Raw genomic sequence first — 54,743 nt, 5'->3', positions numbered from 1 at the left:
CAACAACAGCCTCAACCAGCCCGGCGCCTGGCGGCAGACCGCTGTCACCAGCAACTTCACCGTCAAGCTGTACGACCAGGCCAGCCACGGCGCCGACTACTTCCGCGTGTATGTCAGCAAGCAGGGGTTCAACCCGGCCACCCAGAGCCTGGGCTGGGGCAACCTCGATTTCATCACGCAGACCGGCCGGTACGCCCCGGCGCAGAACATCTCGTTCAACGTCTCGACGTCCGGCTACACCGGGCATCACATCCTGTTCGTCATCTGGCAGGCCTCGCACCTCGACCAGGCCTACATGTGGTGCAGCGACGTGAACTTCACCTGATCAGCACCATCCACTCCGGCCCGGGCCGCCGAACCGGCGCCCGGGCCGGGCTGAAGGGTCATCATGACTTCCCGTTGGTACCGCAACCGCTACACCGGGGTGGCGGCGATCCTGCTCGCCGCGTCGGCCGGCGTGTTCGTCCTGCGCGACGCGTCCGGCTCGGAGGCGAAGCCGCCCGACCTGCGCACGCAGCTCACCGACCGGCTGCGCGGCACGCTCGAGAAATCGGACCCGGGTCAGCACAACCACGCCGGCCACAGCGCCGCGCCGATCACCGCTCCGGTGATCTGCGGGGTCCACCTGTACGGCTTCGAGCCCTCCACGGCCACCGAGCTCACCGCGGTCCGTACGGTCTACGCCTTCCATCTCTGCGGCGTCGCCGAGCCGAAGAGTCCCTGGGATGTGGCGGTCAAGCTGGCCGGCCCGGTCATCGTCGACATGTCGGCCGACCCGCCCGGGATCCGGCCGGTCGAGGCGACCGCCGACGTCCGTTTCATCGACCGGCTGCGCCAGATGTTCCCCAGCCCGTACGCGGAACTGGCCCAGAAGGAGGCGCTGAGCTCGGCCGAGATGACCGAGCTGCGCCGCCGTTACGACGAGGCGGCCGGCCTTTGACCCTACTTCGATCTCGTCCGGGCGACCGCTCCGTAGCCGGTCGCCTCGGCCGGGGTGGGCCGGGGGCCGGGTCCGGGCCGCCAGTCGGAGACCGACACGATCCCCGGCTCGAGCAGGTCGAGACCGTCGAAGAAGCGCTCGACGGCGGCCAGCGGGCGCGGCGAGAACAGCGGCCGGATGTTCTGGTTGACCGCGTTCATGGCGGCGATCGTCTGCTCGTCGAGCGGGTCGAAGGTCGCGTGCGACAGCACCAGATAACTGCCGGCGGGCAGGGCCGAGACCAGCTGCTTCACGATCTCGTACGGGTTCTCGTGGTCCTCGACGAAGTGCAAGAGCGCCACCAGCAGCAGCGCGACGGGCTGGGAGAAGTCCAGCGTGTCGCGCAGGGCCGGGTCGGCCAGGATCTTCTCCGGGTTCCGGGCGTCGGCGTCGATGTACGCAGTCGCGCCCTCGCGGGAGCTGGTCAGCAGGGCCCGCGCGTGCACGAGCACCAGCGGATCGTTGTCCACATAGACGATCCGCGACTCGGGCGCGATGCCCTGCGCGACGTCGTGCACGTTCTCGTTGGTGGGCAGGCCGGTGCCGATGTCGAGGAACTGCCGCACCCCCGCCTCGGCCGTCAGGTATCGCACCGCCCGCTGCATGAAGGCGCGGTTCTCGCGGGCGGCGGTGCGGATGTGCGGGAAGACGGCCGCGATCGCCTCGGCGGCGTCCCGGTCGGCCTGGAAGTTGTCCTTGCCGCCGAGCCAGTAGTCGTACCGTCGCGCCGGGTGCGGCTTGGTCACATCGAGACGCTCAGAAATGTCCGCGCTGTCGGCACTCACCAGGATCCCCTGTCATCCGTGACATCAGGCGGTAGATCGTAACCCGTCCCCCACCCATGTGAACGGAGTCCAGCATGCCGCGAAGGCGTAGTCGTACGGTCACTCTGCTGGCCGGCTTGCTCGTTCTGATCCCTTCGGCCGCCGCCGCGGCCCCTCCTCGCCCGGCGCCCCTGACGGAGCTGAGCGTGGTGTCCGAGCAGGTCGCCTCCGGGCTGCGGCGCCCGGTCGCGATCACCGGGCTGCCCGACGGCCGGATGCTGATCGCCGAGAAGGAGGGCACCGTCCGGGCCTACCACCCCGACACCGGTCTGGCCGCCGACCCGGTGCTCGACCTGACCGCCCTGGTCGACACGTCGGACAACGAGCGCGGCCTGCTCGGCATCACGCCGGCGCCCAACTTCGCGCGGACCGGCCTGCTCTACGTGGCGTACACCAGCCGGCCCGCCGGCGCGCTGACCCTGGCCCGCCTGCCCCTCGGCGCCCCGGAGCGGCTGCAGGTGCTGCTCACCCAGGAGCACGCCGAGTACGGCAACCACAACGGCGGGCAGGTGGCGTTCGGCCGCGACGGCTATCTCTACTGGTCCACCGGCGACGGCGGGCACGCCAACGACCCGTTCAAGTCGGGCCAGGACCTCGGCACCCTGCTGGGCAAGATCGTACGGATCGACGTGAACCGCGCCTGCGGCCCGAAGCCCTACTGCGTGCCCGCCGGCAACCCGTTCGTTCGTACGCCGGGCGCCCGGCCCGAGATCTGGCTGTACGGCCTGCGCAACCCGTGGCGGTTCTCGATCGACGTCGACAATTCCCTGTGGATCGGCGACGTCGGCCAGGGCCTGGTCGAGGAGATCAACCACATCCGCCCGTGGCAGGGCGGGGCGAACCTCGGCTGGTCCTGCAAGGAGGGCACCCCGATCTTCGACCAGGAGCAGTGCCGGCCCGGCGTGCAGTACGTCGACCCGGTCTTCGAGTACCCGCACTACATGACCGAAAGCTGCTCGGTCACCGGTGGCGTGGTCTACCGGGGCTCCCGGACCCCCAAGGCGCGGGGCACCTACATCGCGAGCGACTATTGCTCGACCCTCGCCTTCGCCGTGCGCCCCAGGCCCGGCGGCGGCTACGAGTCCGCCACCATCGGCAACTTCCCGACCCAGCCGACCGCCTTCGGCGTCGACGTGCAGGGCGAGCTGTACGTGCTGAGCGACTACCCCGGGTGGCTGAGCCGGGTGCGTTTCGAGTGAGCTTGCGGCCGGGCCGGGAGGCGGTACAACGCCGTACGCCTCCCGGCCCGGTCCGCCGCTCCGGGGTCAGGCGAGCCGGCGGACGACGTAGTTGGAGCTGAAGATCTTCCGCTTGCTGACCCGCGCGCCACTGTGCGGCGAGTCGTAGATGTAGCCGTTACCGGCGTAGATGGCGGCGTGGTAGCCGTACGAACCCCGGCGCGAGATCAGCAGATCACCGGGCTTCTTGGCCGACTTGCTGACGCCACGGCCGTACCGCTGCTGCGAATGCGCCTTGTGCGGCAGCTTGACACCGACCGACTTGCGGTAGACGTACATCGTGAAGCCGGAGCAGTCGAACCGGTGCGGTCCGGCCGCGCCGTAGAGGTAGAGCGCGCCGACGTGCCGACGCGCCTCGGCCAGGATCTTGGCCCCCTTCCCGGACGACGGCCTGATCACGGTGACCTTGATCTTCCGGCCGACGTGCGCGGCGAAGACGGCGTTGCCGGTGTAGGAGGTGCGGAAGTATCCCGTCACCTTCGGCGCGGCCGAGAAGCTGACCGTTCCCTTGCTGGTCAACCGCTTTGCGAACCAGGTGTGCCACTTGCCGTTCCGGTACGCCTGCAGGCGTACCACCCCCGAGGTGATCGCCGCGCCGGTGGCGGGGTTGCGGTAGGTCGCGGTGATCCGCACCGACTTGCCGGCGGTCAACGACCGGGCGCTGTACGTGGTCCGGATGGAGACCTTCTTCTTGGCCGCGGCGGCTTTCGTCGCGGAGACGTGCGCCGTGGGGGCCGGGCCCGCCGCGGCGACCGCGCCCGGAGTGCCGACCAGCTGGCCGGCGCCGAGGCAGAGACCCAGGGACAGTGCGATGGTGCCGGTGCCGACGGACATGCGGCGCCGGCCCGAACTGTGTTCGTGCACGGTGGAAACATCCTTCCGGCACGCCTGCGAGGTTAGCTGTCGGGTTCGGGCGGGAAGGTTGCCCGGCCGCCGGGGGCGGCTTCACCCCAAGGCCCTCGCCACGCCGCCCGCACCGGGTGCGGTGGCGCCGAAGAGCCGATGGTGGTTCCCCCGTCCCTGCCCCGTATGCCTTCGCGGTGGTGGTGTCGCTCATGGTCGCGACGACCGACCGGGGTAGGGCTCGGCGTGAGCCGGTTCGTCGCGAGCCGGCCCGCTCTGCGGTCGGCCCCATCTTGCTACACCAATTCCGCCGCTCCCTCCGAGCAGCAAAGACTACCCAAAGTAGTTGGCACATTGCTGAGTGCCCGGTTTCTTGCAGTTGAAATGACAAGCAGTTATTGATCTGCTACAAGAGGTGTAAGTCGACCAGTGAAAAAGGCCACACAATTCTCGGTCGAGGGATAGGCCCGGCGAGGCTGGTAACACCTACAAAGTGTAGGTTTTTACTTTCCGGAAGAGGCGACGCCATCTGATGACCGCAGCCCTCGGCCCCTCGTTCCTGAACCCGGAACACCTGATCTCCACCTTCGGCCTTCTCGGCATCCTGGCGCTCGTCTTCGCCGAGTCGGGCCTGCTGATCGGTTTCTTTCTGCCCGGCGACTCGCTTTTGTTCACCGCCGGGCTTCTGGTGGCCGACGGGACGTACCTCAAGCAGCCCTTGTGGCTGATGTGCCTGCTGGTGTCGATGGCGGCGGTGGCCGGGGACCAATTCGGTTATCTCTTCGGCCGCCGCTTCGGGCCGTCGCTGTTCCGGCGGCCGGACTCGCGGCTGTTCAAACGCGAGAATCTGACCCGGGCCAGTGGATTCTTCGAGAAGTACGGCGCCCGGTCCGTCGTTCTCGCCCGTTTCGTTCCGATCGTGCGGACCTTCACGCCCATCGTGGCCGGAGCCGGCCACATGAAATACCGCACCTTCCTGCTTTTCAACGTCATCGGCGGCACGCTGTGGGGCTGCGGGGTGACGATTCTCGGCTATTTCCTCGGGCAGATCGCGTTCGTGAAGTCGAACATCGAACTCATCCTCGCCGGCATCGTCGCCGTGTCGGTCATTCCGGTCGGCATCGAGCTCCTGCGCGGCCGGCGACGGGCCCGGGCCGGCCGATGAGGGCGGGTCACGACTCGTCGGCCAGCAGCTGCCGCAGCAGGGCGGCGTCCGCCTCGTCCAGCGTCCCGACGAACTGCTGGAGGACCCGGAGCCGGTCCGGGCGGGCGGCCAGGGCCGCGCTCATCTGCGCCGCCGCCGCGGTGGCGGCATCCTGGGTCGGCCAGTAGGCGTGCCCGCGGCCGGCGCGGCGCCGCTGGACGGTTCCCTTGTCGTGCAGCCGGATGAGGATGGTCTGCACGGTGTTGTAGGCGAGGCCACCACCCAGCGCCTCCTGCACCTCGGCCGCGGTCATCGCCTCCGGGGCGGCCCACAGCACGCTCATGGCCGCCGCTTCGAGGCTGCCGGGCGTCCGCCGCCCGCCCTTCGTCGTCACCGTCCTGACCTCCGCGGTCAGGATAGCCGCGGCGGGGTCCGATCTGCTCGGACCCCGCAACGGTCAGGCGGTCGCCAGGAGCTTGCTGTCGACCGCGGCGGCCATGGCCTCCATGCCGGCGTTGTTGGGGTGCATGTGGTCGCCCTGGTCGAAGCGGCTGCTCCACCGGGTCGGGGTGGCCGGGTCGTGCACGGCGGCGTCGAAGTCGACGACGCCGTCGCAGCCGCTGGCGCTGGAGCGGACGAACGTGTTGAAGGTCTTCCGGCCGGCCTCGCCCGTGCTGTTGTAGCTCTCCGAGTCCGCGTACGGCACCAGGGTTCCGCACAGGACCTTGACGTTCGCGCCGTGGCTGCGCTTGATCAGCTGCTTCAGGCCGGTGACGAGCCGGGACCCGCCGGACGCGTCGGCGCCGCCGAGGTCGTTGATCCCGAGGTCGGCGACGATCACCCACTTGACGCCGGGCTGGCCGAGCACGTCGCGCTGGAGCCGGTTGAGGGCGCTGCGGCCCTTGCCGTCCTGCAGGAAGGAGTTGCCGCTGATGCCCGCGTTGAGCACCCCGATGGCGCGGCCCTCGCCGGTCAGCCGCCGGGCGAGCACGTCCTGCCAGCCGCGGTTCTCGTTCCAGGTCGAGTCGTAGCCGTCGGTGATCGAGGCGCCGAGCGCGACGACCGCGCCCTCGGCCTTCGGGTTCTGGACGTCGACGCCGGCGAGGAAGTAGTAGCTGTAGAACGAGCGCATCCCGGACAGCTCGGCTTTGGTGCTCTGGTTGCCCGAGCCCGCGTAGTTGTCGCGGTTCGCGGACTCGTGCTGGGTCACCGAGGTGACCTTCTCCGGGACGTAGGCGCTGACGGCCAGGTCGGTGCCGGCGGCCAGCTTGTACGCCACCGGGTCGCTCACGACGGTCTTGCCGGCCTGGATGGTCACCGAGTCGGCGCCGCCGAAGGTCACCGGGGCGTTGGTGCTCTCGTCGATCGTGCCCTTGCCCGTGTGTTTGGCCAGGTGGACGGCGCTCACGGGGAGCGGGGCGGTGCCGAACTCGTTGGAGAGCCGGACGCGTACGGCGTCGCCGCCGACGGTCGTGCGAACCACCTGCCGAAGCGTCTCCTGCTGGAAGCCCTCTCCCTTGCCGTCCTGCATGGCCGTCGCCCAGGTGCCGGTCCAGGGGGTCTTGGGGTCGATCGGCGTGGTGTCGGCCACCGCGGCGGCCGAGGCGGGGGCCTCCGGCGCGGCGGTCTGTTTCCCGTCGTCCGACGAGATGCGCCACACCCCCACGGCCACTGCCGCCACAAGAACCACCAGAACGGTCGCAACCAGGAGTTTTGTACTTCCAGTCCACTTCACGGCGACCACAGTACGGCCCTGATCAACTACCCGGGAGCCCCGCTAGTTGTACGACCGCAGGTAATCCGCCTCACCCACCTTTTGTCATTCGCAAAGGTTGCACAGTGCACTCGTGCGCTACGAGGCCCCTGATGAGCGGTTACGGTGCTCGCAGACGGCTGCGGAAGGAACGTCGGATGGACCGGGTGGCGGACCTGTGGGGCGAGCGGACGCCGCACGCGAAGGGCACGGTGTGGCCGGCGCGGGTGGATCAGCATCTCGACGCGGGGCTGAGCGAGGATCAGGTCGACCGGTGGGTGCAGAGCGCCTGCCTGCTCTGCAGCAACGGCTGCGGCTGCGACATCGCGGTCAAGGACGGCCGGATGGTCGGGGTGCGGGGCCGGGCGGGCGATGTGGTGAACCACGGCCGGCTCGGGCCGAAAGGGCTCTACGGCAGTACGGCCTGGGCCGGCTCACCGGACCGGTTGACCCGGCCGCTCATCCGCGAGGGGGACCGGCTGGTCGAGACCGACTGGGACACCGCGATGGGCCGCGTCGTGCGCGAGTCGCAGCGACTGCTGCGCGAGAAGGGCCCGCTGTCCCACGGCTTCTACACCAGCGGCCAGCTGTTCCTGGAGGAGTACTACACGCTGGCGGTGATCGGGAAGGCCGGGATCGGCACGCCGCACATGGACGGCAACACCCGCTTGTGCACGGCGACGGCCGCCGCCGCGTTCAAGGAGTCCTTCGGCGCCGACGGGCAGCCCGGCTCGTACACCGACATCGAGCACTGCGACGCGATCTTCCTGTACGGGCACAACATGGCCGAGACGCAGACCGTGCTGTGGGCCCGGATCCTCGACCGGACCCACGGGGCCGACCCGCCCGTGCTGGTCTGCGTGGATCCGCGCCGCACGCCGGTGGCGGAGGAGGCCGTACGGACCGGCGGCGTGCACCTGGCGCCGAAGGTGGGCACCAACCTGGCGCTGATGAACGGCCTCACCCGGGAGCTGTTCGCGAACGGGTGGGTCGACGAGGACTGGGTCGCCGCGCACACCATGGGCGCCGAGCAGTTGCGGGCGGTCGTCGAGCCGTACACCCCGCAGTCGGTCGCTGAGATCTGCGGGATCGACCCGGGGGAGCTTCGCCGGGCCGCCCGCATCCTCGGCGAGAGCCGCGACGTGCTCTCCACCGTGCTGCAGGGCTTCTACCAGTCGCATCAGGCGACCGCGTCTTCCGTCGCCGTCAACAACCTGCATCTGCTGCGCGGCCTGATCGGCCGGCCCGGTTCCGGCATCCTGCAGATGAACGGGCAGCCGACCGCGCAGAACAACCGCGAGTGCGGCGCCGACGGCGACCTGCCGGGCTTCCGCAACTGGGACAACCCCGAGCACGTCGGCGAGCTCGCCCGGCTCTGGAACGTGGACCCGCTCGTCATCCCGCACTGGGCACCGCCGACCCACGCGATGCAGATCTTCAGCTACGCCGAGGAGGGCTCGATCGGCCTCCTGTGGATCTCCGCCACGAACCCGGCGGTCTCGATGCCCGAGTCACCGCGGATCCGGCGCATCCTGGGCGGGGAGCAGTGCTTCGTCGTCGTCCAGGACCTGTTCCGGACCGAGACGGCCGAGCTGGCCGACGTGGTGCTGCCGGCCGCCGGCTGGGGTGAGAAGACCGGCACCTTCACCAACGTCAACCGCACGGTGCACCTGTCGGAGAAGGCGGTCGACCCGCCGGGCGAGGCCCGCAGCGACCTGGAGATCTTCCTGGCCTACGCCGACGCGATGGACCTGCGGGACGCCGGCGGCGCGCCGCTGATCAAGTGGCGGACGCCGGAGGAGGCGTTCGAGGCCTGGCGGACGGCGACGCGGGGCCGCCCGGTCGACTACACCGGGCTGTCGTACGGCAAGCTCCGCGGCCCGACCGGCATCCCGTGGCCGGTCAACGAACAGGCCCCGGACGGGACCGACCGGCTGTACGCCGACGCCGTGTTCCCCACCGCGACGGAGACCTGTGAGACGTACGGCCACGATCTGTTGACCGGTGGCGCGGTGACCGAGCAGGAGCACCGGGCGCTGCGGCCCGACGGGCGTGCCTTCCTCAAGGGAGCGGCCTACACGCCGCCGCACGAGCGGCCGAGCGAGGACTATCCGCTGCTGTTCACCACCGGCCGTACCGTCTATCAGTTCCACACCCGGACGAAGACCCACCGCTCCCGGTCGCTGCGCGAGGCCGCCCCGGAGCCGTGGGTGGAGCTTTCCCGTGCGGACGCCGAGCAGCTGGGCATCAGCGAGGGTGACGTGGTGCGGGTCGAGTCGCCGCGCGGCGCGATCGAGGTTCAGGCGCGGGTCGGCCGGGTCATGCCGGGCGCGGTGTTCGCCCCGTTCCACTACGGCGGGCCGGGGCAGGCCAACGAGCTCACCATGACGGTCTGGGATCCGGTCTCCAAACAGCCGTACTTCAAGACCGCCGCCTGCCGGGTCGTCCGGCTCCGCGCCGGCGACGGCCCGGCGAAGGCCCCCACGACCGGCGCCTCGGCCCCCGCGGTCCCCGATGCGGTTCCGCCCACCGCGGGCGGTGCGCCCACCGTCAGCCGGCTGGTCCCGACGCCGCACTATCCCCTGGACCCGGGGAGGGCCTGATGTACCTGACGGTCTACCTCGCGCTGGCCCACCACGGTGAGCGGACGCTGGCCGAGTCGTTCCGGGTCGTCGGCCAGGGCCACGCCCAGCATCCCGACGTGCTGTTCATATGTGCGGCCCTGGCCGCCATGAGCGACGAGCACGTCCGCCGCCTCGCCCCGATCGTCGCCCGCTACGGCGAGCGGGAGACCGGCGACGTCGACGAACCGGAGCGGCTGCACGCCGACGGCCTGGCCGGGGTCCGCTCCGGCCCGCTGGGGTTGCTGCGCGACCTGCAGGACCTGCACGTGCTGGGCACGCTGGTGCAGACCACCTGGACGGCCATCCATCAGGCGGCTCAGGGTCTGCGCGACACCGAGCTCATCGAGGTCTGCGAGAGCGCGTCGGGCGAGGCGAGCCGGCAGCTGTCCTGGCTCAACACCCGGATGAAGGCCGCCGCGCCCCAGGTCCTGATCGTCGCCGGATGAGCGCCGGGCCACCCGCCCCGCCCGGCGCCCACGAGGCCGCCGTGCAGGCGCTGATGCTGGCCAGCCGCGCGTTCGTCGGGCTGACCGCCCGGTCCCTGGCCGCCGTCGACGGCGAGGTCACGCTGCCGCAGTTCCGCGCGCTGGTCGTGCTGGCCGTGCGCGGCCCGCAACGCGGTATCGACATCGCCGAGGAACTCCAGGTCAACCCCTCGACCGGCACCCGGATGCTGGACCGGCTGACCCGCAAGGGCCTCGTCCGGCGGCTGCGCTCCACGGCGGACCGCCGCGTCGTGCGGGTCCGGCTCACCCCGGCCGGGCACGACATCGTCGAGCAGGTCATCACCCGCCGCCGTGCCGACCTGGAACGCCTCGTGGCCGCGACCGCGCAGCTGTGGCAGCCGGCGGTGACCGAGGCCCTCACCGCCTTCGCCGAGGCCGCCGGCGAGGTCGGCGAGCAGGACTGGTGGCTCGGCTGGCACGCCCACCGCGACGACGCCCGGTGACCGGCGCCGCCGGCGCTGATCCGTAGGCCGCTCTCCTACGTATTGCCTGCCAGGGTGTCAACGTGTCGGGAGGTTCTCGTGCAGTGGCGGCGTCGCTTGTGGGGTCCGGTGCTCATGGCGCTGGTTGTGGTTCTGCTCGATCCGCTGCGGTCACCCGCGCGGGCCGAGCCCGGTGTGCCGGTGCCGCCGGGTGAGTTGATCACCGACACGAACGACGGTGAGATCACCGCGGCCGACAAGGACCTGGTCGTCAAGGTCCGCCTGGCCGGGCTGTGGGAGATCCCGGCCGGGCAGATGGCGCAGGAGAAGTCGCGCAACCCCCGGATCCGGCAGATCGGCAAGGACATCGCCGCCCAGCACGTCGTCCTCGACCGGCTGGACCGGGCCGCCGCCAAGAAGCTCGGCATCAAGGTGCCCGACCAGCCGAACGCCGACCAGCAGGGCTGGCTGGGGGAGATGCGGGACGCCGAGGGCGAGGAGTTCGACCGGATCTACATCGACCGGCTGCGGGCGGCCCACGGCAAGATCTTCCCGGCCATCGCGACCATTCGCAGCAGCACCCGCAACGACACCGTCCGCAAGCTGGCCCAGCAGGCGAACCAGTTCGTCGCCACCCACATGACATTGCTGGAGTCGAGCGGCATCGTCGACTACCAGGCGTTGCCCACGGCGCCGCCACCCGCGCCGGCCACCTCGGCCGCGGTCAAGCCGGCCGCCCTCGCCACGGCCGGCGCCGACCAGCCCGCCCGCTCGAACCAGGGCCTCGTGATCGGTGTCCTCGCCGCGGCGCTGGCCGTCGGCGCCTTCTTCACCTGGCGCACCATGTCGACGCGCCGCCGGCCCCGCCGTCGCCGCTACCGCTACTGACGCCGATGCGCCGGGGAGTCGGCGGTGGCGGCCCAGCTGGCGATCAGGTTGAGGGCATCCTGGTGCGGTGAGCCCGGTTCGGCGCTGTAGGCGTTGAGCCGCAGCCCCTGGTCGGCGGTCAGCTCCATCGCCTCGTAGCTGAGGTCGAGGTCGCCGACCAGCGGGTGGTGCAGGTGCTTGACGCCGGAGCGGTGCAGCCGGACGTCGTGCGCGGCCCACCACGTACGGAACCGGTCGCTGCGGGTCGAGAGCTCGCCGATCAGGTCGGTCAGGTCCTTGTCGTACGGGTCGCGGCCGGCCTCGCCCCGCAGCAGGGCGACGACGTCCTCGGCCAGGCGCTCCCAGCCGCGGTAGAAGGTCTGGGACGCGGGGTCGAGAAAGGTGAACCGGGCCAGGTTGGGCCGGCCGGCGCTGTTCCGGAAGACCGGCGCGAACACGGCCCGGCCGAGCTGGTTGGCCCCCAGGATGTCCAGGCGCCCGTTGCGGACGTAGGCGGGCACCCCGGTCATGGCGTCCAGCAGCTGCTGGACGGCGGGCCGGACGTCGGCGGTGGTGCGGCGCCGCGAGGCCCGGGCGCGCGGACCGTTGTTGGCCTGCCGCGCGAGGTCGTACAGGTGATCCCGCTCCGCCTCGTTGAGCTGCAGACCCCGGACCAGGGCCTCCAGGACGCTCTCGGAGACACCGGAGAGGTTGCCGCGCTCGAGGCGGGTGTAGTAGTCGACGCTGACCCCGGCGAGCATCGCAGCCTCCTCCCGGCGCAGCCCCGGCACGCGCCGGCTGGTGCCGTACGCGGGCAGCCCGGCCTGGTCCGGGGTGATGCGGGCCCGGCGCGTGGTGAGGAAGTCGCGGATCTCGGCACGGTGGTCCATGCCCCCGACCGTACGTCCGGGGTCAGCGGGGTGGGAGGGTCTGTCATTACCGGTCATCGGTGGGGTGCAGGGCCTTGCGAATCGTCGGCGCGAGCGGCAGGTCGGTCCGGCTCAGCGCGGCCACGATCCGGTCGGCCGCGTTCTGCAGCTGCTGCAGCCCGGCGGCGTCGAGGCCCTCGAAGAGCAGCTTGCGCACCGCGGCCACGTGCGCCGGCGCGGCCGTCCGGACCTTCTCCCACCCCTGCTCGGTGAGGACGGCGTTGGTGTACCGGGCGTCGTTCGGATCCGGGCGGCGCAGGACGAGGCCGCGTTTCTCGAGGCGGGCGACCATGTGGGAGACCCGGGAGAGCTCGGCCCCGGTCAGGATGGCGAGGTCGCTGAGGCGCAGCGTGCGGTCGGGCCGCTCGGAGAGGCCGGCCAGGGCGTAGTACTCCAGATGGCTGATCTGGGCGTCACGTTGCAACTGCCCGTCCAGCGCGATCGGAAGCACGACGACGGCCGCGTGGAGAGCGCGCCACGCGCGCATCTCGTCCGTGGTCAGCCACGTCGGCTCCTCCGCTGTCACGACGCCGAGTCTAGCGTCACATGAACGTTCACGTGTCGGCCTGCTACGGTGACACATGAATTTTCACGTAACCGAAGGAGCTGGCATGTCCGCCCTGAAGATCGCCGTCATCCTCGGCAGCACCCGCCCGGGCCGCAACGGCGCCGTCGTCGCCGACTGGGTCCTGGCCCAGGCCGCCGGGCGCAACGCCGCCGAGTACGAGCTGCTCGACCTGGCCGACTACCCCCTGCCGCACCTGGACGAGCCGGTCTCGGCCAAGGCCGGCCCCACCCTGTACTCCAAGGACCACACCAAGGCGTGGGCCAGCAAGATCGCCGGCTACGACGGCTACGTGTTCGTCACCCCGGAGTACAACCATTCCACCTCCGGCGTCCTCAAGAACGCGATCGACTTCCTCTACCACGAGTGGACGAACAAGGCGGCCGGGTTCGTCAGCTACGGCGGCGTCGGCGGCGCCCGGGCCATCGAGCACCTGCGCGGCGTGATGAGCGAGCTCCAGGTGGCCCACGTCCAGCAGCAGCTGAGCTTCTCGCTGTTCACCGACTTCGAGAACTTCACCGACTTCAAGCCGGCCGACATGCACGCCGGCAGCGCCCAGCTGCTGTTCGACCAGCTCGAGAGCTGGGCGGGCGCATTGCGGACCGTCCGCGAAGCCGCCCTCGCCCCGGTCGCCTGAGGAGCGGCCGCCATGCCCCTGAACGGTGAGTACGCGCCCGGCTCGTTCGAGCTCGCCCGCGACCAGGTCGCGGCCTTCGAGGCCAACGACGGCGCCGGCGACACCGGCACCAACCCGGCCGGCGGCCCGATCATCATCATGACCAGCGTCGGCGCCAGAAGCGGCCGGCTGCGCAAGTCGCCGCTGATGCGGGTCGAGCACAACGGTGACTACGCGGTCGTCGCCTCGCTCGGCGGCGCCCCGCAGAACCCGTCCTGGTACTTCAACCTGAAGGCCAACCCGCACGTCGAGCTGCAGGACGGCGCGGCCAAGCACGATTACGTGGCCCGCGAGGTCGACGGCGCCGAGTACCAACTGTGGTGGGACCGGGCGCTGCTGGTCTGGCCCGACTACGCGGACTACCAGACGAAGACCGAGCGCAAGATGCCCATCTTCGTGCTCGAACGCGCGCCCGGCGTCTGACAGGGAGGCGGCGGTCATGCCGAGAAAGGTCCAATTCACGCGGTACGGAGGACCCGACGTGCTCACGCTCGTCGAGGCGCCCCGGCCGCGGCCGGCGGCGGGGGAGGTCCTCGTCGAAGTGGTGGTGGCGTCGCTCAACCCGGCCGAGGTCGGCATCCGGGAGGGCGCCTTCGCGACGACCTGGCCGGCCGAGTTCCCGCAGGGCATGGGCCACGACTTCGCCGGGGTCGTGGCCGCCCTCGGCCCGCAGGTCACCGGCTTCACGGTCGGTGACGCGGTGGTCGGTTTCGCCCAGCGCGGCGCGATGGCCGACTTCGCGCTCGTCGAGGCCGCCGCGACCGCACCGAAACCGGCCGGTCTGGGCTTCGCGACGGCCGCGACCATCCCCGCCGCGGGTGCCACCGCCTGGGCCACGGTCGCCGCCGTCGCCCCGGCCGCCGGGGAAACCGTGTTCGTCTCGGCCGCTGCGGGCGGCGTCGGGGTGCTGGCCGCTCAGCTGGCCCGGTTGGCCGGCGCCCGGGTCATCGGGGCCGCCTCGGCCGGGAACGCCGCCCGGCTCCGGGAGCTCGGCGTCGAACCGGTCGAGTACGGGCCGGGCCTCGAAGCCCGGCTCCGCTCGATGGCGCCGGGCGGTGTCGACGCGGTCATCGACACGTTCGGCGGTGGTTACGTCGAGCTCGCCCTGGCCCTCGGCGTGCCACCGGAGCGGATCAACACGATCACCGATTACGCCGCCGTCGCGCGCTACGGGGTGCAGGCCCGCGGCAACGGCGACGCCATGTCGCCGCCCATCTGGAGCGAGCTGCAAACGCTGATCGCGGCCGGCCGGCTGTCCGTGCCCATCGAAGCGGAGTATCCGCTCGAGGACATCGCCCGCGCCTACATCGATGTCGCCACCCGGCACGGCTTCGGCAAGAGGGTGGTCCGGCTCCGCCCCGACCCGAGCTGAGCCGGAGCGTGCCCGTGGCTACCGTGGCCCGATGGACAATCCCGATCGCGTCGCCGATCACGTGGCCCGGGCCGTTCTCGGCGAGGCGAGCGTGCCGGCGCCGCTGGCCGCCGGGGCCTGGTCCACGGCGTACGCGCTGACCGTGGACGGCCGGGCCATGGTGTTGCGGGTCAGCCGGCACGGCGGGGACTTCGTCAAGGACGAGACCGTCGGCACGGCGGCGCGCGGCCTGCTGCCGGTGCCGGCGGTCACCGTCCGCGGTGAGGCAGGCGGGTGGGCGTACGCCGTGTCGGAGCGCCGGACCGGCACGGCGCTCGACGACCTCGACGCGGGGGAGATCGCCGCCGTCCTGCCCGACCTGTTCGACGTCATGGACGCCATCGGCCGGATCGAGATCGGCGGCCGCGGCTACGGCATCTGGGCGCCGTCCCGGGCCGCGCCGTACCGCTCCTGGCCGGAATACCTGCTCGCGGTCGACCAGGAAACGCCGCGGGTGCCGGGCTGGCGGGCCGCCCTGGCCGCCAGCGACGTCGGTCTGGAGCCGTTCGAGCGGGGCCTGGCCACGCTGCGCCGGCTCGTCCCCGGCCTGCCCGACGAGCGCCGGATGTTCCACAAGGACCTGCTCAACCGCAACCTGCTGGCCGAGGGCGACCGGATCTCGGGCATCCTGGAATGGGGCAGCGCCGGCTTCGGCGACCCGCTCTACGACGCCGCCTGGCTGCTGTACTGCTGGGGCTGGTATCCCCAATGGTCCACTGTCGACATCGAGGCGGCCATCGGCCGGCGCTGGAACCCGGACCCGGCGGCGCTGCGTGCGTACCAGCTGCACATCGGCCTGGGCTCGATCGGCTACTGCGCCACCCGCGACCGCTGGGACGACGTGGCCCTGAACGCGGAGTGGCTGCTCGCCCTCGCCTGATCCGGAAGGCCGCGCCGCCACCGAGGGCGAGGTCCCGCAGGCGTTGCGCCGGGCGGGTCGGCGTCCCGACACATGCGGCGGCGGTCTCGCAACCGTGCACCGCGCGGCCGGCGACACCGACTGCTACTTCATCTACAACCGCTCGGCGTGGAAGCTGGACACCTGGCAGCTGTCCGTCCGGTCCTGGACCCCCGGCCCCATCCAGGGCGAGACCGTGAAGACCCCCTGCCCGCCGCGACGATCAGGCCTCCAAGTAGGCGTCGATGGCCCGCGGGCGGTGAAACGTCACGAGGTCTTCTCGGTGGTGAGGCCGTAGAGGTCGGCGATGCTGCCGGACAGCGCGGCCTTGACGGCGACCGCCCGGTCGTCGGCGAGGACCTCGTGCTCGCCGCTCTCCAGGCCGTCGAGGCCGGCGCGGACGATGTCGGCCGGGTCGTTCTTCTCGTCGGTGACCATGGAGATCATCGGGGTGTCGGTGTAGCCGAGGTGCAGACCGACGACCTGGGTGTGCTGGGCGGCGAGCTCGACGCGGAACGAGTTGGTGGCCGACCAGAAGGCGGCCTTGGCGGCGCTGTAGCCGCCGGCGACGCCGAGCCAGCTCAGGACCGAGTGCACGTCGAGGAAGGCGCCGCCGCCGTTGGCGCCGAGGATCGGGGCGAAGGCGCGGTTGACCTGGATGGCCCCGAAGAAGTTGGTCTCGAAGATCTCGCGGATGCGCTCGATCGAGGTGCCGGTGATGGTGTCGCCGTGGGTGTAGATCCCGGCGTTGTTGATGACGATGGTGGTGTCGCGGGCGGCGCCGGCCGCGGCGGCGATGGAGCCGGGGTCGGTGACGTCGAGGCGCAGGCTCACCACGCGGTCGTCGTTCCAGTCCCGGGCCGTACGGGCGGTGGCGTAGACCTTGGCCGCGCCGCGCTCGAGGGCCTGCCGGACGAACTCCTGCCCGAGACCGCCGTTCGCGCCGGTGACCAGTACGACGGCGTCCTTGATGCTGGCCATGAGGGCCCTCCTGTGCTGAGTTGGTAAATGCAACCTAGCAATGGCTGGGCCGTTCGCCCATCGGAAGTGGTGGACGCCTCACCTAACTTGTAAAAACCAACCTAGCCGCTATGGTGAGCGGATGAGCACCCTGAGGATCAATCGAGGATCGCCGTCCCTGTGGCGGGTCACCTTCGCCAACCCGCCGATCAACCTGATCGACGCCGACCTGGTCCGGCAGCTCCAGGAGCTGCTCACCGAGGCCGAGACGGACGATCGCCTCGCCGTGATCGTCTTCGACAGCGCCGACCCGGAGTTCTTCCTGGCCCACTGGGACATCGCCGCCGACCCGGCGCTGACCGACGCGCTGCCGCCGGGCCCGACCGGCCTGCACCCGTGGCTCGACGTGCTCGTCCGGCTCAGCCGCCTGCCGCAGATCACCGTCGCTGCCCTGCGTGGCCGGGCGCGCGGCGCCGGCAGCGAGTTCGCTCTGGCCGCCGACATCCGGTTCGCCAGCCGCGAGCGGGCCGTGCTCGGGCAGTTCGAGGTCGGCGCCGGCGCGGTCCCCGGCGGTGGCCCGGCCACCCGGCTACCGCGCCTGGTCGGCCGGGGGAGGGCGCTGGAGATCCTGGCGGGCGCCGACGACTACGACGCCGACCTGGCCGAACGCTACGGCTACGTGAACCGCTCGATTCCCGATGCCGAGTTCACCGCGTTCGTCGACCGCTTCGTTGCTCGCCTGGCCGGCTTCGACGTCCGAGCGCTGAGGGAGATGAAGGCCTTCGTGGACAGTGTGTCGCTGCCACCGGAATCCGAGTTTCCGGCCCAGATGGACGCCTTCTGGACGTCGGTCGCCCGCCCCGAGACCCAGGCCCGCACTCAGCGCCTGCTCGAGCTCGGCCTGCAACAGCGCGGCGACACCGAGCTGCGGCTCGGAAGCTACCTCGTGGACGGAGAGCAGTGATGGCCATCGCCAAGTTCGCTGGGGTCAGTTGCTCGGTGTCCCGCAGTCTGGCCGTGCTCGGGGAGCGCTGGACGTTGCTCATCATCCGAGACGCGCTGAGCGGGATCACCAAGTTCGAGTCGTTCCGGGACTCGCTGCGCCTGGGCCCCGATATTCTGGCCGACCGCCTCGCGACTCTGGTCGAGTACGGCGTCATGGAGAAGCACACCTACCAGGAGCCGGGCGAGCGGGCTAGGGACGAGTACCACCTGACCCAGGCCGGCCGGCAGCTGCACGTGATCATCGGTGCGCTCCAGCTGTGGGGCGACAGCAACCTGCCGTGGCCGTCCGGTCCCTCGACCGAGCGGCTCGATCGCCGTACCGGCAAGCCGGTTCGGGTCGCCTTCGTCGACGAGGACGGCCGGCAGCTGCCCGACGAGAAGATCGACGTGGTGCACCACAACGGATATCCGAATCGCTGAGCAGAACTTCTATAGTCCGGCTACCAGCTGCTGGCCGCCGTCGATGTCGTACGTGCCGCCGGTCAGGGCAGTATTGGTCATCAGGTGCACGGCGAGCGCGGCGACGTCGTCCGCCTCGACCACCCGGCCGATCGGCAGCCGCTCGCGCAGCTCCGCCCGCCGCGCCTCGAGTCCGTCGCCGACGAGCGTGGCCGATAAGGGCGTGTCCACGAAGCCGGCGGCGATGACGTTCACGCGTACCGGCGCAAGCTCCAAGGCGAGCGTCGCGGCCGCCGCCGACAACCCGGTGGCCGTGGCCGCCGGAACGATGAGCCCGGGCGTCGGCCGCCGAGGGGCGGTTCCATTCATGACGATGAGCCCACCCCCAGGGCGAGTTGCCGGTGCGGCCGTGCGCGCGACGTCGATCATCACGCCGATGTGCTCGTAGAAGGCGGCGGTGGCCCGGGCCAGGTCGATGTCGGCCAGCGGCGCGTAGTTCGGGCCGCCAGCAGTGATCATCACATGGTCGACCGGCCCGTCGATCGAGTCGAAGAAGCGGGTCAGCTCGTCGTGATCGGTGACGTCGAAAGCTTCGGCGCGAGCCGCGCCGGCCAGCTCGGCGGCCTTGCGGAGCCGGTCCGGGTCGCGGCCGGTGAGCACGACGGTGGCCCCGCCGGCCCGGGCCTGGCGGGCGGTCGCCAACCCGATGCCCGAGCTCCCGCCCAGCACGACGACGACCTTGTTCTCGAGAGTGTCCATGGTTGTCAGTCCTTCGTCTCCGGGCGGTCGCTGGTCAGGGCTGGTCGGCGCGCAGGGCGGCGTGGACCGAGCTGACGGCGCTGGCGCCCTCGCCGACCGCGGCCGCGACCCGCTTCATGGAGCCGGCGCGGACGTCTCCGGCCGCGAAGACCCGCGGCAGGCTGGTCTCGAAGGGCAACGGGCGGCGGCCCAGCGGAGACCACTGCGGGCCCAGCTCCTTGTCGTCGAGTTGCGCGTCCGTACGCAGGAAGCCGTGGTCGTCGGCGGCGATGCCGTCCAGCCATCCGGTGGCCGGGGTGGCGCCGATGAAGCAGAACAGGCCGGCGCACTCCTGGGGTTCCGATGCTCCGGAGAGCGTGACGGCTTCGAGGTGGCTCTCACCGTGCAACGCCGTGACCTCGGTGCCGGTGCGGACCGTGATGGCCGGGTCGGCGACGATCCGGTCGGCCAGGTAGGAGGACATACCCGCGTAGAGGTCCGAGCCCCGGACGACCAGCGTCACGTGGCTGCCGCGGGCGGCCAGATAGAGCGCCGCCTGGCCCGCCGAGTTGGCCCCGCCGACGACGGCGACCGGCCGAGATCCGCAGGCGCGGGCCTCGATCTCCGTGGCGGCGTAATAGATGCCGGCGCCCTCGAAACGGTCCCACCCGGCCAGCGGGAGCGACCGGTACCGCGCCCCGGTGGCGATCACCGCGGCCCGGGCCGAGATGGTGGTGTCGTCGGCGAGCCGGACCCGTACGGCATCGATGTCCGAGCGCAGCTCGGCCACCTCGCACGGACTGGCGATGCGGGCCCCGAACTTCTGGGCCTGCACGGCCGCGGCCGCGGTCAGTTCGTTGCCGCTGACGCCGGAGGTGAAGCCGAGGTAGTTCTCGATCCGGGAGCTGGCCGCCGCCTGGCCGCCGGCCGCGACCGAGTCCAGCACCAGGGTCCGCAGGCCCTCGGAGGCGCCGTACACACCGGCCGCGAGACCGGCCGGGCCGGCGCCGATGACGACGAGGTCGACCTGTTCGCCGCTCGCCGGCCGGTAGGACAGGCCGAGATGCCCGGCCAGCGTGCTCGGCGTCGCCCGCCGCAGCACGGCGCCGGGCGTGATGACCACGGGCAGATCATCGGCTTCGGCCGACACCGCCCGGGCCAGCGCGACCCCGGCCGGTGACTCGATGTCGTTCCACGTGTGCGGCAGTTGCAGGCGCGCGGCGTACGTCCGCAGCGCGAGCGCGGGCGCGGAGGCCGCGCTGCCGACGATCTCCAGGCTGCGGGCGGCCTGCCCGTCACGCAGGTCACGCCGGCGGGCGATCAGCGCCCGCAGCACGATGTCCGACAGCTCCGGGTCGCGATCCATGAGCGTACGGAAGGCGACCGGCCCGACCCGGCGCACCCGCGACGCCTCGGCGGCGCGAGCGCTCAGATACGCGGACTGCAGGGTGAGCAGGTTGAGCTCGCCGGTGAACTCGCACGGGCCGTACGTGGCCACGGAGGCTTCCCGGTCGTCGGTGGTGGCCGGCCGGACGATCTCGACCCGGCCCGACTCGACCAGGATCATGTCGCTGACCTCGTCCCCGGCCCGGAAGATCCAGTCTCCGGCGGCGAGACGGTCCGGGGTTCCGTACGAGCACAGCCGCTGCCATTGCCCGGCGGTCAGAACGGGTCGTGCTTCCGTCATCGCGATCCTCCTGCTGAGTTGTAAAAACCAACCTAGCAGGGTCCCAGGGAGCCGTCAGCGTGTCGCTTCTCTCGCTGCTACCCGGGGTAGCTGGCGGTGCGGACGGTGTCGACCTCGTCGAGGGGGACCTCGTGCCCGCTCCCGTCGACGAAGGCGACCCGGACCGGGGCCGCGCTCTCGTGCCGCCGGCGCACCACGGTCGGGCCGTCCTTCCACGGCAGGTGGTCGTCGGCCCACTGCTGTAAGCCGGCGATGATGACGTGCAGCTCCCGGCCGGCCGGGGTCAGGTGGTACTCGTACCGGGCCCGGCGGCCGGGCTCCTGGTACGGGTCCTTGGTCATGATGCCGTTCTCGACCAGGGTGTTCAGCCGGTCGGTGAGCACGTCGGTGGCGATGCCGAGGTTGCTGCGGAACGACTCGAACCGGGTCTCGCCCTCGAAGGCGAGGCGCAGGATGAGCAGGGTCCAGCGCTCACCGAGCACGGACAGGCTGCGAGAGACGGAGCAGGGGCTGTCCTGCAGCTTGGTGATGGGCATGAGTCCCGCCTTCGAGAAAACCGGTGGAGCTTTCCCACTTTAACAACTTTTCCAACTCAGCCGTCGCGCCGATCACATCTGACTTGTTTTTTCCAACTTAGGGTGCCACCGTCGGTCCCATGTCCAATTCGCAGCAACCCGTTGTCTTCATCCACGGACTCTGGATCCACAGCGCCGCCTGGCGGCCCTGGCTGGAGTTCTTCGCCGAAGCCGGATACGCCCCGCACGCGCCCGGCTGGCTCGGTGACGCCGCCACGCCCGCGGCGACCCGATCGAGGGCCGACGCCGTCGCCGGCCATGGCATCGCCGAGCTCACCGCCGCCTACGCCCGCTACATCCGGGACCTGCCGGTCAAGCCGATCGTCATCGGTCACTCGTTCGGCGGCCTGATCGCCCAGAAGCTGCTCGCCGACGATCTGGCCGAGGCGGCCGTGGCCATCAGCCCGGCGCCGGTCAAGGGCGCGACCAAGCTGCCCTTCGCCCAGATCCGCTCGGCCCTGCCGGTGCTGCGCAGCCCGAAGAACAAGGAGCGGGCCGTCGCCCTGACCGCGCGGCAGTTCCGGTACGGCTTCGGCAACGCCGTCAGCAAGGACGAAGCCCGCCGGCTGTACGACACGTACGCCATCCCCGGACCCGGACGTCCCGTCTTCGAGCTCACCGCGGCCAAGAAGGACCCCCGGTCGCCGACCGAGGTCGACTTCGCCGCCGTACGAGGCCCGCTACTGATCACCGGCGCCACGGCCGACCACACGGTGCCCGAAGTGGTCAGCCGCCAGGCGTACGGCCTCTACGCCGGATCGCCGTCGGTCACGGACTACCACGCCTTCGTCGGCCGCGGGCACTCCCTCGTCCTCGACAGCGGTTGGCGTGACGTCGCCCGGTACGTCCTGCACTGGGTCGCGCGCCAGAACGCCGCCACCCCGACCCGAAAGGCCCGATCGTGAAGATCACCCGCATCGCCGTCGCCTTGGCCACCGTCGCGGCCCTGAGCATCGGCACCTCCGCCGCGGCCGCGACCAGCCACCCGGCCGCCGGTCCGCGGCCGACCATCGTGCTCGTGCACGGCGCCTGGGCCGACGGATCCAGCTGGGCCGGCGAGATCAGCCGCCTGCAACGCCTGGGCTACACCGTGACCGTCGCTCCCCAGCCGGGCCGTGGGCCGGCGGCGGACACCGCCTACCTGCGGGACTACCTCGCCGCTCTGACCGGGCCGGTCGTGCTGGTCGGCCACTCCTACGGCGGTTTCGTCATCACCGGCGCCGCCACCGGCAACAAGAACGTCAAGGCGCTGGTGTACGTCGACGCGTTCGCTCCCGACGAGGGCGAGTCGATCGCCGGCCTCACCCAGGGATCCGGTTCGGTGCTCGAGCCCGCCCTGACCGATCCGGCCACGGTTTTGAGCGTCACGGGCTACCCGGGCGCACCGGCCGGCGCCGGCGACTCGTACATCTTGCCTGGCGTCTTCGAGACCGGCTTCGCCGGTGACCTTCCCCGCGGCCGAGCGGCCGTGCTTGCCGCGTCCCAGACGCCGTTCGCGACCAGCGCTTTCGGCGAGCCCTCGACCGGGCCGGCCTGGAAGACGATCCCGTCCTGGTCGGTCATCAGCCGCCAGGACAAGGTCATCCCGCCCGCCGCCGAGAGGGCGATGGCCGCCCGCGCCCACGCCCGGGTGACCGAGATCAACGGCTCGCACCTGTCGCTGATCTCTCACCCGGACGAGGTCACCCGGGTCATCGTGGCCGCGGCCGCCGCTCGCTGACCGTCACCCTCTGAGCCCGGCCCACCGGCCGGGCCCGCAGGAACGGAGACGCCATGAGCCGAGGCCGCCTGGAGGCTCCCGCGTGACCAGCGGGACATCTAACTTGTTTTTTCCAACTCAGCTGTTAGGTTCGGTGCATGACCTTCCTTGACGAGTTCCAGCCCACCCACCTCACCGTCACCGCCGAGACGCCGTCCTTCTGGCGCGTGACGTTCAGCAACCCGCCGGTCAACGTCATCGGGCCCATGATGATGTCGGACCTGAAGACCCTGCTCACCGAGCTCGAGAACAACGACACGGTCAACGTCGTGGTCTTCGACAGCGCCGACCCCGACTTCTTCCTGGCCCACTACGACTTGGCCGCCGACCCGGGCGACGCGGAGGCGCTGCCCAGCCCGACCGGCTACGCCGCCTGGGTCGACATCACCGTCCGTATCAGCAAGCTGGCCGCCGTCACCATCAGCGCCATCCGCGGCATCGCCCGCGGCGCCGGCAGCGAGTTCGTCCTGGCCACCGACATGCGCTTCGCCAGCCTCGAGAAGGCTGTGCTGGGCCAGATGGAGGTCGGCTTCGCCGCCGTCGCGGGCGGTGGCGCGGGCGGGCGGCTGCCCGCCCTGGTCGGCCGCGGCCGCGCCTTCGAGATCATGCTCGGCGGCAACGACTACGACGGCGCCACGGCCGAGAAGTACGGCTACGTCAACCGCGCGATCCCCGACGCCGAGTTCGAAGCCTTCGTCAACGCCTACGCCACCCGCGTCGCGGGCTGGAACCACCAGGCCCTGACCGAGATCAAGTCCTTCATCAACAAGTACACCCGGCTCCCCGACGCCGAGTTCCCCCTGCACTCCGACGCCTTCTGGGGCGCCGTCGCCCGCACCGAGTTCCAGACCACCGCGGCCCGCCTGTTCGACAAGGGACTCCAGGAGCGCACCCCCCTCGAATACCACCTCGGCGACGACATCGCCGCCATCGCCCAAGCCTGAACGCGGTCCCGGAAAGAAAGCAGCTCATGAGCACCCAGGTGCAATCCACGCCGATCCCGGCCGCCGGCCGCGAAGCCCGCGGATTCTGGCCCTTCGCCGCCCTGCTCGGACTGTTCTACGTCGCGGCCGCCGCGCCGAGCCCGCTCTACGCCGACTACGCCGCCCGCTGGCACTTCACCGACAGCACCCTGACGATCGTGTTCGCCGTCTACGCCGTACCGCTGCTGGTGTCTCTGCTCGCCTTCGGCGGGCTCTCCGACGAGATCGGCCGCAAGCCGGTCGCCCTCACCGCGAGCGCGCTGCTCGCCGTGAGCCTCGTGTTGTTCGCCACCGCCGACGGACTGGCGTACCTGATCGCCGCCCGGGCCCTGCAAGGTTTCGCCACCGGACTGTTCACCGCCGTCGCCTCGGCCGCCCTGCTGGACCTGCAACCACGGCGGCGTCCCGGACTGGCGTCCCTGCTGGGGGCGGGCCTTTCGACCGGCGGACTCGCGGTCGGCTCGCTGCTGTCCGGGCTGCTGGTGCAGTACGCCTGGAGCCCGTCCCGGTTGACGTACCTGGTCATCCTGGCCGTGCTCGTGATTCTCGGCCTGGTCGTGGCCGGGTGGGCCGACGAGAGCATCACCCAGCGGGTCCGGCCGAACCTGCGTGTCCGCGTCGCCGTGCCCGTCGAAGCCCGCCCGGCCTTCGCCGCCGCCGTACCGTCGCTGTTGTCGACCTGGGCCCTGAACAGCTTCTACCTGTCGCTCGGACCGAGCCTGGCCAAGGCGCTCAGCCATTCCACCAACCACCTCCCGGGAGCGATCTCGGTCGCGCTGCTGATGGCCTGTGCTTGCCTGGCGACACTGGCCACAAAGGACTGGACGCCGCGCGCGGGTGTGATCGCCGGCTGTGTCGTGCTCGCCGCCGGCTCCGGGCTCACAGTGGTGGCGACGGCGCTGACCAGCGTGGTCCTGTTCTACATCAGCACTGTCGTGGCCGGGACCGGCTTCGGTCTGGCCTTCTCCGGCACGTTCCGTAGTCTCGTCGCCCTGGCCCGGCCCGCCGAACGCGGGGCGCTGATCGCCGCTACGTACGTCATCGGTTATGCCGCGTTCGCCGTGCCCGCCATCATCGCCGGCATCCTCAGCACCCGTTACGGGCTGGTCCACACCGCGCTCGGCTACAGCGCCGCCGTCGCCGCCCTCGCCCTCATCGCCCTGATCTCAAGTAGGGAGCACCATGCGCTACACGACCTTCGGTAACCGGACCGGGCTGCGCGTCTCCGAACTCGCCCTCGGCACCTCCAACTTCGGCACCAAGTGGGCGACCGGCGCCGACGAGCCCGCCTCGGCGCGCATCTTCACCGCGTTCGCCGAGGCCGGCGGCACCTTCATCGACACCGCCGACACCTACCAGCGCGGCGAGTCCGAGACGTACCTGGCCAAGTTCCTGGCCGCCGACCGCGAGCATTTCACCCTGGCCAGCAAGTTCACCTTCGGCACGGCCGGGCAGACCGGTGTCGCCATGACCGGCAACAGCCGCAAGACCATGCGGTACGCCCTGGAGTCGAGCCTCAACCGGCTCGGCACCGACTACCTGGACCTGTACTGGGTGCACGCCCCCGACTTCGTGACCCCGCTTGACGAGATCACCGAGGCCCTCGACGACCTCGTACGGGCCGGGAAGATCCTGCACGGCGGCCTGTCCAACTTCCCCGCCTGGCAGGTCTCGGCGGCGGTACCGGCCCGCGGTCGCACACCGATCATCGCCACTCAGTTCGAGTACAGCCTGGCCGCGCGCGACGGCGAACGCGACCTGCTGCCCATGGCCGAACACCTCGGTCTCGGCGCCGCGATCTACTCACCGCTGGGCGGCGGCCTGCTCACCGGCAAGTACCGCCACAGCTCCGAAGGCCGCCTGACCACCCTCAACTCGATCATCCAGCGCGAGGACTCCGCCCAGAAGACGGCCACCGTCGACGAGTTGCTCGCCATCAGCGCCGAAACCGGCACCGAGCCGGCCGTCCTGGCCATCGCCTGGCTGCTAGAACGCGGCCGCCGCTCCTCGACGGCGGTCGTGCCGATCATCGGCCCGCGCAGCACCGAGCAGCTCGACGCCTATCTGCGCTCCCTCGACGTGCAGCTGGCCGACGAGCACTACCAGCGCCTGGACGAGGTGAGCGCACCCATCCTCGGCATTCCGCACGACGGCTCACGAGCGACCCTCAGCGCCGTCCTCGGCGGCCGGCCGGCGAATTTTCAGATCCGCTGAGCCACCTCAAGACCTCCGCCGCCGGCGCAGATCGTCGGCCTCCTCGGTGCGGCCGAGACTCTCCAGCACGTCCGCAAGGGTTCTGTACGCGAAGGACAGACGCTCGGCGTACATGTCGTTCAGCTGGTTGTTGAGTGGCTCGTACACGCTGATCGCCTCGGTGACTGCTTCCAGGGCCTCGGCGAGGTTGGTCTTCGCGCGTACGCACACCCATCCGTACGTCAGCAGCGAGGTGGCGAGGAACGGCCGGTAGGCCTCGGGGTCGACCGCAGCCAGCCGGCGCCGGATGGTGACGGATTCGTGGGCGGGAGCCAGGGCCTGCTCGCGCCGCCCGAGTTCGGACAGGAGGCTGCCGAGGTCGTTCAGCGACGCGGCGAGGCCGGGGAGGTGGGTGTCGGGCTGGGCTCGGGCCAGCCGGCGTCTGATGCCGACAGCTTCCTCGGCGAACACCAGGGCCTGTTCGCGCCGTCCGAGCATGGAGAGGCGGTTGCCGAGGTTGTTCAACGTCGTCGCGAGGTTGGGCAGGTAGGCGTCCGGGTTGTCCTCGGCCAGCCGGCGGTAGATGTCGGACGCCTCCTGAGCCGGTGCCAGCGCCTCGTCGCGCCGGCCGAGTTCGCCCAGGGTGGCGCTGAGGTTGTTCAACGACGTGGCGAGGCCGGGAAGGTGGAGGTCCGCGTTCTCGCTGACCAGCCGGCGGTGGATGCCGGCCGCCTCGCGCATCGGGGCCAAGGCCTGCTCGCGCCGTCCCAGATCGAGGAGGCTGTTACCGAGGTTGTTCAACGTCGTGGCCAGGCCCGCGAGATGGGCGTCCGGGTTGTCCTCGGCCAGCCGATGGTAGATGTCGGTGGCCTCTTGGGCCGGGACCAGGGCTTGCTCACGGCGCCCCAGTTCGGCCAGGCGGACGCTGAGATTGTTGAGCGACGCGGTGAGGTGGGGCAGATAGACGGCGGGGTTGATCTGGGCCAGCCGGCGCCGGAGCTCGACGGCTTCCTGAGCCCGGGCCAGGGCCTGCTCGCGATGGCCGAGCTCGGGCAGGATGAGGCCGAGATAGTGCAGGGAAGCGGCGAGGTTGGGCAGGGAGGCGGCCGGACGGATCTCGGCCAGCCGGCGATGGATGTCGGTGGCCTCCTCCGCCGGCGCCAGGGCCTGCTCGGGCCGTCCCAGCTGGTATAGGCGGACGCTGAGGTTGTTCAGCGAGGTGGAAAGCTGCGGAAGGTAGGTCTCCGGGTCGGCCTGGGCCAGCCGGCGCCGGATCTCGACAGCTTCCCGCGCCGGGGCCAAGGACTGTTGATGGCGTCCTTGTCCGGACAGGTGGATGCCGAGATTGTTCAACGAGGCGGCGAGATCGGGGAGATGCGCGGCGGGGTCGGCCTCGGCCAGGCGGCGCCGGATCGTGACGGCCTCCTGGGTCGCGGCCAGAGCCTGCTCGCGCCGTCCCGAGTCGGCCAGGAAGGCGCCGAGATTGCTGAGTGAGGTGCCGAGAAGGGACAGGTAGGCCTCCGGGTCGGCGGCGGCCAGCCGGCGGTAGATGGCAATGGCCTCCCCGGCCGGTGCCACGGCTTGCCGGGCGTGACCGGCGTTGGCCAGACGGTAGGCGTTGGTGGCGTGCAGGTGGGCCTGCTCGGCGGAGTCATCGGTGCGGGCCAGCCGGTGTGCGGTCAGCGTGCTGGTGATCGCGGCGGCGGCGATGTCGAGATCGATGTGCCGCTCGGCTGGGAGCAGGGGTTCGAGAGCCTGCAACACGGCCGGGTCGATTCCCGGGATGCCGGCCAACCGCGTGACGGTGGCTCCGCCCGCGGCGATCACCCGTTCCGGGTGCTGGAGCACGAACGGATACAGCACGGTGGAGGCCACATGCGGCCAGCGGCGGGCGGTCTCGACGAGCACGGTGACCGCCGCGGCTGCCCACACCGGTGACGAGTCACCGGCGAGCAGGCCGGTGATGGCCTCGGAGGCCCAATCGCGTCCCAGCCGGCGATCATCGCGATGACCGGGGACGGTGAGGGCGATCAGGTCCTCACCGAGCCGGTCGGGGTGCAGCGGCTCGAAGGCGGTACGGCCGTCGGCCGGTGGATAGCAGACGGTGTGGTCGTCGATGATCTGGTTCGAGCCCTCATCCGTGGCGGTGAATCGCGCCGAGGCCAGGGCGAGCCGGGCGGTGGGGCGGGGTTGCGCGCCGGTCAGGGTCGCGGCCAGTACCGCGCGGTGCATCACCTCTGGTGGCGTACGCACGGGCGCTTCGGCTCTCGTGTGCAGATGTTGCCAGTAGGCCTGCTCCCGGCGCAGCAGATAGGCCGACACCGCGCCGGGGTCGCCCGGCGGATCCTGACCGTGCCGGTGGGCGTCGACAGCGGCCAGAGCAGCCATGTGGACGGCCAGGACCTGCCCGTATCCGGTCCCGCGTAACTCCGGCGCCGGCCAGCCCCGAGCCGGGGCCGCCACGTCCATCGCGGCCGCGAAACTGTCGGCGGCGGCGGCGAACATTCCGGCCCGGTCGTCACCCCCGTCACCGGACAGCTCGGGCAGCGGCATCTCGTCGACGTCCACGCCGAGATCGCTCTCGGCGCGGTCGGCCAGCGCCGGCCACCAGTGGGCGTCGGAGCGGGCCAGCATCAGCACCCGCACCTGAGTGCCCGCCCCCGCGTGCAAGTCACGCAGCTGAGCCAGGAAGGCCAGCAGCGCGGAGGCCGGCCACCGGTCGGCGTAATCGACCACCGCCAGCGCCGCGGCGCCGGACAGGTCCACCTTGGAGCCCGTCGAGCCGGGCACCGGGGTCGGGGTGTGGGTGATCTGCCAGACCGCCCAGCCGGCCCGGCCGGCCTGAGCGCTCACGTGCGCGGCGAGGCGGGTCTTGCCCTGCCCGCCGGCGGCGTGCACCAGCATGACCCCGATCGGGGCGTCGCCACTCATCCAGGCGGCCAACTGGTCCAACGTGTCCCGGCGCCCGGCGAACGGCACGATCCGATGGCGGGCCAGCAACAACCGGCTCGGCTGAGCGCGGGCCCGGGCCGCGCTCAGGGGCACCGGCTCGTTCTCAGCCGCGGTGACCCGGTACGGCGGCCGGTCCGAGCTGACGGTGACATCTCCGCCGACACCGGAGATCTGAACGCTGTCGCCGAAGACCAGACTGCCGGTGACCACCTGTCCGGCCACTCGTCGCGGCCGCCACCACCGGCTCACCGGTCGATCTCGACGTCGCCGCCGACATCACCGACCTGCCGCACCGGCCCTTTGGCCGACGACCGGGTCACCGACTGGGCGTCACCACTGCCGTGTCCGGCCGGCGGGGACGACGCTGAAGGGGGCGGCGGCGCTTCCGCGGCCGGTGCGGGTCCGATCCGTACGCTGCCGGACACTCCCCGCACCTGAGCGACATCACCGCCGATGGCCGAGTCCGTCACCGATTGACCGCCGGAGCCTCTGCGAGCGCCGAAGGCGCCGGTCACCGTGAGCCCGAGACCGGCCAGGCCCACGAACAACCCGAGCACGCTGGCCACCTTGTCCGCCCGGTCCAGACCCTGGACGGCCAGGAACACTCCCAACCCGACGACCAGCACCCCGCCGGCGACCGCCGGCACCCATCCGCGCATCGAGCCACCTCCATGGCCGGTCATGAGGCAGCGTATCGGCTCTCCGCCAGATCAACCGGGTCCCGGCCGTCGCCTCAGGCGTTGGTCTGCAGGACCCAGGTGACGCCGAAGCGGTCGGTGAGCATGCCGAAGCCGGGGCTGAACGGCGACGGCCCGTACTTCTCGACGATCTCCGCGCCGACGGCGAGCTTCTCCCACAGCGCGCCGACCTCCTCGGTGGTGTCGCCGCCGACGGCGACGAAGAACCGCTCGCCGGTCAGCGTCAGGCCGTTCTCCCGGGTGGTGACGGTCGGTGCGGCCGCGGCGGGCGAGTGGCTGGGTGCGTCGTACGCCGCGATGCGGAACCCGTTGTCCGCGGTGACCTGGCCGAAGACCACCTTGTCGGCGTCGGGCAGTTCCTTCGGCATACCGAAGTCGCCGTACGCGACGACCGTCAGCCGGCCGCCGAAGACCGACTGGTAGAACTCCAGCGCCGCTCGGGCGTCGCCGCGGAAGTTCAGGTGCGTGGTGGTGGTGAGCGCCATGCGAGGACTCCTTGTTGTGCTCCGTTGTTGGATCGAGAGTCGCAGCAGTAGGTGACAGGATGTGGCACCTACTCCGGGCAGAATCAGATTCATGCCCAAGACCTCGGCCCGGCTCCTCGCCTTGCTGTCTCTCCTGCAGGCGCGGCGGGACTGGCCCGGCACCCTGCTGGCCGACCGTCTCGGCATCAGCCTGCGCACCGTGCGCCGCGACGTCGACCGGCTCCGCGAGCTGGGTTACCCCATCGCCGCGGTCAAAGGCCCGGACGGCGGCTACCGGCTCGGCGCCGGCACCGAGCTGCCACCGCTGCTGTTCGACGACGACCAGGCCGTGGCCCTGACCATCGCCCTGCAGGTCGCCGCCACCAGCTCGGCCGACGGCCTGGCCGAGGACGCCGCGCGGGCCCTGAACACCATCCGGCAGGTCATGCCGGCCCGCCTGCGCCATCGCATCGCGGCCCTGCAGGTCACCGCCGTCGACCGCCCCGCCGCGCCGGTCGACGGCGACGTGCTGATGGCGATCAGCGCCGCCGTCCACGCAAAGGAGGTGCTGCGCTTCGACTACGGCTCGGACGCCCACCCGCGCCGCGCCGAGCCGCATCACGTCATCACCCGGGGCGGACGCTGGTACCTCGTCGCCTACGACCTCGACCGCCAGGACTGGCGCACCTTCCGCGCCGACCGGATCACCGTGCGGACACCCAACGGTCCCCGCTTCACCCCGCGGGAACTACCCGGCGGCGACGTGGCCGCGTACGTCATCGGCCAGTTCCGCGGCTCCAGCGACGGCAGCTGGCCCTGCCAGGGCACCGTCATCCTCGACCTGCCCGCCGCGACCGTCGCCCTCTACACCCGCGACGGCCTCGTCGAGGAGGCCGGCCCCGACCGCTGCCGCCTCACCCTCGGCGCCTGGTCCTGGCCCGCCCTCGCCGCCACCATCGCCCGCTACGACGCCGACATCGAGGTCGTCGGCCCGGCCGAGCTGGCCGAGGCTTTCGCCCATCTCGCCCAGAGATTCGCCCGAACCGCGCGTGACCAGCGGGGGTTACTCGGCGGGTTTGATGTTGGCTGACCAGCGTTCCTCGACGCGGCCGAAGCGCCAGATCGCGATGGCGACGATCCACGACACGACGAACAGGCCGACGATGCCGTAGCCGGCGTAGTCGAGCGGGATGGAGCCGATCGCGGCCAGCGGCCCGCTGGTGATGTGGGCCTGGTCGTCGAGCACGCCGATCAGCTCGATGGTGCCGATGATCAGGGCCACCGCGACCGAGATCGACGTGATGGTGATGTTGTAGAAGACCTTGCGGACGGGCTTGGCGAAGGCCCAGCCGTACGCGGCGTTCATGAACACGCCGTCGATGGTGTCCATCAGGCACATCGCGGCCGCGAACAGGATCGGCAGCACCAGGATCGAGTAGAACGGCAGGTTGAACGCGGCCGCGCCGCCGGCCAGCACGAGCAGCCCGACCTCGGTCGCGGTGTCGAAGCCGAGCCCGAAGAGCACGCCGATCGGGTAGATGTGCCACGGCTTGCGCACCGACTTGGTCAGGCCGCCGAGGAACCTGTTCATGAAGCCGCGCTTGTTCAGCTGGTCCTCGAGGGCCTGCTCGTCGTAGCGGCCCTGCTTGAGCTCGCGGAAGACCTTGATCACGCCGAGCAGCACGACCAGGTTGAGGATGCCCAGGACCCACAGGAACACCCCGGACACCGACGCGCCGATCACGCCGGTCACCGAGTGCAGGGCGCTGCCGTCGTCCTCGACCTGCCCGGCCAGGGCCTTCACACCGATCGAGAGCAGGAAGGCCAGCCCGAACACGATCGTGGAGTGGCCCAGCGAGAACCAGAAGCCCACGGACAACGGCTTGCGGTCGGTGTTCTCCTGCATGAGCTTGCGCGTGGTGTTGTCGACCGCCGCGATGTGGTCCGCGTCGAAGGCGTGCCGCAGCCCGAACGTGTAGGCGAGCACGCCGACGCCGACCGTGAACACGGGATGAGCCCCGCCGAGGTGGAAGTGCTTCGGCACGACGAAACCGAACAGCAGCCCGAACCCGATCACGTGCAGCAGGACGATGAAGCCGGCCATGCCGTACAAGGCTCGCCGGTCCCGGCCTGTGAGGCTCTGCCGGAAGCGGGCGAACCCGCTGATGTTGGTGCTCATGTGGTTCTTCTTTCGCAAGGACCGCCGGTCGCGACGCTATGCCCGTTGATCTTCAGTTGCAAGACTCTGGCAATAGCGCCCAGGTGACAACCGGAAGAACGTGGGAACTCCCGAGCTTGTTGCCACAAGTTAGCAACTACTGCATGATGGGCTTAAGGCGGGTGACACGTGGCCGTGACCCATCCGCCCAGAGGGAAAAACGAAGAAGGCGTCCCGGGGCCGCGATGATCCACGCTCACCCGGGGCGCCTTTGTCATCTGTGACGCGGGTATCTGTTCACCTGGCCGCTATTGATCATCTTGTTCGGTTGCTGCACATTGTTGGCAACAACCAAGCTTGGAGGTCAAGGTGTCGTCCGCTGTGGCGGAAGTGTTCGTGGCCCAGCGGCGCCGCACGACCCTTTGGGTGCTGGGCCTGGTGGCCGGGCTGATCGTCACGGGAGTGATCGCGGTCGGCACGGGGGCGATCGCGATCGGCCCGGCCACCGTCGCCCAGATCCTGGGCCACAAGCTGGTCGGGCTGCCCTCCGAGGTGAGCTGGACGCCGCCGCAGGAGGCCATCGTCTGGCAGGTGCGGCTGCCCCGGATCCTGCTCGGCATGCTGGTCGGGGCCGGCCTCGCGGTCTGCGGCGTCGCGCTGCAGGCCATGGTCCGCAACGTGCTGGCCGACCCGTACCTGCTGGGCATCAACTCCGGCGCCTCCAGCGGCGCCGCGGCGGCCATTCTCTTCGGGGCCGGTGCCGGCTTCGGCCAGTACGCCCTGTCGGCCAGCGCCTTCCTCGGCGCGCTGGCCGCCTCCCTGCTGGTCTTCCTGTTCGCTCGCAGCGGCGGCCGGGTCACCTCGATGCGGTTGTTGCTCTCGGGTGTCGCGGTCGGCTACGCGCTCTACGCCCTGACCAGCTTCCTCATCTTCGCCTCGGGCTCGGCCGAGGGCTCCCGGTCGGTGATGTTCTGGCTGCTGGGCTCGCTCGGCCTGGCCCGCTGGGACGCGCTGCTGGCCGTGGCCGCGATCGTCATCGGCGGCACCACCGCCTACCTGACCGTCAGTGGCCGCCGCCTGGACGCGCTGGCCGTCGGTGACGAGACCGCGCACACGCTCGGGATCTCGCCCGACCGGTTCCGGATGCGGCTGCTGGTCATCGTCTCGCTCTGCGTCGGGGTGCTGGTCTCGGCCTCCGGCAGCATCGGCTTCGTCGGCCTGGTCGTGCCGCACCTGGCCCGGCGCATCGTCGGGGCCACGCACGTCCGGGTGGTGCCGGTGGCCGCCCTGCTCGGCGCGATCCTGCTGGTCTGGGCCGACGTGGTCGCCCGCGTCCTGCTGGCCCCGCAGGAGATCCCCATCGGCATCATCACCGCGCTGCTCGGCGCCCCGTTCCTGTTGATCCTCATCCGCCGCCTGCACGCCATCGGAGCCTGACATGAAGAAGCTCGTCGCGACCCTGGCCGTCCTCACTCTCGCCGGATGCGGCGCCGCCGACGACGCCACCGCAAGCGAGGCCGGCGGCAACTACCCGCTGACCGTCAAGAACTGCGGCGCCGACGTCACCTTCGACAAGGCACCCGAGCGGACGGTGCTGCTCAAGAGCGCCGCGGTTCCGTACCTGCACGATCTGGGCGTGCTGGACCGGGTCACGGCGCGGGCGGGCCAGTACCCGAAGGAGTACTACGACGCCGGGACCCTGGCCGAGCTGGACCGGATCCCGCTGCTGACCGACAAGACCGACACCAGCGGCCACCTGCAGATCTCCAAGGAGGTCGTGATCAGCCAGCAGCCCGACCTCGTCTTCGGCCAGGTCGACAACCTGTCACGCGACACGCTCTCCGCCGTGGACATCCCGCTGCTCGAGGAGCCGGCGATGTGCGAGGGCACGACGGCCGTGCCCACCTTCGACGACATCTACAGCCAGCTGGAGACGTACGGCAAGGTCTTCGATCGTCAGCAGCAGGCGGCCACCGCGGTCACGGCGCTCAAGGAGCGCTTCGCCAAGATCAAGGGAACCGGCGCGGGACGTACGGCGGCAGTCCTGTACCCGACCGTCGGCGGGGGCGTGACGTACGCGTACGGCAGCACCAGCATGGCCCACCCGCAGCTGGAAGCCGCAGGCTTCAAGAACGTCTTCGGGGACTCGAAGGAGCGCGTCTTCGAGGCGACGCTGGAGGAGCTGCTCGGCCGCAACCCGGACGTGCTGATCCTGCTCTACAGCGACGGCGACCCGGCCGCGGTCGAGAAGGCGATCACCCAGCTGCCCGGCGCCTCGCAATTGAAGGCGGTGCAGGGTAAGAACGTCATGACGCAGCTGTTCAACTTCACCGAGCCGCCGTCGCCGCTGTCGGTCGACGGCCTCGAGAAGATCGTGCAGCGCTTCCAATGATCCACGCCTCCTCTGTGTCGTGGCGGTACGGCGCCAACCCGGTGCTCGACGGCGTCGATGTGGTCGCGCAACCCGGGCGCGTGCTCGGGCTGATCGGGCCCAACGGCAGCGGCAAGACGACGCTGCTGCGACTGCTGTACGGCGCGTTGCGCAGCCCGACCGGCACGGTGACCGTCGACGAGACCGCCCTCGAGTCGCTCTCGCCCCGGGAGACGGCCCGGCGGCTCGCCGTGGTGGTGCAGGAATCGGGCGGCGAGACGGCTTTGACGGTGGCCGAGATGGTGCTGCTCGGCCGCGGACCGCACCTGTCGACGTTCCAGCGCGCCGGCGCGGCCGACCACGAGACCGCCGCTTCGTCTCTGGACCGGGTCGGCGCCACCCACCTCGCCGGGCGCGCGTTCGCCGGTCTGTCCGGCGGCGAGCGGCAGCGCGTACTGATCGCCCGGGCGCTGGCCCAGCAAGCCACCCACCTCTTGCTGGACGAGCCGACCAACCACCTCGACATCCGCTACCAGCACGAGATCCTGCACCTGGTCCGCCGGCTCGGCACCTGCTCCATCGTGGTGTTGCACGACCTGAACCTGGCCGCCCGCTACTGTGACGACCTGGTGCTGCTCGGCGGCGGCGACGTCGTGGCCGCCGGCCCGGTGTCCGACGTGCTGGACCCGGCCATCCTCGAACCCGTCTACGGCATCGGCATCAAACGCCTCGACCTCGACGGAAACCTGCACCTGCTGTTCGACCTGGGAGTTGGCGTATGACCGCCTGCACCGAACGGCACTCAGCTGGACCGGCGAACGGCCTCGCAGGTGAGGGCCAGAAGGGCATACGAAAGGTGGGCGCAGTATGACCGCGCAGGACCGCATCAACGAGTACTGGACCGGCCGGGCCCCGTCGTACGACGAATACCAGCAGCGCCCGTCGCGGCTCGCGGCCGACACCGCGGCGTGGTCGGCCGTGTGGTCGGGCGCGCTGCCTTCGCAACCGGCCGACGTGCTCGACGTGGGCGCCGGCAGCGGCCAGGTCGCCCGCGTCCTGGCCGGCCTCGGCCATAACGTCACCGGCATCGACCTCTCACCCGGCATGCTCGACGAGGCCCGCAAACACGGCACCACCGCGACCTTCCAGCTCGGTGACGCCGTCGACCCGCCGTTCGCCCCCGCCTCGTTCGACGTGATCACCGGCCGGTACGTGATGTGGACGCTCCGGTCGCCGGAAACCGCCGTGGCCAACTGGATCCGCCTGCTGCGCCCCGGCGGCACGGTCGCGATGGTCGACAGCACCTGGTTCCCCGACGGCCTCGACAAGTCCTCCGAGACCTTCACCGGCTTCTACGACGAGTCCGTCCAGGCCGTCCTGCCCCTGGCCGCCTCCCGCTCGATCGACGACACCGCCGCGGTCCTCACCCGCGCCGGCCTCCAGGACGTCACGGTCACCCCGCTCACCACGATCTACGAGCTGGATCAGCAGTACGGCGTGGCCGAGAACCACGAGCTCCAGATGCAGTTCCTCATCACCGGCCGGATCCCGCGCTGACCCGAAGCCGGCGGCGGCCAACTGACGAGTCACGCGGTACGGGGTGGCTGCTTGCGCGACAAGTAGTAGTGCCAGACGAGCATCGTCCCGATGGTGCGGTACGGCGACCATTGCTGGAGACCGGCGGTCAGGTCGTCGATGGTGGTCGCGCGCGGCAGTCCGCTCAATTCCTTGAGGCCGTTGACCGCCGCCAGGTCGCCGGCCGGGAACAGATCGGCCCGGTGCAGGGCCAGGATCAGGTACACGTCGACCGTCCAGTTGCCGACGCCTTTCAACCGGACCAGGCGCTCCCGCACTTCCTGGTCCGGCCGAGTCTCGAGATCCGAGAGATCAAGCTCGCCGTCGGCGATCTCTCGGGCCAGACCACGGACGTACGCGGTCTTCTGCCGGCTGAAATAGGCCGCGCGCAGGTCGTCGTCGTTCAGCGCCAGCACGTTCTCCGGTGTGATGAGCCCGATCCGCTGCCGCAACTTCTCGAGGGCGGCCTTGGCCGAGGCCAGGGAGACCTGCTGCTCGAGGATGAACCAGACGAACGACTCGAAGGTGTTGGGGCGGCTCCAGAACGGCGGGTAGCCGAACTCGTCGATGACGGATCGCAGCCGACGGTCGCGAGACGCGAGCTTTTCGCACAGAGCGGGCAGCTCGGCCTCGGAAAAGACCTGAACCGTGGAATCGCTCGCCATCATGGGCTCACCCTGACATATCGCGGGTGCGCCGGCTCGTGACGGTCACAGGTGGCCGAGGTGTTTCCACATCCGGTGCAGGACGTCCAGCTGGGCGGGGTTGTAGACGTCCAGCAGAACCCTGATCAGGGCGTCGCCGGCGGTGGGGGAGGTGAGCGCCGGGCGCAGCTCCGGGGGCAGGGGATGCCGGGCCTCGACCGCTCTGGCCTGGGCCGCGAAGTGGCCGGCGAGGCGTTCGCGGGTGGCCTCGTCCGCGTCCTCGGTGAGAGCGTCGAACTCGGTGGTTTCGGGGTCGCGGCCGGAGCTGTCGATCAGGGCGCGCCAGTGGTCGGCGCTGGCGTCGCCGGCCATCTGAGCCAGGACGGCGTACAGCGAGCGGTCGGCGGGGGAGAGGTCCGCGGCGGCGGCGGACATCCGGGGTGGCATGTCGGCCGGCGCCGGGTGCTCGCGGAGCTCGGCCAGTTCGGCCCGGGCGTGTTCGAGGCGGTCGATCGCCGCCGACAGCGAGGCGTCGACGGCCTGGATCGTGCTGTCGTCGGCCGGGGCATCGCCCACCTCGGCTATCTGAGCCAGGGTGAACCCGAGCTCGGTGAGCCGGCGGATCTGGACCAGCCGGACCAGGTGGCGTGTGCGGTAGGCCTTGTAGCCGTTCGAGCGCCTCTCCGGCTCCGCCAACAGGCCGATCTCATGATAGTGCCGCACCGCCCGCAGGGTCGTCCCCGCCAGCAGGGCCAGCTCCCGGGTGCTCCAGCCCACCGTTTCCGTCCTTCACCGCTCGCCGGACTTGAGTATGCCGCGACGGCACAGTGTCTCCTACCCGGAACCCGAACGGTTCGGGGTCGCGGCTCACCGCGATGGAGACAACGGATGTGAACAATGAGCGGTACCCGGTGGCTCTGGCCGTCGGCGGCCGGCCTGGCCCTGGCCGGTGTCGGCGCGTGGATCGTGACGCAGATCGGCGCCGGTGGTGCGCTGGCCGGCCTGCCGATCGCCGCCGCGGTCACGGCCGTGGTGGTGGCGGCCCTGCGGTGGCTCGGCCGTGGGGCGGGGCGGGAACGGCGGGGACTGCTGATCTCGGCGTTTCTGTGGGGCGCGTCGTTCGCGGCGCTGGGCGCCATCTTCTCGCAGCGCTGGCTGCAACAGTTGACGGACGCCCTCGGCGGAAAGGACTTCAGCCGGTGGTTCCATCCGCTGGTGACCACCCCGGTCACCGAGGAGGTGTTCAAGGCGCTGTTCCTGCTCTGGCTGCTGGTGGCTCGCCGGCGTCAGATCCGGGGACTGCTCGACGGCATCGTGCTCGGCGGGCTGGCCGGGGCCGGGTTCGCGTTCAGCGAGAACGTCTTCTACCTGGGCGGGGCGATCATGAAGTTCACCGCCGGGGGCGAGGACGCCGCCACGGTCCTGGGCGTGACGTTCTTCCTGCGCCTGGTGCTGGTGCCGTTCATGCACCCGTTCTTCGTGGCGATCGCCGGCCTGGGCGTGGCCGCGTCGTACCGGAGCCGCGTCTTCATCCTCCTCGGCCTGCTGGCCGCCGTCGCGTTGCACGGTGTCTGGGATTACGCGGGCCTCGCCTCCGCCGATCACCTCCTGATCTTCAGGATCTACGGGGCGGTGATGGTCCCGCTGTTCGTCGCGCTGCTGGTCACGGCGCTGGTTCTCCGGCGCCGGTCCGCGCGATGACCGCGAGGGGCCGGGACGTCCCGGGTCGCCACCAGTTCCAGCGGCCGAGCAGGGACATCGTGGCCGGGAGGAGCAGACCGCGTACGACTGTGACGTCGAGCAGGACCGCGACGGCCATGCCGACACCGATCTCCTTCACCGCGACCAGGCCGCCCAGGACGAATCCGAGGAACACGACGCCGATCGCCAGCGCGGCCGTGGTGACGACGGGGCCGGTGGCGGTGATGCCGGCCAGGACGGCGCGGTCATTGGCCGTACGATCGGTCGCCGTCCGCCGGTCCCATTCCTCCTTGATCCGGGCCAGCAGGAAGACCTCGTAGTCCGTCGAGAGGCCGAAGGCGAAGACGAACAACAGCAGCGGGGTGGTCAGGTCCAGCGCACCCCACGGTTCGAAGCCCAGCAGGCCGGCGCCCCAGCCCCATTGGAAGACGGCGACCAGGACGCCCATGGTCGCGGCCAGCGTCAGCATGTTCAGGGCGAGGGCCTTGACCGGCACGACCACAGACCGCGTGAGGGCGAACAACAACGCCCCGGTGGCCACGACGATGATCGCCAGGGCGAGGGGCAGGCGGTCGGCCACCGATTGCTTGGCATCGACCAGTTCCGCGGCGGGTCCGGCCACCAGTACGGGTGTGGGCGCGCCGATGGCCCGTACGGCTGCCACCAGGTCTTGGGCTTGCTCGCCGTCCGCGGCTCCCTTCGGTATCACGTCGGCGACGCTCACCCCGGGTGGCAGTTCGGAGCGGACGAACACTTCGGACACGCCAGGCAGGGCCCGTACGGTGTCGACCAGGCCGGCCGAATCGCCATCGGCCACAATGGTCAATGGTGCTTTCGGCGGGTCGGCGAAGTTGCCCTGCACTGCCTCGTACGTCTGCCGGGCCTCGCTGCTCTTCGGCAGCGCCCGGACGTCGGAGTTGGCGAACTCGGCGAACAGCAGCGGAGCGCTCAGCACCAGCAGGCCGACGGTCGCCGCCAGGGCCACCGCTGCCGGCCGCCGTTGAGCGGAGGCGGCCAGCCGCGCCAGTACGCCGGGGCCTCGCCTCGGCTTCCGGTCGGCGGCGGGGATGCGCCGATGGGCAACTGCGATCAACGCCGGTACGAGGGTCAGCCCGGCCGCCGTCGTCAACGCGACCACGAGCGCCCCACCCATCGCCATCGCGGACAGCAGCGGATCGCCGAACGCGAACAGGCCCACGAGGGCCGCGGTGACCGCCGAACCGGACACCAGCACGGCCCGGCCGGCGGTGGCCACCGTACGGGACATCAGCTCCGCCAACGGCGCCCGCGGACCGGTGGCCCGCTCCTCCCGGAACCGGGCGATCATCAGAAGGCTGTAATCGACCGCCAGCCCGATCCCGAGCAGGGTGACCACATTGACCGCGTAATCGCTGACCGGCAGGAAGCCGGCCAGCCCGGTCAGCGCCAGCAACGTGGCCGCGACCGCACCCAGGGCGGCCGCCAACGGCAGCAGACCGGCCACCAGACCACCCAGCATCACGACCAGCAGGATGCCCACGCAGACCAGCGCGACGGACTCGCCGACGGCCGCGTCGCGTACGGCCTGATCGCCGAACTCCCGTTCGGCCAGCAGCTCCCCGCCGATGAGGATCTCCGGGGCGTCGATGCGGCGCAGGGCGGCGCTCACCTCGTCGGCGGCCCGCAACGCCTCGTCGTCGCTCAGGCCCGGCTTCAGCTCGACCGTGACCAGCGAGCTGCGGTTGTCGCGGGAGACCTTCCGCGACCCCGTGGTGTACGAGTCCTCGACCTCGGCCACCCCGGGCATCGCGCGGATCTCGAACGCGATCCGGGTGACGCTGGAGACCAGATCGGTGGCCCCGACATCGCGCCCGGAGATGACGGCGACCAGTCGTTCGCCCTCGGGCGCCACCGCGTCCAACCGGTCCTGCGCGGCGGTGACCGGGGTGTCGACCGACTGCGTACGGTCGTAGACGCTGCCACCGAAACCGGCGCCGGCCAGCGCGACCACCACCCAGGCGGCCAGGACGGCGAGACGCCGGACGTAAACCGTACGACCCAGCTCAGCAAGCATGGACCGCGTCACGCAACCGGTGTGGAGTCAGGTTCCCCGGCGACCGGCGCCGGCCGGCGGACCGCCGCGACGGTGTTGGCCACACCGACGGCGGCCACCAGGGCGAGCGTGATCCAGAGCCCCCACCCGTACCGGAACATGTCGCTGACCTCGCCGTAGACGGCCCCTTCGCGCAAAGCCGGGCGCTCGATACGCTCCGAGAAGACCCCGGACATCACCGAGGCCACCACGCCGGTCGCGTCGTTGCGGGCCAGCACCGTCGCGCCGGCCAGAACCACCGCGGCGGCCAGGGCGAGCCCACCGGTGGCCGTCGTGCGCCACGTGCGCGACGGCAGCGCCGTGGCGGCGAGCGCGGCGAGCAGGAGCGCTGCCGCCGGCCAGGCCAGCGGGAGCGTGGGCAGGGACGCGGGCGGCGCGCCGAGAAACTCCTCGACCTCGGCATCGTCCAGCCGGCGCATCGGTTCCTTGTCCGCGTCGTCGGTCAATTCGACATCCGGCCGCCCGCCGGTGAGGACGTCGATGCCGGTGTACGACAGCCGCCACTGTGCACGGGGAGCCTCCTCACTCGAACAGGACGCGGTCAGAAAGGGCAGCAGTAAGCAGAAGCCGGCCAGGATCAGACCGGCCGGACTGCCCAGCCGCAGGCTTCGCCTCGTTCGTGAATTGTCTTCGCGCACCGCATCACCCTGCCTGGAACCGCGGCCGACCGCCAGCGCGTCAGCATGTCACGGCCGGATACCGTTCAGCACAACGGTTCGTAGGCGAGGCGCCCGGGTCTCTTGCTCCTCCGGGGTGATCCGGGACAGATAGCCGATGAGCAGCACGACGTCGCGGGCGTCGATGTCCTCGCGCACCGTTCCGGCCGTTCGGCCCGCGGTCAGCAACAGATCGACCGCCTCCTTGATGCGGCGATGGCTGTGCTCGCTCACGTCGGCGCGCATCGCGGCTTCGACCGAGGCGAAGACTCCGCGTTTCACCCACGCGTACTCCTCGACCCGTTCCAGCCACTTCTCCAGTGCCTCGGCGGCCGGTAGCGCACGCACCAGCACCTCGGCGGCGTCGCACATCTCGTCGACGTCGTGGCGGTAGACCTCCAGCAGGAGGGCGTCGCGGGTGGGGAAGTGGCGGTACAGCGTGCCCTGGCCGACGCCGGCCGCTTTGGCGATCTCGTTGAGCCGGATCTCCTCGACGGCGCCGGCGCGGCTGACGACCTCCTTCGCGATCCGCAGGATGCGGGCCCGGTTCTCGGCCGCGTCGGCGCGCAGCGGCGTCATCGCTCTCCCTCCTTGGCGAATCTTTCCTGGTGAATCTTCCGTGGCGACTCTTGCCTGGCGTAAGCGGACACATGTCCGCTACGCTGTGAAGGTAAGCGGACAGATGTCCACTTCTTTCTTGGGGGAGAGTACGCGATGACTTCCACTTCGAACATCCGGGCGACCCGCGTGGTGGCGATCACCGGCGCCAGCAGCGGCATCGGCGAGGCGACCGCCCGCGAACTCGCCGCCCGCGGCGCGGCCGTGGTCCTCGGCGCCCGACGGCTCGACCGGCTGGAGAAACTGGCCGACGAGATCCGCGAGCAGGGTGGGCGGGCGGCCACGCGGGCGGTCGACGTCACCTCGCGTGACGACCTGAGCGCGCTGGTGGCGCAGGCCGTGGACGAGTTCGGCCGCCTCGACGTGCTGGTGAGCAACGCCGGCATCGCCCGGATCGGCCCGATCGCCGACCTGGACGTCGACGCCTGGAACGCGATGATCGACGTGAACGTGCGCGGCGTGCTCAACGGCCTCGCCGCGGCCCTGCCGGTCTTCGAACGCCAGCGGCGCGGCCACTTCGTCACCACGGTCTCGACGTCCGGTCTGAAGATCGTGCCAACCCAGGCGGTGTACGCCGGGACCAAGAACGCCGTGCGCACCCTGCTCGAGGGGCTACGGCAGGAGTCGACCGCGGGCTGGCTGCGAACGACCTCGGTCTCGCCAGGTTATGTGCGCACCGAACTGGCCGACTACGTCGACGACCCGCAGCTGCGCGAACAGACCCGCAAGAACATGGCCGAGTTCGCCATCAGCCCGGAGGCGGTCGCGCGAGCCATCGCCTTCGCCATCGAGCAGCCCGCCGACGTCGAGATCGGCGACATCACCATCCGCCCGACCGCGCAGGGCTAAGGCCTTGACTGTGTCGTGAGCACAGGGTGTCGCATGGGGGCATGATTCAGGTTCGTGAAGTGACCAAGCGGTACGGCGCGAAGACGGTCGTCGATCGCTTGTCGTTCGAGGCGAGGCCCGGTCAGGTCACCGGTTTTCTCGGGCCCAACGGGGCCGGCAAGTCGACCACCATGCGGATGATCGTCGGCCTCGATGCGCCGACCTCCGGCGACGTGCTGGTCAACGGCAAGCCGTACGCGTCCTCGAAGGCCCCGCTGCACGAGATCGGCGTCCTGCTCGAGGCCAAGGCGGGGCACCCCGGCCGTACGGCGGTCAGCCACTTGCTGGCCCTGGCCCGTACGCACGGCATCCCGCGCGCCCGTGTCGACGAGGTGCTCGGCCTGACGGGGCTCTCCGCCGTCGCCCACAAGCGGGTCGGCGCCTTCTCCCTCGGCATGGGCCAGCGGCTCGGCATCGCCGCCGCGCTGCTCGGCGACCCGGCCGTGGTGATGCTCGACGAGCCGGTCAACGGGCTCGACCCGGACGGCGTCCTCTGGGTGCGCAACCTGCTCACCGGCCTGGCCGCCGAGGGCCGCACCGTGATGCTGTCCTCGCACCTGATGAGCGAGGTCTCGCTGATCGCCGACCACCTGGTCATCATCGGCCGGGGCCGGCTGCTGGCCGACACCACCGTGGCCGACTTCGTGACCGCGGAAGGCGTCCGGGTCGTCACCGCCGCCCCCGACGCGCTGCGTACGGCGATCGCCGGTCCGGGTGTCACCGTCACCTCGACCGGGGCCGAGGAACTGCTCGTGACCGGCGCCACCGCCCGGGCGATCGGGCTGGCCGCGGCCGCCCGCGGCATCCCGCTGTTCGAGCTGACCCCGCAGAACACCTCGCTCGAAGAGGCCTTCATGACCCTGACCCACAACGCCGTCGAATACGAGGCCGCCCGATGAAGATCACCCCGGCCGGTGTCGTCGCCGCCGAATGGACCAAGTTCTCCTCCCTGCGCTCCACCTGGGTCACGACCGGCATCTCGGTCTTCCTTCTGATCGCGTTCGGCATGATCGCCTCGGCGTCCGTCTCGGACGACAGCCTGTCGTCGGTCGATCTGGCCCTGTCCGGCAGCACCCTGGCCGCCCTCGCCGTCGGCGTGCTCGGCGCGCTGCTGGGGGCGGGCGAATACACCACCGGCATGATCCGGGCGACCCTGGCCGCGGTGCCGCGCCGGTTGCCCGTGCTCTGGTCGAAGAGCCTGGTGGCCGGGACCGCTGCCCTGGTCACGATGACGGCCGGCGCCTTCGCCGCGTTCGCGCTGGGCTCGGCCGTGCTCAACGACGAGGTCGGCCGTCTCGCCCTCGGCGACGACGGTGTGCTGCGGGCCCTGTTCGGCGCCGGACTCTATCTGGGCCTGGTCGCGGTGCTCGGCGTCGCGCTCGGCATGCTCGTGCGTTCCAGCGCCGGGGCCATCGCGATCCTGGCCGGCCTGCTGCTGATCGTCCCCGGTCTGGCCGCGCTGCTGCCGGACTCGATCGCCGACACCATCACCCCGTACCTGCCGAGCAACGCCGGCAGCGCCGTGATGGCACTGACCCACGACGACGGCACGTTGGGGCCGTGGACCGGTCTCGCGGTCTTCGCCGGATACGTCGTCGTGGCCCTGGCCGCCACGGCCGTTCGCCTCAAGAAGACCGACGCGTGAAGGGCAGGACCGACATGGAACAGGCGGCGCAGAGACCGGTCGTCGAAGTGGAGCACCTCAACGTCTCGTACGGCGAATTTCAGGCCGTCAAGAACTTGACCCTCCGGGTCGAGCAAGGCGAGCTGTACGCGCTTCTGGGCACCAACGGTGCGGGCAAGACCTCGGCTCTGGAGGTCGTCGAGGGGCATCGACCGGCGTCCTCGGGCACCGTACGCGTCTTCGGGGAGAGCCCGGCGGACCGGCGCGCGGTGCGTCCGCGGATGGGCATCATGTTGCAGGAGAGCGGGTTCTCGGCCGATCTCACCGTCGCGGAGTCGGTCCGGCTGATCGGCCGGCTCTCCGGCCGCACGGATTCGGTCGACCGGGTCCTGGACGTCGTCGATCTCACGCGCAAGGCCGGGACCCGGGTCGGGCAGCTGTCCGGCGGCGAGAAGCGGCGACTCGACTTCGCCACCGCTGTCTACGGGCGGCCGGAGCTCATCTTCCTGGACGAGCCGACCACGGGGTTGGACATCCAGTCGCGTGATGCGTTGTGGGCGGCGGTGGGTGAGCTCCGTGGCTCGGGCTCGACCGTCATTCTGACGACGCACTACCTCGAAGAGGCGCAACAGCACGCCGACCGTATCGGGCTGATGCACCAGGGCACGCTGCGCACCCAGGGAACGGTGGCCGAGCTGACCCGGACGCTGCCCGCTGCGATCCAATTCTCGTTGTCTCCCGGGGCTCCCACCCCGCCCCTCGGCGCCGCCCAGCCGGAGGGCCCGTACCGGATCGAGACGTTCGAACTGCAAGCAGATCTCAAGCGGCTGCTCGACTGGGCGGACCTGTACGACGTCGACCTGCACGGGCTCTCCGCTGCGCCGACCCGGCTGGACGACGTCTTCCGCGCCATCGAGACCGACGTGGCACCGACCCCGACCCGTTAGAGGCGACGACACGCTTCCCATCGCGTACAGCGAATTCGCTCAGATCTTCCGCAACCGGGCCGTGCTGATCTCCAACCTCATCATGCCGTTGCTGGCCAGCGCCTTCTTCATCTACCGCCGCGACGCGTTCGCCGAGATCGGCAGCCTGGGCTACATCGCCGCCGTCCTCGTCTTCACCGTCGGCGCGTTCAGCCTCTACACCACGGCGGTGACCACCCTGGCCGCCCGCCGGCAGGACCTGTTCCTCAAGCGGCTGCGCTCCACCGCGGCCACCGACCCGGCCATCCTGGCCGGCCTGACCCTGCCGGTCGCCCTCACCGCCGTCGTCCAGGCCGTGGCCATCCTGGGCGTCTTCGCCGCGGTCAGCGGCCACCCGGCCAACGTCACACTGCTGGCGGTGTCGATCCTGGCCACCTTCGTCATGATGTTCGCCCTGGCCCTGGCCACCGCCGGCCTGACCGGCTCACCCGAGCAGGCCCAGGTCACCACGCTGCCGATCAGCCTGCTCACCATCGCCGTGGCCAGCTGGGTCGGCATCACCGGCACGGAAAGCCTCACCCTGCTCAAGCGGGTGCTGCCCGGCGGATCGGCCACCGAGCTCATCGTGCACACCTGGAACGGCGGCGTCCCCCTCACCGAGTCGCTGCCGCTGCTGGCCCCGACGCTCGCCTGGGTCGTCGTCGCGATCGTGCTCGCCCTGCGGCTGTTCCGCTGGGAACCCCGCCGATAAGGTGCTAGCTTGCCCGGGAGGGCTGATCGACGCGGCGTCGAGGGCCGAGGGGCGAGACCTGGGAGGGGCCGATATGGCCTGGAGCACCAGGGAGCTCGCCGAGCTGGCCGGCACCACTGTGAACACCATCCGGCACTACCATCGGCTCGGTCTGCTCGAGGAGCCGGAGCGCCGATACAACGGCTACAAGCAGTACGGGGTGTCGCATCTCGTCTGCCTGCTGCGTATCCGGCGCCTGGTGGCTCTCGGCGTCCCGCTGTCCCACATCGGCGCGGCCATGGCGGACGGGCAGGTCCCCCCGGAGGTGCTGCGCGAGGTCGACGCCGAGCTCGAAGCCGAGATCGAGCGCCTGACCAAGGCCCGCGCCGACATCGCGGCCATTCTGCGCGACGGCGCGCCGGCCGACGTCCCGGAGGGTTTCGAATCGGTCGCGCCGCGCCTGTCCGAGGCCGACACCTCGCTCATCCACATCTACACCCGGCTGTACGACGACGACGCCATGAAAGACCTGAAACGCATGGTGGAGACCGACACCGACCCGGTCAACGCCGAGCTGGACGCCCTGCCGCCGGACGCGGACGAGGCCACCCGGCGCGACCTCGCCGAGCGGCTGGCGCCGGTCATCGCCCAGAACCTCATCGACTATCCGTGGCTCACCGACCCGGGCGCCCACTTGTCGAACAGCGAGCAGGTCACCCAGCAGACTTTCGTCGACGCCGTGGTCTCGGTCTACAACCCGGCCCAGGTCGACGTGCTCACCCGGGCCAGCCTCCTCGCGCACCAGCAACTGAATCCGGACCCGACGGCGCCTTGACCCGGTGGTTGGGACACGGTTTTGACTGGCTCTGAGGAGAGGAGCCAGTGCTGTGCCCAGAACGAAGAACCGCGTCGGCATTTTGATTCTCACGCTGGTAACAGCCGGAATCACGGGCTGTACGTTCGCGGAGAACGAGAGTCCGGCGTCCGGACTGGAGAAGTTCCACGCGCAGAAGCTGGAGTGGAAGGGCTGTACGGAGTTCGCCACCAGCAAGCGTGAGGCGGAGATCCTGGCCGACCCCAAAGCCGAGTGTGCGCGAATGAGCGTGCCGCTCGACTACGCCGACCCGCAGGGCGATACGGCGTCGGTCGCGGTTCTGCGGGTCAAGGCGCGGGGCCAGTCGAAAGGCTCGGTGGTCTTCAACCCCGGCGGCCCGGGTGGCTCCGGGGTCCTCGGTGGTCTGGCCGTCAGCCGGGCCCTGGCCAAGAGCCGCATCACCGAGAGCTTCGACGTGGTGGGCTTCGACCCCCGTGGAGTCGGCGCCACCAAGCCGGCCGCTGACTGCTACTCGGAGAAGGGCACGACCCGCGGGGACAGGGTGTTCCCCTCCTTGACGCTGGTCGTCGATCTGACCGAGGAGGAGCCCTGGGTGACGAGAAGCTGACCTACCTCGGCCAGAGCTACGGCACGCGGCTCGGGTCCGTCTACGCCGAGCAGTTCCCGGACCGGGTACGGGCGATGGTGCTCGACGGCGCGTTCGACCCCACGCTCGGCACGATCGATCGGCGGCTCGCCGCGTACGCCGGCTTTCAAAGGTCTTTCGATGTGATGGCCGCCGCGTGCGCCGAACAAGCCTCGTGTCCCCTCGGGACCGATCCGAAGGCGGCGACGAAGAACTTCCAGGCGATCATGCAACCGCTGCGTGACAAGCCGGTGCCGGCGGCCGGTCAGGAGCTCGACTTCGATGGTGCCCTCGGCGGCGTGATCGCGGGCCTCTACGGCCCGAGTCTGTGGCCCACCGTCGTGCGTGGCCTCTCCGAACTCAAGCAGGGGCGCGGTGATGCGCTGCTGGGGTTGGCCCGGGACATCGGCGGCGGTGAAGCCGACGAGGCGGTGAACGGCAACGTCACCGAGGCCCTGTTCGCGATCAACTGTATGGACGAGCAGCGCCTGACCCCGGCCGACGTGGCCGAGCTGCGGACCCGGACGTTCGAGGTGGCTCCCTTCATGAACCCGGGTGGCGACATCACACGGGGCGCCCGCGACGGCTGTGAGTTCTGGCCCGCTCGGCCCACCCTCACCATTCCGTACGCCCAAAGCGTGCCGGGCCTTCCGCGGACGCTCGTCGTCTCGATCACCGGGGACCCCACCACGCCCCACGCCGGCGGCATCAAGCTCGCGGAGATCCTCAAGAGCTCGCTCTTGACGGTGAAGGGCGAGGGGCACACGGTCGTCTCGGCCGGGACGAACAAGTGTGTCGACCGGATCGCCGCCGACTATCTGGTCGACCTGAAGCTGCCCGGAACAATGCCCACCTGTTCGGCGTAGACAGAGTTCCGGGCCGGCTGCTCCCGTTACAGGTAGCCCGGCTTCGGGGGCTCGACGGCGGTGAGGCCGCCGTCGACGGGGATGTGGGCCCCGCTCACGAACGAGGCGCCCGGGCCGGCCAGGAACGCGATGACCTGGGCGACGTCTTCCGGCTGGGCGAAACGGCGCAGCGGGGTCAGCGGGATGTAGCCCCGGAGGTATTCCTCGGGGGCGCTGGTGAGGACCGGGCCGGGGGCGACGGCGTTGACGCGGACGCCGGACGGCCCGTACTCGGCCGCCCAGGCGCGGGTCAGCGAGCTCACCGCCGCCTTGGTGGCGGCGTAGACCGCGTTGTTGACGTCCCCGACCACGGCCGCGCCGCTGCTGACATTGATCACGCTGCCGCTGCCGCGCTCGGCCATCTTCGGCGCCAGGGCGGTGGTCAGCTGGTAGACCGCGCGGACGTTGGCGTCGAGCATGGCGTCGTACTGTTCGCCGCTGATGTCGGCGCTGGGGCCGAAGCTGCCCACCCCGGCGTTGTTCACCAGGATGTCCACCTCTCCGGACTCGCGGGCCAGGCGGGCCACGTCATCCTGATCGGTCAGGTCGGCGGCCACGAAACGGGCCATGCCGCCGTCGGCCTGGATCTTCTGCACGACTTCCTGCCCGCGCTGGGCGTCGCGTCCGGTCACCACCACGCCGGCGCCGAGCGCGGCGAGAGCGTAGGCCGTCGCCCGGCCGATGCCGGTGGTGGAGCCGGTGATCAAAGCAGTCTTGCCGGTCAACTCGCTCATGACGAAAATCCCTTCCGGTTCTGTACCGATCGATCGGTACGGAACCACGGTAGCACTTCCGGATCGATCGGTACGTAACTGGTAAGGTTGCTCACATGGACGGTGAGCAGAGCGGTCGCGGGGGCCGGCCGAGAGGCTTCGACGCCGACGAGGCGCTCGAGAACGCGATGCGGGTGTTCTGGCAGAACGGCTACGAGGGCGCGAGCCTGTTCGACCTGACCGAGGCCATGGGGATCAGCCGTACGAGCATGTATGCGGCCTTCGGCAACAAGGAAGAGCTGTTCCGCAAGGTCCTGAGGCGATACAGCGACGGCCCGGCGTCGTACGGCGACGAGGCGCTGGCCGAGCCGACCGCCCAGCAGGTGGCCGAGGTGTTCCTCCGCGGCGCGGTCCGCAGTGCCACCCTGCCGGGCTACCCCACCGGGTGCCTGAGCCTGCGGGCCTCCCTGATCGGCGGTGAGAGCGGGCAGGGGGTCCGCGAGCTGCTGGCCGCCTGGGGAGAAGAGACCAGGTCGAAGCTGACGGACCGGTTCCGCCGCGCGGTCGAGGAGGGTGACCTGCCGCCCGGGACCGACCCGGCCGTCCTGGCGAAATACGTCATCACCATCGGGAACGGCATCGCCGTGCAGGCCGCCGCCGGCGCCGAGCGCGACATCCTCCAGCAGGTCGCCGACGCCGCCCTGCGGAACTGGCCACCGGTCTAGCCAAAAGAGGGTAGTGAGATCGCGGAGAACACGGTGGCCGGGTCGTAGGTTCGCTTCGCGGTGAGCAGGCGGGCTGTGTTGGGGCCGTAGGCGGCGTCGGCCTGATCCCGTTCGTCCGGCCCGATGAGGTTGACGTAGCCGCCCGGCAGGGCGTGCGGCCGAAGCTCGGCTGACACATCGCGGGCCCACGCCGCGTGCTCGCCGGGAAGGTCCGGGGTCCACACTGCGGCGATCTCGACCACGAAGTGCGGGGTGCGGTAGCCGAAAGCGGTCTCGCCCGGATCGACCATGGTGGACGGTCCGCGGAGCTGGTTGATCGGGATTCCGGACATCGCAGTGGTGACCGTGTCGCCGGCGTGCACCAGGGCACGCGCCACCGCCGGGGTGATGTCCCGGACGGTCCGGGTCCGCATGGCGACCTGCCGGCCGGCCGGGGTCAGCGTCTCGTAGAAGGCCATCAGGTCGACGTAACCCATATCGGAGACCTGGCTGGACGTCACCGTTCCCAGACCTGCGAACTTGTCGATCTCGGCGCGGCCCTCCTCCGGGTCGCCGGACCAGACGGGCAGGGCGAACAGTCCCGGCTTACCGGTCGGCGAGGTGAAGACGCCGAGCTGGGTGGTGAGGGCGTCCGGCGCGTCGTGCATGTAGCCGGCCAGGAGAGGGAACAGCTGCTCGGCCTCCTCCCAGGCGAAGAAGAGGATCCCCACGGTGAGCCGCTCGACGGGATGGAGCCGGACCCGCAGCTCGGTGACGACACCGAAGTTCCCCCCGCCGCCCCGGATCGCCCAGAACAGCTCCGGCTCATGGGTCTCGTCGGTCTCCACGATGCGGCCGTCGGCGAGCACGACCTGCGCGCCGACGATGTTGTCCACGGCCAGGCCGTAGCGGCCGGACAGCGGCCCGTAGCCGCCACCGAGACTGAGCCCGGCGAACCCGACCGAACCCACGTTGCCGGCCGCCGCCGCCAGCCCGTGAACAGCGGCGGCGGACTCCACCGAGGCGGAGGTGGCGCCTCCGCCGATCCGGGCGATCCTGCGCCGAGCGTCGATCTGAACCGCGCTCAGATCGCGGATGTCGAGCACGAGCCCGCCGTCACGGACCGACCGGCCGGCGGGATCGTGTCCGCCCGAGCGCACCGACAGCGCCAGCTCACCCCGGTCGACGACGGCTCGCGCCACCTGCTCGGCCGTTGCGGGCCGGACCACGGCCGCCGGGCGGTGTCTGACGGCGCCGTTCCACACATCCACGTGAGTCTCCCATCGATGCCTTCGCCTCCCGTTGACCTTCCGGCGCGACGGTAGCGAGATCGTCTGGAGATCTAGTGGACAGCATGTTCACACCACACGGTCCAGCGAAAGGTCAGAGCTGTTCGGGTGTGGCCAGCCGGTAGACGAACTCGCCGAGCCCGGCCTGGGCGATGGCGATGACGGCGTGGGCGAGACCCTCCTGAGTCGCGGCCATACGCAAATCCCCCAAGCGGACCGCTTCATACCCCGCGTCGAGGCTCAGCCGCTCCACGACGCGCCGGGCCTCCTCGTCACCGGACCACAGGTTGCTCGGTCGTACGCGGGCACTGCCGATCCGTCCGTACAAGTCGGCGATGTTGGTGTTGAAGATCTTGGCGGTCGGCCCGCCGGTCACGGACTTCACGTACTCGGCGTTCGAGGCGAACCCGGCCGGAGGCTTGACGTCGCCGTAGAGGTTGGTGGCGTCCAACACCGTCTTGCCGGACAGTCCCGTCACCGACGACAGAGCCGCTTGCACCGCATCGCCGGGGACGGCGATCAGCACCACTTCCGCGGCGGCGGCATCGCCGCCGGGACGACCGAGCCGCTCCACCCGGTGGCCGGCCCCCTCCCAGAGACCGGCCAGTCCGCCGCCGATGTTGCCTCGTCCGATCACGGTGATGTTCATGGATCCCCCTACAGGTCCGGAACGCGTCTGAAGTGTCCGCGTCCGCCGAGACACGTTAAGACGATCTTCTGAGGGGCGTCCAAGACTTGTACGGGCGCCGGGCGATAGGTTTTGTCTATCGATATCAACCCGCGCGTCCTTCGCTACTTCCTGGCCGTGGCCGAGGAACTTCACTTCGGCCGGGCGGCCGCACACCTCTACATCTCCCAGCCGTCGCTGAGTCACCAGATCCGCAAACTCGAGGAATCGCTGGGAACTCCCCTCTTCGTGCGTTCGAGTCGCCGGGTGCAGCTCACCGCCGCCGGCCGGATCCTGGCCGACGAGGCGCCGGCCGCGCTGACCGCGCTGGAACGGGCGCTGGAGCACGCCCGCCTGGCCGGGTCGGGCCAGGCGAGGACGATCCGGCTGGGATACACCCCGGTGGCGAACTTCGGCAGCCTCACGGCGCTTCTGGATGGTGTCGCGGAGAACCATCCCGACGTGACGATCGACGCCCGGGAGGTCTTCAGCGCCGAGATCGCCGAACGAATCCGCCTCGGCGAGCTGGACATCGGCCTGGCGCTTTCACCACAACTGCCGGACGGGGTGACCGGTGAGATTCTCCGTCAGGAGTCCGTCACCGCGCTTCTCAGCACCCGTCACCGCCTGGCCGCGGCCCCTGAGATCCGGGTCGAAGAGCTTCGCGACGAGACGCTGTTGCTGTTCCCCCGTCACCTCGCGCCGGTGTACTACGACGGCATCGTCGCCGCGTGCCAGAGTGCCGGTTTCTCCCCCGAGATTCGCGCCTTCGAGGAGCCGGCGGTCAACGCCATGCTCGCGCGGCTCTCCACCGGGCGTGAGATCGGCCTGGCCCCGGCGTCGTTCGCGGAACACGCGGTCAAGGCCGGCACCCGCGTCGTACCTCGCGCTGTCGTCGATCCACCGATCCCGGCCGACCTCTCGATGTTGTGGTCCGCCGACGATTCGTCCCCGGCCGTGACCGGCGTCGTCGCCACCGCCCGGCGATGCGCGGACCACCACGGATGGCGCCGCTGACGGGCGCCGGCGATCGGTTGAAGCTTGACCCTGTTCGAAGAACACGGTGTCTCCTGGGCCCGAGCCGCGCACCTGCCCAGGCCGGCTCGGCCGACGAGAGGAATGGCATGAAGAACACGTGGCCGCGGCTGCGCGTCGCCGACTGGACCGAGACCCGCGACACCCTGCACATGTGGACCCAGATCGTCGGCAAGATCCGGATGGCGTACGCGCCGCGGGCCAACCACTGGTGGCACGTCACGCTCTATCCCACCGCCCGCGGCCTGACCACCTCGGCCGTGCCGTACGACAACGGCGTCTTCGACATCGAGTTCGACTTCGTCGACGACCGGCTGCGCGTACGCGCCAGCGACGGTGACTCGCGTGAGGTAGCCCTCGAACCCAAGCCCGTCTCGGCGTTCTACGGCGAGACCCTGGAGGCGCTGGCCGCGCTCGGCCTGGAACCGAGCATCCACCCCGTGCCGAACGAGGTCGAGTTCGCGATCCCCTTCGCCGACAACGACCAGCACAGTTCCTACGACGGGGAGGCCGTACGGCTGTTCTGGCGCCAACTGCAGCAGGCCGAGCGGGTGCTGGGCCGCTTCCGTTCCGAGTTCGTGGGCAAGGCCAGCCCGGTGCACTTCTTCTGGGGTGCGATGGATCTGGCGTACACCCGCTTCTCCGGCCGCGTCGCCCCGCCCCACCCGGGCGGCGTGCCCAACTGCCCGCCGTGGGTCATGCACGAGGGCTACTCGCACGAGCTGGCCAGCTTCGGCTTCTGGCCGGGTGGCGGCGAGGAGGGCGCCTTCTACGCGTACGCGTATCCGGAGCCGCCCGGGTACGCCGAACGCACGGCCGCCTACTACGACAAGGGCCTGCGGGAGTGTCTGCTGCCGTACGAGACGGTGGCCGACTCGGCCGACCCCGACACGACACTGCTGGACTTCCTCCGCGGAACCTACGCGGCCGCGGCCGATCTGGCCGACTGGGACCGCTCCGCCGTGGAGGCGTGACGGTCGCGTCCCCTGGACCGGGGGGCCAGGGGACGCGACGTACGCCGTTCACCGCGCCAACGAGCGCATCAGCCCTTCCAGATCGCGTTCGCCCTCGACCGTCTGCACACCCTTGGCCGCGGCGTCCGCCATCAGCTGCCGGGTCCCGGGACGGCCGATCAGCGCGCCCCACGCGGACTCCTCCCGGGCGAAGCCCTCGGTGAGATCCTCAGGGGGCAGCGCACTCTTCATGCCGGCGACGACGCCTTCGGGGAGAGCGGCGATGTTGTGCGCCACCCGATCGACGTGGGCGTCCAGCTCGGCCGAGGGCACCGCGCGGTTGATCCAGCCGTAGTCGGCCGCGGTCCGCGCGTCGAACAGCTCGCCGGTCAGCAGGATCTCCAGCGCCCGGTTGCGGCCCATCCGCTGACGGAGGTACTGGGTGGCGCCGCCGCTCGGCACGATCCCCATCAGGGCCTCGATCTGCCCCAGCCCAGCGGTCTCCTCCGCGGCGAACGTCATGTCGGCGGCCGCGACGAACTCCGCCCCGCCCCCACGCGCCTTCCCGGCCAGCTTGACGATCGTCACCTGCGGCTGATGCCGGACGAGCTCACCGACGGCCTGGAACACGTTGACGCCGGCCGGGGCCTGGGCTGCCATCGCCTGCAGCTCGTCCATCTGCTCGACCACGTTCATGTCGACGTGGGCGATGAAGAACTCCGGGTTCGCGCTGGAGAAGACGATCACCCTCGTCGCCGGGTCGTCGCGCAGGGCGGCCAGGACCGTGCGCAATTCCCGCATCATCGTCACGCTCAGCGCGTTCACCGGCGGGTTGTCCAGCACGATCGGGTCCGTACCAAGATCGGTGTTTCCGGCGCTTGGTTAGTAGGTTTCGGCGGCCGGCCAGCGGTCACCGAAGGTGATGGCGAAGGCATTCAGCAC

59 protein-coding genes and 1 riboswitch (1 of these 60 running past the window's edge) are annotated in these 54,743 nt (G+C 70.7%); of the genes, 36 read left to right on the top strand and 23 right to left on the bottom strand.

The genetic code is table 11. The annotated features are described in order from the left end of the window. Both AB0J66_RS39630 and AB0J66_RS39625 read left to right on the top strand, forming a co-directional pair. A protein-coding gene (locus AB0J66_RS39630; RefSeq protein WP_364672281.1) for a lytic polysaccharide monooxygenase crosses the window boundary here: on the top strand, positions 1–325 show its 3' end. 359 nt of this gene lie to the left of the window's left edge; 325 of the gene's 684 nt are visible here — the last part of the coding sequence; its start codon lies off the left edge, out of view; it ends in the stop codon at positions 323–325. 63 nt (positions 326–388) lie between these two features. Next, positions 389–940 (top strand): hypothetical protein, encoded by a 552-nt coding sequence (locus AB0J66_RS39625; protein WP_364672280.1) that lies wholly within the window; start codon positions 389–391, stop codon positions 938–940. Positions 941–942: 2 nt separating this feature from the next. Here AB0J66_RS39625 and AB0J66_RS39620 read toward each other — a convergent pair whose 3' ends face one another. Beyond that, a complete protein-coding gene (locus tag AB0J66_RS39620; RefSeq protein WP_364672278.1) occupies positions 943–1,764 on the bottom strand; it encodes an SAM-dependent methyltransferase in 822 nt (273 codons plus the stop codon). Positions 1,765–1,838: 74 nt separating this feature from the next. On the opposite strand from AB0J66_RS39620, the gene AB0J66_RS39615 reads away from it, so the two are divergent. Then, positions 1,839–3,002, top strand: coding sequence for a PQQ-dependent sugar dehydrogenase (locus AB0J66_RS39615; protein ID WP_364672276.1), 1,164 nt, complete (start codon positions 1,839–1,841; stop codon positions 3,000–3,002). A 66-nt stretch (positions 3,003–3,068) separates the two neighbouring features. On the opposite strand, the gene AB0J66_RS39610 is transcribed toward AB0J66_RS39615, so the two are convergent. After that, positions 3,069–3,905 carry an NlpC/P60 family protein gene (locus AB0J66_RS39610; RefSeq protein ID WP_364672275.1) on the bottom strand — a complete coding sequence of 279 codons (837 nt, stop codon included), beginning with the start codon at positions 3,903–3,905 and terminating at the stop codon, positions 3,069–3,071. Between the two features lie 6 nt (positions 3,906–3,911). After that, positions 3,912–4,039, bottom strand: a riboswitch (cyclic di-AMP (ydaO/yuaA leader). 377 nt (positions 4,040–4,416) lie between these two features. On the opposite strand from AB0J66_RS39610, the gene AB0J66_RS39605 reads away from it, so the two are divergent. Continuing rightward, entirely contained in the window at positions 4,417–5,049 is a 633-nt protein-coding gene (locus AB0J66_RS39605) for a VTT domain-containing protein (RefSeq protein WP_364672274.1), read from the top strand. Between the two features lie 7 nt (positions 5,050–5,056). Here AB0J66_RS39605 and AB0J66_RS39600 read toward each other — a convergent pair whose 3' ends face one another. After that, positions 5,057–5,422, bottom strand: coding sequence for a BlaI/MecI/CopY family transcriptional regulator (locus tag AB0J66_RS39600; RefSeq protein ID WP_364672273.1), 366 nt, complete (start codon positions 5,420–5,422; stop codon positions 5,057–5,059). 63 nt (positions 5,423–5,485) lie between these two features. Next, positions 5,486–6,763, bottom strand: coding sequence for a GDSL-type esterase/lipase family protein (locus AB0J66_RS39595; protein WP_364672272.1), 1,278 nt, complete (start codon positions 6,761–6,763; stop codon positions 5,486–5,488). Positions 6,764–6,939: 176 nt separating this feature from the next. On the opposite strand from AB0J66_RS39595, the gene AB0J66_RS39590 reads away from it, so the two are divergent. The 4 genes from AB0J66_RS39590 to AB0J66_RS39575 all read left to right on the top strand — a co-directional run bounded on the left by AB0J66_RS39590 (position 6,940) and on the right by AB0J66_RS39575 (position 11,221). Continuing rightward, positions 6,940–9,384, top strand: coding sequence for a molybdopterin oxidoreductase family protein (locus AB0J66_RS39590; RefSeq protein WP_364672270.1), 2,445 nt, complete (start codon positions 6,940–6,942; stop codon positions 9,382–9,384). Then, a complete protein-coding gene (locus AB0J66_RS39585; protein WP_364672269.1) occupies positions 9,384–9,851 on the top strand; it encodes a hypothetical protein in 468 nt (155 codons plus the stop codon). Before AB0J66_RS39590 ends, AB0J66_RS39585 begins: the two co-directional genes overlap by 1 nt. Continuing rightward, complete coding sequence (locus tag AB0J66_RS39580; protein WP_364672268.1) at positions 9,848–10,354, top strand: MarR family transcriptional regulator; 507 nt, start codon at positions 9,848–9,850, stop codon at positions 10,352–10,354. The genes AB0J66_RS39585 and AB0J66_RS39580 overlap by 4 nt, the downstream gene beginning before the upstream one ends. Before the next feature lie 114 nt (positions 10,355–10,468). Further along, complete coding sequence (locus AB0J66_RS39575; protein ID WP_364672266.1) at positions 10,469–11,221, top strand: DUF4142 domain-containing protein; 753 nt, start codon at positions 10,469–10,471, stop codon at positions 11,219–11,221. Here AB0J66_RS39575 and AB0J66_RS39570 read toward each other — a convergent pair. Both AB0J66_RS39570 and AB0J66_RS39565 read right to left on the bottom strand, forming a co-directional pair. Next, positions 11,215–12,090 (bottom strand): helix-turn-helix transcriptional regulator, encoded by an 876-nt coding sequence (locus AB0J66_RS39570; protein WP_364672265.1) that lies wholly within the window; start codon positions 12,088–12,090, stop codon positions 11,215–11,217. The genes AB0J66_RS39575 and AB0J66_RS39570 overlap by 7 nt on opposite strands. A 46-nt stretch (positions 12,091–12,136) precedes the next feature. Next, entirely contained in the window at positions 12,137–12,655 is a 519-nt protein-coding gene (locus AB0J66_RS39565) for a MarR family transcriptional regulator (RefSeq protein ID WP_364672264.1), read from the bottom strand. 85 nt (positions 12,656–12,740) lie between these two features. On the opposite strand from AB0J66_RS39565, the gene AB0J66_RS39560 reads away from it, so the two are divergent. Genes AB0J66_RS39560 through AB0J66_RS39545 form a run of 4 tightly spaced genes read left to right on the top strand, consistent with a single transcriptional unit; the run spans position 12,741 to position 15,661 of the window. After that, a complete protein-coding gene (locus AB0J66_RS39560; RefSeq protein WP_364672262.1) occupies positions 12,741–13,331 on the top strand; it encodes an NAD(P)H-dependent oxidoreductase in 591 nt (196 codons plus the stop codon). A 12-nt stretch (positions 13,332–13,343) separates the two neighbouring features. Beyond that, positions 13,344–13,793: a nitroreductase family deazaflavin-dependent oxidoreductase gene (locus AB0J66_RS39555; RefSeq protein WP_364672261.1), complete on the top strand. Its 450-nt coding sequence runs from the start codon at positions 13,344–13,346 to the stop codon at positions 13,791–13,793. Positions 13,794–13,809: 16 nt separating this feature from the next. Continuing rightward, the gene (locus tag AB0J66_RS39550; protein WP_364672259.1) at positions 13,810–14,742 is read left to right on the top strand and encodes an NADP-dependent oxidoreductase; all 933 of its coding nucleotides are present in this window, start codon (positions 13,810–13,812) and stop codon (positions 14,740–14,742) included. A 31-nt stretch (positions 14,743–14,773) separates the two neighbouring features. Further along, positions 14,774–15,661 (top strand): phosphotransferase, encoded by an 888-nt coding sequence (locus AB0J66_RS39545; protein ID WP_364672257.1) that lies wholly within the window; start codon positions 14,774–14,776, stop codon positions 15,659–15,661. A gap of 285 nt (positions 15,662–15,946) precedes the next feature. Here AB0J66_RS39545 and AB0J66_RS39540 read toward each other — a convergent pair whose 3' ends face one another. Beyond that, positions 15,947–16,660: an SDR family oxidoreductase gene (locus AB0J66_RS39540; RefSeq protein WP_364672255.1), complete on the bottom strand. Its 714-nt coding sequence runs from the start codon at positions 16,658–16,660 to the stop codon at positions 15,947–15,949. Positions 16,661–16,781: 121 nt separating this feature from the next. Here AB0J66_RS39540 and AB0J66_RS39535 point away from each other — a divergent pair, with 121 nt between their 5' ends. Next, positions 16,782–17,603: an enoyl-CoA hydratase/isomerase family protein gene (locus AB0J66_RS39535; protein ID WP_364672253.1), complete on the top strand. Its 822-nt coding sequence runs from the start codon at positions 16,782–16,784 to the stop codon at positions 17,601–17,603. After that, complete coding sequence (locus AB0J66_RS39530) at positions 17,603–18,064, top strand: helix-turn-helix domain-containing protein (RefSeq protein ID WP_364672252.1); 462 nt, start codon at positions 17,603–17,605, stop codon at positions 18,062–18,064. Before AB0J66_RS39535 ends, AB0J66_RS39530 begins: the two co-directional genes overlap by 1 nt. A gap of 9 nt (positions 18,065–18,073) precedes the next feature. On the opposite strand, the gene AB0J66_RS39525 is transcribed toward AB0J66_RS39530, so the two are convergent. The 3 genes from AB0J66_RS39525 to AB0J66_RS39515 all read right to left on the bottom strand — a co-directional run bounded on the left by AB0J66_RS39525 (position 18,074) and on the right by AB0J66_RS39515 (position 21,004). After that, positions 18,074–18,802 carry an SDR family oxidoreductase gene (locus AB0J66_RS39525; protein WP_364672251.1) on the bottom strand — a complete coding sequence of 243 codons (729 nt, stop codon included), beginning with the start codon at positions 18,800–18,802 and terminating at the stop codon, positions 18,074–18,076. A gap of 34 nt (positions 18,803–18,836) precedes the next feature. Continuing rightward, a complete protein-coding gene (locus AB0J66_RS39520) occupies positions 18,837–20,468 on the bottom strand; it encodes an FAD-dependent oxidoreductase (RefSeq protein ID WP_364672250.1) in 1,632 nt (543 codons plus the stop codon). Between the two features lie 77 nt (positions 20,469–20,545). Next, a complete protein-coding gene (locus tag AB0J66_RS39515; RefSeq protein WP_364672249.1) occupies positions 20,546–21,004 on the bottom strand; it encodes a helix-turn-helix domain-containing protein in 459 nt (152 codons plus the stop codon). Positions 21,005–21,123: 119 nt separating this feature from the next. Here AB0J66_RS39515 and AB0J66_RS39510 point away from each other — a divergent pair, with 119 nt between their 5' ends. From AB0J66_RS39510 to AB0J66_RS39490, 5 genes are all read left to right on the top strand, one after another. Then, a complete protein-coding gene (locus AB0J66_RS39510; protein WP_364672247.1) occupies positions 21,124–21,948 on the top strand; it encodes an alpha/beta fold hydrolase in 825 nt (274 codons plus the stop codon). Next, the gene (locus tag AB0J66_RS39505) at positions 21,945–22,763 is read left to right on the top strand and encodes an alpha/beta hydrolase (RefSeq protein WP_364672246.1); all 819 of its coding nucleotides are present in this window, start codon (positions 21,945–21,947) and stop codon (positions 22,761–22,763) included. The genes AB0J66_RS39510 and AB0J66_RS39505 overlap by 4 nt, the downstream gene beginning before the upstream one ends. A 137-nt stretch (positions 22,764–22,900) precedes the next feature. Further along, entirely contained in the window at positions 22,901–23,746 is an 846-nt protein-coding gene (locus tag AB0J66_RS39500; RefSeq protein ID WP_364672244.1) for an enoyl-CoA hydratase/isomerase family protein, read from the top strand. Positions 23,747–23,772: 26 nt separating this feature from the next. Continuing rightward, entirely contained in the window at positions 23,773–24,990 is a 1,218-nt protein-coding gene (locus AB0J66_RS39495) for an MFS transporter (protein WP_364672242.1), read from the top strand. Continuing rightward, positions 24,968–25,999: an aldo/keto reductase gene (locus AB0J66_RS39490; protein ID WP_364672240.1), complete on the top strand. Its 1,032-nt coding sequence runs from the start codon at positions 24,968–24,970 to the stop codon at positions 25,997–25,999. Before AB0J66_RS39495 ends, AB0J66_RS39490 begins: the two co-directional genes overlap by 23 nt. Before the next feature lie 6 nt (positions 26,000–26,005). Here AB0J66_RS39490 and AB0J66_RS39485 read toward each other — a convergent pair whose 3' ends face one another. The 3 genes from AB0J66_RS39485 to AB0J66_RS39475 all read right to left on the bottom strand — a co-directional run bounded on the left by AB0J66_RS39485 (position 26,006) and on the right by AB0J66_RS39475 (position 30,113). Next, a complete protein-coding gene (locus AB0J66_RS39485) occupies positions 26,006–29,140 on the bottom strand; it encodes a tetratricopeptide repeat protein (RefSeq protein WP_364672238.1) in 3,135 nt (1,044 codons plus the stop codon). Positions 29,141–29,175: 35 nt separating this feature from the next. Further along, positions 29,176–29,589 carry a hypothetical protein gene (locus AB0J66_RS39480; RefSeq protein ID WP_364672237.1) on the bottom strand — a complete coding sequence of 138 codons (414 nt, stop codon included), beginning with the start codon at positions 29,587–29,589 and terminating at the stop codon, positions 29,176–29,178. Between the two features lie 74 nt (positions 29,590–29,663). Continuing rightward, on the bottom strand, positions 29,664–30,113 hold the full coding sequence (locus AB0J66_RS39475; protein ID WP_364672236.1) for a VOC family protein: 450 nt from the start codon (positions 30,111–30,113) through the stop codon (positions 29,664–29,666). Between the two features lie 91 nt (positions 30,114–30,204). On the opposite strand from AB0J66_RS39475, the gene AB0J66_RS39470 reads away from it, so the two are divergent. Continuing rightward, a complete protein-coding gene (locus AB0J66_RS39470; protein WP_364672234.1) occupies positions 30,205–31,182 on the top strand; it encodes a YafY family protein in 978 nt (325 codons plus the stop codon). Here AB0J66_RS39470 and AB0J66_RS39465 read toward each other — a convergent pair. Next, positions 31,156–32,271 (bottom strand): HoxN/HupN/NixA family nickel/cobalt transporter, encoded by a 1,116-nt coding sequence (locus tag AB0J66_RS39465; RefSeq protein WP_364672232.1) that lies wholly within the window; start codon positions 32,269–32,271, stop codon positions 31,156–31,158. The genes AB0J66_RS39470 and AB0J66_RS39465 overlap by 27 nt on opposite strands. Before the next feature lie 360 nt (positions 32,272–32,631). Between AB0J66_RS39465 and AB0J66_RS39460 the strand changes: the two genes are divergently transcribed. The 4 genes from AB0J66_RS39460 (at position 32,632) to AB0J66_RS39445 (ending at position 36,178) form a co-directional block, all read left to right on the top strand. After that, a complete protein-coding gene (locus tag AB0J66_RS39460) occupies positions 32,632–33,687 on the top strand; it encodes an iron ABC transporter permease (RefSeq protein ID WP_364672231.1) in 1,056 nt (351 codons plus the stop codon). Between the two features lies 1 nt (position 33,688). Continuing rightward, positions 33,689–34,642 carry an ABC transporter substrate-binding protein gene (locus tag AB0J66_RS39455; protein ID WP_364672229.1) on the top strand — a complete coding sequence of 318 codons (954 nt, stop codon included), beginning with the start codon at positions 33,689–33,691 and terminating at the stop codon, positions 34,640–34,642. Further along, entirely contained in the window at positions 34,639–35,403 is a 765-nt protein-coding gene (locus AB0J66_RS39450) for an ABC transporter ATP-binding protein (protein WP_364672227.1), read from the top strand. The genes AB0J66_RS39455 and AB0J66_RS39450 overlap by 4 nt, the downstream gene beginning before the upstream one ends. An 85-nt stretch (positions 35,404–35,488) precedes the next feature. Next, complete coding sequence (locus tag AB0J66_RS39445) at positions 35,489–36,178, top strand: class I SAM-dependent methyltransferase (RefSeq protein ID WP_364672226.1); 690 nt, start codon at positions 35,489–35,491, stop codon at positions 36,176–36,178. A gap of 29 nt (positions 36,179–36,207) precedes the next feature. On the opposite strand, the gene AB0J66_RS39440 is transcribed toward AB0J66_RS39445, so the two are convergent. Together AB0J66_RS39440 and AB0J66_RS39435 are read right to left on the bottom strand one after the other, a co-directional pair. Next, on the bottom strand, positions 36,208–36,864 hold the full coding sequence (locus AB0J66_RS39440) for a DNA-3-methyladenine glycosylase 2 family protein (protein WP_364672224.1): 657 nt from the start codon (positions 36,862–36,864) through the stop codon (positions 36,208–36,210). Positions 36,865–36,906: 42 nt separating this feature from the next. Beyond that, positions 36,907–37,617: a MerR family transcriptional regulator gene (locus tag AB0J66_RS39435; RefSeq protein WP_364672223.1), complete on the bottom strand. Its 711-nt coding sequence runs from the start codon at positions 37,615–37,617 to the stop codon at positions 36,907–36,909. A 120-nt stretch (positions 37,618–37,737) separates the two neighbouring features. On the opposite strand from AB0J66_RS39435, the gene AB0J66_RS39430 reads away from it, so the two are divergent. After that, on the top strand, positions 37,738–38,541 hold the full coding sequence (locus AB0J66_RS39430) for a PrsW family intramembrane metalloprotease (RefSeq protein WP_364672222.1): 804 nt from the start codon (positions 37,738–37,740) through the stop codon (positions 38,539–38,541). Here the strand turns inward: AB0J66_RS39430 and AB0J66_RS39425 are convergent. Genes AB0J66_RS39425 through AB0J66_RS39415 form a run of 3 tightly spaced genes read right to left on the bottom strand, consistent with a single transcriptional unit; the run spans position 38,504 to position 41,868 of the window. Further along, positions 38,504–40,606, bottom strand: a complete 2,103-nt coding sequence (locus tag AB0J66_RS39425; RefSeq protein ID WP_364672220.1) for an MMPL family transporter — start codon at positions 40,604–40,606, stop codon at positions 38,504–38,506. The genes AB0J66_RS39430 and AB0J66_RS39425 overlap by 38 nt on opposite strands. Beyond that, complete coding sequence (locus tag AB0J66_RS39420; protein ID WP_364672218.1) at positions 40,603–41,271, bottom strand: hypothetical protein; 669 nt, start codon at positions 41,269–41,271, stop codon at positions 40,603–40,605. Before AB0J66_RS39420 ends, AB0J66_RS39425 begins: the two co-directional genes overlap by 4 nt. Positions 41,272–41,319: 48 nt before the next feature. Continuing rightward, positions 41,320–41,868, bottom strand: coding sequence for a TetR/AcrR family transcriptional regulator (locus AB0J66_RS39415; RefSeq protein ID WP_364672216.1), 549 nt, complete (start codon positions 41,866–41,868; stop codon positions 41,320–41,322). 135 nt (positions 41,869–42,003) lie between these two features. Between AB0J66_RS39415 and AB0J66_RS39410 the strand changes: the two genes are divergently transcribed. The 8 genes from AB0J66_RS39410 to AB0J66_RS39375 all read left to right on the top strand — a co-directional run bounded on the left by AB0J66_RS39410 (position 42,004) and on the right by AB0J66_RS39375 (position 48,401). Then, the gene (locus AB0J66_RS39410; RefSeq protein WP_364672215.1) at positions 42,004–42,756 is read left to right on the top strand and encodes an SDR family oxidoreductase; all 753 of its coding nucleotides are present in this window, start codon (positions 42,004–42,006) and stop codon (positions 42,754–42,756) included. Positions 42,757–42,797: 41 nt separating this feature from the next. After that, positions 42,798–43,694 (top strand): ABC transporter ATP-binding protein, encoded by an 897-nt coding sequence (locus AB0J66_RS39405; RefSeq protein ID WP_364672214.1) that lies wholly within the window; start codon positions 42,798–42,800, stop codon positions 43,692–43,694. Next, positions 43,691–44,440: an ABC transporter permease gene (locus AB0J66_RS39400; protein WP_364672213.1), complete on the top strand. Its 750-nt coding sequence runs from the start codon at positions 43,691–43,693 to the stop codon at positions 44,438–44,440. Before AB0J66_RS39405 ends, AB0J66_RS39400 begins: the two co-directional genes overlap by 4 nt. Beyond that, positions 44,437–45,366 (top strand): ABC transporter ATP-binding protein, encoded by a 930-nt coding sequence (locus tag AB0J66_RS39395; protein ID WP_364672212.1) that lies wholly within the window; start codon positions 44,437–44,439, stop codon positions 45,364–45,366. Before AB0J66_RS39400 ends, AB0J66_RS39395 begins: the two co-directional genes overlap by 4 nt. A 61-nt stretch (positions 45,367–45,427) precedes the next feature. Beyond that, on the top strand, positions 45,428–46,096 hold the full coding sequence (locus AB0J66_RS39390) for an ABC transporter permease (protein WP_364672210.1): 669 nt from the start codon (positions 45,428–45,430) through the stop codon (positions 46,094–46,096). 73 nt (positions 46,097–46,169) lie between these two features. Beyond that, positions 46,170–46,910 (top strand): MerR family transcriptional regulator, encoded by a 741-nt coding sequence (locus AB0J66_RS39385; protein WP_364672209.1) that lies wholly within the window; start codon positions 46,170–46,172, stop codon positions 46,908–46,910. Between the two features lie 52 nt (positions 46,911–46,962). Next, a complete protein-coding gene (locus tag AB0J66_RS39380) occupies positions 46,963–47,517 on the top strand; it encodes a hypothetical protein (protein WP_364672207.1) in 555 nt (184 codons plus the stop codon). Beyond that, positions 47,415–48,401, top strand: coding sequence for an alpha/beta hydrolase (locus AB0J66_RS39375; protein WP_364672404.1), 987 nt, complete (start codon positions 47,415–47,417; stop codon positions 48,399–48,401). The genes AB0J66_RS39380 and AB0J66_RS39375 overlap by 103 nt, the downstream gene beginning before the upstream one ends. A gap of 26 nt (positions 48,402–48,427) precedes the next feature. On the opposite strand, the gene AB0J66_RS39370 is transcribed toward AB0J66_RS39375, so the two are convergent. After that, positions 48,428–49,174 (bottom strand): SDR family oxidoreductase, encoded by a 747-nt coding sequence (locus tag AB0J66_RS39370; protein WP_364672205.1) that lies wholly within the window; start codon positions 49,172–49,174, stop codon positions 48,428–48,430. Between the two features lie 95 nt (positions 49,175–49,269). On the opposite strand from AB0J66_RS39370, the gene AB0J66_RS39365 reads away from it, so the two are divergent. Continuing rightward, positions 49,270–49,878, top strand: coding sequence for a TetR/AcrR family transcriptional regulator (locus tag AB0J66_RS39365; protein WP_364672204.1), 609 nt, complete (start codon positions 49,270–49,272; stop codon positions 49,876–49,878). On the opposite strand, the gene AB0J66_RS39360 is transcribed toward AB0J66_RS39365, so the two are convergent. Continuing rightward, positions 49,875–51,128: an FAD-binding protein gene (locus AB0J66_RS39360; RefSeq protein WP_364672202.1), complete on the bottom strand. Its 1,254-nt coding sequence runs from the start codon at positions 51,126–51,128 to the stop codon at positions 49,875–49,877. The genes AB0J66_RS39365 and AB0J66_RS39360 overlap by 4 nt on opposite strands. 112 nt (positions 51,129–51,240) lie before the next feature. Then, positions 51,241–51,795, bottom strand: a complete 555-nt coding sequence (locus AB0J66_RS39355; protein ID WP_364672200.1) for a hypothetical protein — start codon at positions 51,793–51,795, stop codon at positions 51,241–51,243. Between the two features lie 111 nt (positions 51,796–51,906). Here AB0J66_RS39355 and AB0J66_RS39350 point away from each other — a divergent pair, with 111 nt between their 5' ends. Continuing rightward, entirely contained in the window at positions 51,907–52,830 is a 924-nt protein-coding gene (locus AB0J66_RS39350; RefSeq protein ID WP_364672199.1) for a LysR substrate-binding domain-containing protein, read from the top strand. Positions 52,831–52,937: 107 nt separating this feature from the next. Continuing rightward, positions 52,938–53,822, top strand: a complete 885-nt coding sequence (locus AB0J66_RS39345; protein ID WP_364672198.1) for a DUF5996 family protein — start codon at positions 52,938–52,940, stop codon at positions 53,820–53,822. A gap of 48 nt (positions 53,823–53,870) precedes the next feature. On the opposite strand, the gene AB0J66_RS39340 is transcribed toward AB0J66_RS39345, so the two are convergent. After that, a complete protein-coding gene (locus AB0J66_RS39340; protein WP_364672196.1) occupies positions 53,871–54,644 on the bottom strand; it encodes an enoyl-CoA hydratase/isomerase family protein in 774 nt (257 codons plus the stop codon). Between the last annotated feature and the right edge of the window lie 99 nt (positions 54,645–54,743).

The sequence above is a fragment of the Actinoplanes sp. NPDC049598 genome (genome assembly GCF_040675435.1).
Classification (GTDB): Bacteria; Actinomycetota; Actinomycetes; order Mycobacteriales; family Micromonosporaceae; genus Actinoplanes.
This window is presented reverse-complemented; position numbering and strand designations above follow the sequence as displayed.

Bases quoted from the DNA above. Each gene is read 5' to 3' on its own strand.
- AB0J66_RS39450 (WP_364672227.1), top strand. From the start codon at position 34,639: ATGATCCACGCCTCCTCTGTGTCGTGGCGGTACGGCGCCAACCCGGTG.
- AB0J66_RS39580 (WP_364672268.1), top strand. From the start codon at position 9,848: ATGAGCGCCGGGCCACCCGCCCCGCCCGGCGCCCACGAGGCCGCCGTG.
- AB0J66_RS39495 (WP_364672242.1), top strand. From the start codon at position 23,773: ATGAGCACCCAGGTGCAATCCACGCCGATCCCGGCCGCCGGCCGCGAA.
- AB0J66_RS39365 (WP_364672204.1), top strand. From the start codon at position 49,270: ATGGACGGTGAGCAGAGCGGTCGCGGGGGCCGGCCGAGAGGCTTCGAC.
- AB0J66_RS39480 (WP_364672237.1), bottom strand. From the start codon at position 29,589: ATGCGCGGATGGGTGCCGGCGGTCGCCGGCGGGGTGCTGGTCGTCGGG.
- AB0J66_RS39345 (WP_364672198.1), top strand. From the start codon at position 52,938: ATGAAGAACACGTGGCCGCGGCTGCGCGTCGCCGACTGGACCGAGACC.
- AB0J66_RS39545 (WP_364672257.1), top strand. From the start codon at position 14,774: ATGGACAATCCCGATCGCGTCGCCGATCACGTGGCCCGGGCCGTTCTC.
- AB0J66_RS39405 (WP_364672214.1), top strand. From the start codon at position 42,798: ATGATTCAGGTTCGTGAAGTGACCAAGCGGTACGGCGCGAAGACGGTC.
- AB0J66_RS39615 (WP_364672276.1), top strand. From the start codon at position 1,839: ATGCCGCGAAGGCGTAGTCGTACGGTCACTCTGCTGGCCGGCTTGCTC.
- AB0J66_RS39385 (WP_364672209.1), top strand. From the start codon at position 46,170: ATGGCCTGGAGCACCAGGGAGCTCGCCGAGCTGGCCGGCACCACTGTG.
- AB0J66_RS39415 (WP_364672216.1), bottom strand. From the start codon at position 41,868: ATGACGCCGCTGCGCGCCGACGCGGCCGAGAACCGGGCCCGCATCCTG.
- AB0J66_RS39560 (WP_364672262.1), top strand. From the start codon at position 12,741: ATGTCCGCCCTGAAGATCGCCGTCATCCTCGGCAGCACCCGCCCGGGC.
- AB0J66_RS39355 (WP_364672200.1), bottom strand. From the start codon at position 51,795: ATGAACATCACCGTGATCGGACGAGGCAACATCGGCGGCGGACTGGCC.
- AB0J66_RS39470 (WP_364672234.1), top strand. From the start codon at position 30,205: ATGCCCAAGACCTCGGCCCGGCTCCTCGCCTTGCTGTCTCTCCTGCAG.
- AB0J66_RS39410 (WP_364672215.1), top strand. From the start codon at position 42,004: ATGACTTCCACTTCGAACATCCGGGCGACCCGCGTGGTGGCGATCACC.
- AB0J66_RS39475 (WP_364672236.1), bottom strand. From the start codon at position 30,113: ATGGCGCTCACCACCACCACGCACCTGAACTTCCGCGGCGACGCCCGA.
- AB0J66_RS39490 (WP_364672240.1), top strand. From the start codon at position 24,968: ATGCGCTACACGACCTTCGGTAACCGGACCGGGCTGCGCGTCTCCGAA.
- AB0J66_RS39520 (WP_364672250.1), bottom strand. From the start codon at position 20,468: ATGACGGAAGCACGACCCGTTCTGACCGCCGGGCAATGGCAGCGGCTG.
- AB0J66_RS39510 (WP_364672247.1), top strand. From the start codon at position 21,124: ATGTCCAATTCGCAGCAACCCGTTGTCTTCATCCACGGACTCTGGATC.
- AB0J66_RS39540 (WP_364672255.1), bottom strand. From the start codon at position 16,660: ATGGCCAGCATCAAGGACGCCGTCGTACTGGTCACCGGCGCGAACGGC.
- AB0J66_RS39530 (WP_364672252.1), top strand. From the start codon at position 17,603: ATGGCCATCGCCAAGTTCGCTGGGGTCAGTTGCTCGGTGTCCCGCAGT.
- AB0J66_RS39445 (WP_364672226.1), top strand. From the start codon at position 35,489: ATGACCGCGCAGGACCGCATCAACGAGTACTGGACCGGCCGGGCCCCG.
- AB0J66_RS39570 (WP_364672265.1), bottom strand. From the start codon at position 12,090: ATGGACCACCGTGCCGAGATCCGCGACTTCCTCACCACGCGCCGGGCC.
- AB0J66_RS39430 (WP_364672222.1), top strand. From the start codon at position 37,738: ATGAGCGGTACCCGGTGGCTCTGGCCGTCGGCGGCCGGCCTGGCCCTG.
- AB0J66_RS39550 (WP_364672259.1), top strand. From the start codon at position 13,810: ATGCCGAGAAAGGTCCAATTCACGCGGTACGGAGGACCCGACGTGCTC.
- AB0J66_RS39515 (WP_364672249.1), bottom strand. From the start codon at position 21,004: ATGCCCATCACCAAGCTGCAGGACAGCCCCTGCTCCGTCTCTCGCAGC.
- AB0J66_RS39605 (WP_364672274.1), top strand. From the start codon at position 4,417: ATGACCGCAGCCCTCGGCCCCTCGTTCCTGAACCCGGAACACCTGATC.
- AB0J66_RS39590 (WP_364672270.1), top strand. From the start codon at position 6,940: ATGGACCGGGTGGCGGACCTGTGGGGCGAGCGGACGCCGCACGCGAAG.
- AB0J66_RS39400 (WP_364672213.1), top strand. From the start codon at position 43,691: ATGAAGATCACCCCGGCCGGTGTCGTCGCCGCCGAATGGACCAAGTTC.
- AB0J66_RS39575 (WP_364672266.1), top strand. From the start codon at position 10,469: ATGGCGCTGGTTGTGGTTCTGCTCGATCCGCTGCGGTCACCCGCGCGG.
- AB0J66_RS39465 (WP_364672232.1), bottom strand. From the start codon at position 32,271: ATGAGCACCAACATCAGCGGGTTCGCCCGCTTCCGGCAGAGCCTCACA.
- AB0J66_RS39370 (WP_364672205.1), bottom strand. From the start codon at position 49,174: ATGAGCGAGTTGACCGGCAAGACTGCTTTGATCACCGGCTCCACCACC.
- AB0J66_RS39500 (WP_364672244.1), top strand. From the start codon at position 22,901: ATGACCTTCCTTGACGAGTTCCAGCCCACCCACCTCACCGTCACCGCC.
- AB0J66_RS39535 (WP_364672253.1), top strand. From the start codon at position 16,782: ATGAGCACCCTGAGGATCAATCGAGGATCGCCGTCCCTGTGGCGGGTC.
- AB0J66_RS39585 (WP_364672269.1), top strand. From the start codon at position 9,384: ATGTACCTGACGGTCTACCTCGCGCTGGCCCACCACGGTGAGCGGACG.
- AB0J66_RS39455 (WP_364672229.1), top strand. From the start codon at position 33,689: ATGAAGAAGCTCGTCGCGACCCTGGCCGTCCTCACTCTCGCCGGATGC.
- AB0J66_RS39525 (WP_364672251.1), bottom strand. From the start codon at position 18,802: ATGGACACTCTCGAGAACAAGGTCGTCGTCGTGCTGGGCGGGAGCTCG.
- AB0J66_RS39625 (WP_364672280.1), top strand. From the start codon at position 389: ATGACTTCCCGTTGGTACCGCAACCGCTACACCGGGGTGGCGGCGATC.
- AB0J66_RS39555 (WP_364672261.1), top strand. From the start codon at position 13,344: ATGCCCCTGAACGGTGAGTACGCGCCCGGCTCGTTCGAGCTCGCCCGC.
- AB0J66_RS39440 (WP_364672224.1), bottom strand. From the start codon at position 36,864: ATGATGGCGAGCGATTCCACGGTTCAGGTCTTTTCCGAGGCCGAGCTG.